Genomic DNA, 42,162 nt, shown 5'->3' on the forward strand with positions numbered 1-42,162 from the left:
CACGGCGGCGGCCCGGGTGGCCCGCGCGGCGCCCACCGCGCGGAACGCGAAGACCAGCGCCACCGAGAGGCCGATCAGCAGGAAGACCCCGTCGGCGTGCACCTGGGAGATCGACTCCGGGTCGAGGCCGTTGCGGGCCGCGCCCTTGTCGCCGGCGTGCGGGCCGCTTCCGGTCACCCAGGTGCCGACCACCAGCACTGCCGCGCTCACCAGCGTGGTGAGCAGGGCGAGGGCGCGCAGCGGCGCCGGCACGGTGGGCGTCGCCGGCGCGTCCGGCTCGCCGGTGCGGCGCCAGAGGGCGTACGCGGCGGCGATCACCGCCATCGAGGCGAGGAAGTGCAGCCCGACCACCCACGGGTTGAGGTCGGTCAGCACGGTGAACCCGCCGATCACCGCCTGCGCGGGGATGCCGAACAGCACGGCGACCGCCATCGGCAGCAGCCCGCGCGGTCGGGTCCGCTGGGCCAGCACGGCGAGCACCACGGCGAGGGCGATGATGCCCACCGCGAAGGTGAGCAGCCGGTTGCCGAACTCGATCATCCCGTGCACGCCCATCTCCGGCGTGGTGTGGTACGACTCGTCGGTGCACCGGGGCCAGGTGGGGCAGCCGAGGCCCGAGGCGGTGAGCCGGACCGCCCCGCCGGTGACCACGATCGCCACGTTCGCGATGATCGAGGCGTATGCCAGGCGGCGCAGCAACGCGGGGGAGACCAGGAACCGGACGGAAGGCTTCACGCAGCGAATCCTACGCACCGTAGTGGACCACGATCGGGTGACTCTGCCGCCTCGGTGTCGGGAATCACCGGGACCCGGTTTGCGGCCCTCCGCCGAATTACGTAACGTTGCCGTTGTGAAAAAGGCGGCGGGGCTCTCCGGACGCCAGGCCGACGGCATCGGGCCGCGGCGTGGCGAGCTGGCGTTGTCGCAGGCCGCGTCCACCGACCTTTCCACCCGGGACCGGGTCACCCAGCTGTTGCTGGAGCGCGGCGCGATCACCGCCGCCCAGCTCGGCTCGGCGCTCGGGCTCAGCCCCGCGGCGATCCGCCGGCACCTCGACGCGATGCTCGCCGACGGCGACGTGGTCGCCCGCGAGCAGGTCGTGCGGGGCAGCCGGGGCCGGGGCCGCCCGGCCAAGGTGTTCGTGCTGACCGAGGCGGGTCGGCTGCGTTGCGGGACCCACCACTACGACAACATCGCCACCGCCGCGCTGCGCTGGATCGCCCGCACCGGGGGTGCGGAGGCGGTCGAGGCGTTCGCCGCCGAGCAGGTGAGCGCGCTGGAGGAGCGCTGCCAGGCCGCCATGGAGGACGCCGGCGACGACCCGCTCGCCCGGGCGGAGGCGCTCGCCGGGGCGTTGACCGCCGAGGGCTACGCTGCCAACGCGTCGACGATCGCCTCCGGTGGCCAGCTCTGCCAGCACCACTGCCCGGTGGCGCACGTGGCCGCCGAGTTCCCTCAGCTGTGCGAGGTCGAGACCACGGTGATCTCCCGTCTGGTCGGCACCCACGTGCAGCGCTTGGCCACCATCGCCCACGGCGACGGGGTGTGCACCACGCACATCCCGGCCCAGCCACGTAAGAGCCCGGGCGCCCAGTCCGGTAACACCGTCACCACTGTGAGGACAGATAGATGACCGAGCAGATCGTCCAGCCCCTGACCCAGGAGGAGCAGCTCGCCGCCCTCGGTCGCTACGAGTACGGCTGGGCCGACCCCGACGTCGCCGGTGCCTCCGCCCAGCGCGGCCTCAACGAGGCGGTGGTACGGGACATCTCGGCCAAGAAGAACGAGCCGGCCTGGATGCTCGACCTGCGCCTGAAGGGCCTGCGGCTGTTCGGGCGCAAGCCGATGCCGTCCTGGGGCGCCGACCTGACCGGGATCGACTTCGACAACATCAAGTACTTCGTCCGGTCCACCGAGAAGCAGGCCGCCAGCTGGGAGGACCTGCCCGAGGACATCAAGAACACCTACGACAAGCTGGGCATCCCCGAGGCGGAGAAGCAGCGGCTGATCGCCGGTGTCGCGGCGCAGTACGAGTCCGAGGTCGTCTACCACAAGATCCGCGAGGACCTCGAGGAGCAGGGCGTCGTCTTCCTGGACACGGACACCGCGCTCAAGGAGCACGAGGACCTGTTCAAGGAGTACTTCGGCACGGTGATCCCGGTCGGCGACAACAAGTTCGCCGCGCTGAACACCTCCGTCTGGTCCGGTGGCTCGTTCATCTACGTGCCGAAGGGCGTGCACGTGGAGATCCCGCTGCAGGCCTACTTCCGGATCAACACGGAGAACATGGGCCAGTTCGAGCGGACGCTGATCATCGTCGACGAGGGCGCGTACGTGCACTACGTCGAGGGCTGCACCGCGCCCATCTACTCCTCCGACTCGCTGCACAGCGCCGTCGTGGAGATCATCGTCAAGAAGAACGCCCGGTGCCGCTACACGACCATCCAGAACTGGTCGAACAACGTCTACAACCTGGTCACCAAGCGGGCCGTGTGCCACGAGGGCGCGACCATGGAGTGGATCGACGGCAATATCGGCTCCAAGGTCACCATGAAGTACCCGGCGGTCTACATGACCGGCGAGCACGCCAAGGGCGAGGTGCTCTCGGTCGCCATGGCCGGCGAGGGCCAGCACCAGGACGCCGGCGCCAAGATGGTGCACGCCGCGCCACACACCTCCTCGACGATCGTGTCGAAGTCGATCGCCCGGGGCGGCGGCCGCACCTCCTACCGCGGCCTGGTGCAGGTGCTGGAGGGCTCCAACAGCAGCCGGAGCACGGTCAAGTGCGACGCGCTGCTGGTCGACACCATCTCCCGCTCGGACACCTACCCGTACGTCGACATCCGCGAGGACGACGTGTCGATGGGCCACGAGGCGACCGTCTCCAAGGTCAGCGAGGACCAGCTCTTCTACCTGATGAGCCGGGGTCTGAGCGAGGACGAGGCGATGGCGATGATCGTGCGCGGCTTCATCGAGCCGATCGCCAAGGAACTGCCGATGGAGTACGCCCTGGAGCTCAACCGCCTGATCGAGCTCCAGATGGAAGGCGCCGTCGGCTGATCCGACCGCGAACTCCGACCCGACGGATCGGGCCGCGACCAGCCCGACCCGTCGCGCCGGGCCGCGACCAGCCCGACCCGCCCTCCGATCAATCGCTGAACAGACCAAGGAAGAGATGACTACCCAGGCTTCCGCGCCGCCCGCGACCAAGTCGCAGGCGCTCCGCTCGTACGACGTCGCCGACTTCCCGGCCCTCACCGGCCTGGAGGAGGAGTGGCGCTTCACCCCGCTCAAGCGCCTGCGCGGCCTGGGCGGCACGCCGGCTGCGACCGGCACGGTCCGTCACGAGTACGCCGACCTGCCCGAGGGCGTCACCGTCGGCCGGATCGGCAGGGACGACCCGCGGCTGGGCAGCGTGCTCACCCCGTTCGACCGGGTCAGCGCGCTGGCGTTCGGCGGGGTCGAGCAGGCGCTGCTGGTGCAGGTCGCGCGCGACGCGGTGGTCACGGCCCCGGTGCGCCTGCGGGTGGTCGGCGAGAGCGCGGACGCGCTCGCCTTCGGCCACACCTTCGTCGAGGTGGGCCGGTTCGCCGAGGTGACCCTGGTGGTGGAGCACTCCGGCTCGGCCACCCTCGCCGACAACGTCGAGGTGGCGGTGGCCGACGGCGCGAGGCTGACCCTGGTCACCGTCGCCGACTGGGCCGACGACGCCGTGCAGGCGCAGCACCTCAAGGTGCGGCTGGGCCGCGACGCCAAGGTGACCCACGTGCAGGTGAGCCTCGGCGGAGACCTGGTCCGGCAGTACACCTCGGTGGAGTACGGCGACCGGGGCGGCGAGGCCGAGCTGTACGGCCTCTACTTCGCCGACTCGGGCCAGCACCTGGAGCACCGGCAGCTGGTCGACCACACCGTGCCGGACTGCCGCAGCTACGTCGGCTACCGGGGTGCCCTGCAGGGCGACAGCGCGCACACCGTCTGGGTCGGTGACGTGCTGATCCGGGCCGAGGCGACCGGCACCGACACGTACGAGATCAACCGGAACCTGCTGCTCACCGACGGCGCCCGGGCGGACTCCGTACCCAACCTGGAGATCGAGACCGGCGAGATCGCCGGCGCCGGCCACGCCAGCGCGACCGGCCGCTTCGACGACGAGCAGCTCTTCTACCTGATGGCCCGGGGCATTCCGGAGGGCGAGGCCCGTCGCCTGGTGGTCCGCGGCTTCTTTGCCGAGCTGCTCAACAAGATCCCGGTCGAGGAGCTGCGCGAACGGCTCGGCGAGGCGATCGAGACCCGGCTGACCAGGGCCGGCGCCTGATGATCAGGATCTGCGCGACCGAGGACGTGCCGAAGGGCACCGCGATCAGCGCCGACGTCGACGGCACCCAGCTCGCGATCGTGCACGGCGACGACGACAACTTCTACGCCGTGTACGACGAGTGCTCGCACGCCGCCGTGCCCCTCTCCGAGGGCGAGGTCGAGGGCTGCACGCTGGAATGCTGGCTGCACGGATCCCGTTTCGACCTGCGTACCGGTGAGCCGACCGGGCTGCCCGCGACCGAACCCGTTCCCGTCTATCCCGTCGAAGTCCGCGACGGCGAGATCTACGTCAGTCTGACGCCGAGCAATGGAGTGACCCGATAATGAGCACCCTGGAGATCCGCGACCTGAAGGTGTCGGTCAAGCTGCCCGAGGGTGAGCTCAAGCCGATCCTGCACGGTGTCGACCTGACCGTGCGCTCGGGTGAGACCCACGCGATCATGGGCCCGAACGGCTCCGGCAAGTCGACCCTGGCGTACTCGATCGCCGGTCACCCCAAGTACGAGATCACCGGCGGCTCGGTGACGCTGGACGGCGAGGACGTGCTGGCCATGTCCGTCGACGAGCGGGCCCGCGTCGGCCTCTTCCTGGCCATGCAGTACCCGGTCGAGGTGCCCGGCGTCTCCGTCGCCAACTTCCTGCGTACCGCCAAGACCGCCATCGACGGCGAGGCGCCGAAGCTGCGCACCTGGGCCGGCGAGCTGCGCGGCGCCATGGAGAAGCTCCAGATGGACCCGGCGTTCGCCCAGCGCAACGTCAACGAGGGCTTCTCCGGCGGCGAGAAGAAGCGGCACGAGATCGTGCAGCTGGAGCTGCTCAAGCCGAAGATGGCCATCCTCGACGAGACCGACTCCGGCCTCGACGTGGACGCGCTGCGCGTGGTCAGCGAGGGCGTGAACCGGGTCCGCGACACCGGCGACACCGGCCTGCTGCTGATCACCCACTACACCCGGATCCTGCGCTACATCAAGCCGGACTTCGTGCACGTCTTCGTGGCTGGCCGGATCGTCGAGCAGGGCGGCCCGGAGCTGGCCGACAAGCTCGAGGAAGAGGGCTACGAGCGGTACGTCGCCGGGGCCGGTTCGGCGCGGGCCTGACAGCACGGACGGGGGCTGCAGAGATGACCACCATCGCCATCCCGTCGGGGATGCCGCAGTACGACGACGTGCCGCGTTTCGACGTGGCCACGGTGCGCGCCGACTTCCCGATCCTGGACCGGGAGATCAACGGGCACCGGCTGGTCTATCTCGACAGCGCCAACACCTCGCACAAGCCGCGGCAGGTGCTCGACGTGCTCGCCGAGCACTACGCCCGGCACAACGCCAACGTGTCGCGCTCGGTGCACACCCTGGGCACCGAGGCGACCGAGGCGTACGAGGGAGCCCGGGCGAAGATTGCCGCGTTCATCAACGCCCCGAGCGCGGACGAGGTGGTGTTCACCAAGAACTCCACCGAGGCGATCAACATCGTGGCGTACGCGTTCTCCAACGCCTCGCTGCGGCCCGACGCTGACGAGCGGTTCCGGATCGGCCCGGGCGACGAGATCGTGATCTCCGAGATGGAGCACCACTCGAACATCGTCCCGTGGCAGCTGCTGGCGGAACGGACCGGCGCGACCCTGCGCTGGTTCCCGGTCACCGACCACGGCCGGCTGGACGAGTCCGGGCTCGAGGAGCTGGTCAACGAGCGGACGAAGGTCGTCGCGCTGGTGCACACCTCCAACATCCTCGGCACGGTCAACGCCACCGCCCGGATCACCGCCCGGGTCCGTGAGGTGGGCGCGCTGCTGCTGCTCGACTGCTCGCAGTCGGTGCCGCACATGCCGATGGACGTGGTCGACCTCGACGCCGACTTCATCGTCTTCACCGGTCACAAGATGTGCGCGCCCACCGGCATCGGCGTGCTCTGGGGCCGGACGGAGCTGCTCGCCGCGATGCCGCCGGTGCTCGGTGGCGGGTCGATGATCGAGACGGTGACCATGGCGCGGTCGACCTTCGCCGCGCCGCCGGCCCGGTTCGAGGCGGGCACCCCGCCGATCGCCGAGGCCGTGGCGCTCGGCGCGGCCGTGGACTACCTCAGCGGGATCGGGATGCGCGCGATCCAGTGGCACGAGAAGGAGCTGACGGCGTACGCGCTGGACGCCCTCGCCACCGTGCCGGGGCTGCGCATCTTTGGCCCGAACGTGCCGGTCGGCCGGGGTGGGACGATCTCCTTCGCGCTCGGCGACGTGCACCCGCACGACGTCGGGCAGGTGCTCGACTCGCTCGGCGTGCAGGTGCGGGTGGGGCACCACTGCGCCAAGCCGGTGTGCACCCGGTTCGGCGTGCCGGCCATGACGCGAGCGTCGTTCTACCTGTACACCACCACGGAGGAGATCGACGCGCTGGTGGCCGGTCTCGAGCAGGTGCGGAAGGTGTTCGGATGAACCGGGCGACGCAGGAGCCCGGCGAATCGACGGGAGTTCAGCCTGATGCAGCTTGAGTTTCTTTACCAGGAGATCATCCTGGACCACTACAAGCACCCGCACGGCCGTGGCCTGCGGGAGGCGGCGGACTCGGACGCCCGGGTCGGCGAGGCGCACCACGTCAACCCGACCTGCGGTGACGAGATCACCGTGCGGGTGGCCACCGACGGCAAGGTGTTCACCGACATCTCGTACGACGGGATGGGCTGCTCGATCAGCCAGGCGTCGGCCAGCGTGCTGCACGAGCTGCTGCGCGGTCGGTCCGCGGACGACGCCACGGCGGTGCACGAGGCGTTCGTCGAGTTGATGTCCGGGCGTGGTCAGGTCACGCCGGACGAGGACGTGCTCGGTGACGGGGTGGCGTTCGCGGGTGTCGCGCGCTACCCGGCACGGGTGAAGTGTGCGCTGCTGTCGTGGATGGCGTTCAAGGACGCCGCGGCACGCGCCGGGGTGGGCGTGAGCCCGGAGGTGAAGGCATGACCAGCGAGGACACCACGCCGGAGAGCGGCGCTGTGGCGACCGAGGGCACGGCGACGCCGGCCACCGGCGGGGACGCCCCGGCCGGCGGCAAGGCCGCGATCGGGGACATCGAGGAGGCGATGAAGGACGTCGTCGACCCCGAGCTGGGTATCAACGTGGTCGACCTGGGTCTGGTGTACGGCATCCACGTCGACGACGAGAACGTGGCCACCGTCGACATGACGCTGACCTCGGCGGCCTGCCCGCTGACCGACGTGATCGAGGACCAGGCCCGGCAGGCGCTGACCACCGGCCCGGGCGGCGGTCTGGTCAACGACCTGCGGATCAACTGGGTCTGGCTGCCGCCGTGGGGCCCCGACAAGATCACTGACGAGGGGCGCGACCAGCTCCGCTCCCTCGGCTTCAACGTCTGACCCACCTCCGTCGAGCGCGGCACCCCACGAGGGGCGCCGCGCTCGACGCGTTTCCGCCCCCGATCCACACCGGTGACGGGGAAATCGGGTGGCGGGGGTGGCGGGGGTGAAGCAAGATCGCGGGGTGATCGAGGCGTACCCGAAGCAGGTTCCTGTCCGTGCGGCCACCGCCGCGCGCCGACAGCGCACCTGGCCGGCGTCGGCCTCGATCCACCGCCCACCGTCATGAGCGGGGCGTTCCTGGCCGGTCTGGTGGCCGGCTACGGCGTCGCCGTCCCGGTCGGCGCGATCGCGGTGCTCATTCTCGGGCTCAGCGCCCGTACCTCCTTCCGGGTCGGCGCGGCCGCGGCGCTCGGCGTCGCCACCGCCGACGGTGTCTACGCCACGGTGGCTGCCCTCGGCGGCGCGGCGGTGGCCGGCCTGCTCGCCCCGTTCGCGAACCCGTTGCGGCTGGTCGCGGCGGGGGTGCTGCTCGTGCTCGCCGGGCACGGCGCGTGGCGGGCGCTGCGCCCTCCGGCCGCGACCGGCCGGCCGGTGGTACGGCGCGGGCTGGACACCCCGGTCCGGGCCTACTTCGCGATCCTCGCCCTGACCCTGCTCAATCCGGCGACCGTCGTCTATTTCACGGCGCTCGTGCTGGGCCGGGGCGATGCGGGCGGCGCCGATGTCGTGGCCGCCGGGCTGTTCGTGCTCGGGGCGTTCCTCGCCTCGGCCAGTTGGCAACTGCTGATCGCCGGGGGAGGCAGCCTGGTCGGTCGGGCCCTGACCGGCCCCCGGGGTCGTCTGGTCACCGCGCTGGCGTCCAGCGCGATCATCGCCGCGCTCGCGGTTGTCGTGCTGTTGGGCTGAACCGCTGCCCTATCGTTCGCTGTGGACGATCGAAGTATGACAGTCTCATGACGGTTGATCTTCATCGGTGTTACGACGACATCGGTCGAATCGACAGGTCCATCCGTCGAACGCATGGTCCTGTTCATATTTTCGATCACCGATGCTCGGCCGTCGGGACGGCTGCCTCCGCGTATGCCGTCGGCGCCGTCGGCTGATGATCACCTGCCTGACGTGCGCCGTTCGACGTCCTGTCAGGATGCCATCACCTGTTCGGCGGATGTCGGCAGTCCGTCATCCGTTTAGGGTCTCTGACCAATCTGTGGATCAGCCGTGCGCGCGCCCCGCCGACCCGGGACGGTGCGCGGGCTCCACCACTCCTCACCGAGCAGGGAGACGCCTTGAGGATCACCCTGATACGCCTACCGCGGCACCGTGCACGAGACGGTCAGCCGAGGCGCGGGCGAATCGCAACTCTACTCGCTACCGCGCTGGTAGCGGCGGCGCTGCCGGCGCTGGCGGCGCCCGCGGTGGCCAGCGCGGCCCCGTCCTCCAACGGCCCGTGGCACAAGGTGGACGGTAAGCCGGCATCGACCAAGGCCGGCAAGAAGGCCAGTGTCAAGGCCGAGCGGCTGGCCGCGTTCACCCTCGATCGCGGCAGCCTGAAGAGCACCCTCGACAAGGCTCCCCGGGAGCGCGTCACGGTGGCGAGGCAGCAGCGGCAGATCGTGTCGCTGCCCGCGCCCGACGGGACGCTCCAGCGCTTCGAGCTGGTGAACTCGCCCGTGATGGAGGCCGGCCTGGCCGCCAAGCACCCCGAGATCACCACGTACGCCGGGACGGGCCTGGACGACCCGACCGCGACCATCCGGGCGGACCTCACTCCGCTCGGCTTCCACGCTTCGGTCCGCTCGGCGGCCGGGAACTGGTACGTCGACCCGTACTACCACCTCGACCAGAGCCTCTACGCGAGCTACTTCGCCCGTGACCTGGAGAACCCGCACGGCGAGTTCGTCGAGCGCGAGGACGTGGCGAGCGAGGCGCACGCCCTGGCGGACGAGATCGCGGCGGCCCAGGCCGACGCCCCGGCCGGGCCGCTGGTAAAGCTGCGCACCTACCGGGTGGCGCTGGTGACCGACCCGTCCTACGCCAACTTCTTCGGCGTGGAGAACGTCACGGCCGCCAAGGTCACCCTGATGAACCGGGTCACCCAGATCTACGAGGACGAGACCGCGATCCGGCTCGTGCTCATCAACGACACCGACAAGACCAACCTGAACACCCCGGCGCTGGCCACCGAGCCGAACGGCCCGTGTGGCGCGTCGGCGTGCTTCACCGCGGCGCAGATCAGCTCCTGCGGCAGCAGCACGCTGAGCCGTAACCGGATCGTGCTCGGCCAGATCGTCGGCGCCAGCAACTACGACGTGGGCCACATCGGCCTCGGCGTCAACGGCGGCGGTGTCGCCAGCCTCGGCGTGATCGGCGGCGGCAGCAAGGCGCAGGGCTGCACCGGCCTGCCAGCCCCGACGGGCGACTATTACGCCGTGGACTACGTGGCGCACGAGATGGGCCACCAGTTCGCCGGCAACCACACCTTCAACGGCACGCAGTACAACTGCTCGGGCGGCAATCGGAGCGCGGCCAACTCGTACGAGCCGGGCAGCGGCTCGTCGATCATGGCGTACGCCGGCATCTGCCAGCAGGACAACCTTCAGCCGCACACCGACCCGTACTGGTCGCACCGCAGCTACACCGAGATCACCACGTACGTCACGTCGAGCCGTCCGGCGATCAGCGAGGTACAGACCGTCTCGCTGTACGACTTCGACGCCAACGGTGACTCGTTCCGGGTCCGCTACAACGGCAACGACTCGGCCCCGATCGTGCGGGGTGTCAACTACACCACCGCCGGCATCAAGGCCGCCATCGAGGGGATCGCCGGCTGGCCGGCCGGCGCGACCGTCACCGTGGCCGCCTTCGGCGGCAGCGGCACCCTGAACGACACCGGCTTCCAGCTGACCTTCGGCGGCACGCTGGCCAACGTCAACGTCGCCTCGCTCGAACTCACCAGCTTCGAGGGCGCCTCCGGTTTCGTCGGTGAGACGGCCAAGGGTGGTGCCATCGACAACGGTGGCATCCTGGTCGAGGAGACCGCCAACCACGCGCCGGTGGTCACGGTGCCGAGCAATATCAGCATCCCGGTGCGTACCCCGTTCGCGCTGACCGGCAGCGCCACGGACGTCGACGGCGACACGCTCACGTACATGTGGGAGCAGAACGACCGGGGCGCCTCGGCCGGCACCGCGCTGATGAGCAACACCAAGGCAAACGGTCCGCTGTTCCGGGTGTTCGGCGAGGCGGCGAACGTGTCGCCGGAGGACACCCTGAAGTACCACTCGCCGGGTCAGAATGCGGTGACCACCGACTCGACCCGGATCTTCCCGGACATGAAGCAGATCCTGGCGGGCAACACGAACGCCAAGACGGGCGCCTGCCCGGCCGCGCCGGCCCCGCCGCCCACCGGTGGTGCCTCGAACGTGCCGGCGGAGATCGTCGACTGCTACTCGGAGTTCCTGCCCACCCCGGACTGGGTCGGCTTCAGCAACGACCGGACCCTGCACTTCAAGCTCACCGCCCGCGACGGGCGGCTGGGTGGCGGTGGCGTCGGCAGCGCCGACATCGCGCTGGCGCTGGCCCCGAACGCCGGGCCGTTCCTGGTCACCTCGCAGGGCTCCGCCGCCGTCCTCGACGGTGGTTCGAGCCAGACGGTCACCTGGGACGTGGCCGGCACCGACGTGGCGCCGGTGAACGCCGGCCAGGTGAAGATCTCGCTGTCCGCCGACGGTGGGCAGACCTTCCCGTACGTGCTGGCCGCGAGCACCCCGAACAACGGCAGCGCCACGGTGGCCCTGCCCAACGTGGCGACCAAGCAGGCCCGGATCAAGATCGAGGCCGTCGGCAACGTCTTCTTCGACGTCAACGACGCCGACCTCACCATCCGGTCCGCCCCCGTGGTCACCAACGACGCCCCGGCCGGCGGGTCCAGCGTCCAGTACAGCGACGCGCTCTCGCCGACCGTCACCGTCTCGGCGACCGACGGCGACACCGCCGGCACCGCGCTGACCGCGTCCGCCACCGGCCTGCCCGCGGGCCTGTCGCTGGCCGTGTCGGCGACCTCCGGCACCGACACCCTGCCCGGTACGCGCAGTTGGACCGTCGCCGGTACCACCACGGCGGCTCCGGGCGACTACCCGGTCACCGTGACGGTCTCCGACGGTAGTGGGCTGGCCGGCAGCACCTCGTTCACCGTCAAGGTCACCGCCGAGAACGCGGCGGCGACGTGGGCCGGCGACACGCTGGTGAGCACCGCGTCCAGCGGTGACTCCGGCAAGGCGCTGCTGCGGGCCGTCGTCCTGGACAGCTCGGTGCTGCCCTCGGCGACGGACACCACCGCTGGTGACGTCCGCAACGCCACGGTCACCTTCACCGAGGGTGGCGTGACGCTCTGCACCGGCGCCCTGGACCTGCTCGGCACGGAGACCACGAGCGCCTCCGCGGTGTGCGAGGCCACCCTGCCGGCGGGTACGCACACCGTCACCGCGACGGTCGGTGGGTACTACACGGGCAGCACCACGGCGCAGGTGACGGTCGCCGTCTCCGACGGCGGATTCCTCACCGGTGACGGCCAGATCACCGTCGCCCGCTCGGCGGGGACGTACCCGGCCGACGCGGCGTCGAAGGTCGCGGTGGACCTGACCGGGAAGCCCGCCACGGCCAAGAAGGCCGCGTCGGGCCAGGCTGAGGTCGCGTTCCGCTCCGGCGGAAAGTCCTACACGATCAAGGCCGGCACGGTCGACGGGCTGGGGATCACCTCGGCCGGTGCGGTCGCTCAGGTGCGCTACCAGGCCAGCCTGTACGACGGCAACGGCAAGCTGGTGGCCAGTGGCCTGACGCTGGCCGTGACGGTGACCGACCGGGGCGCTCCCGGCCGGGACGACACCGTCGGCATCACCCTGTGGAACGGCGGTGCCCTGCTCTTCTCGTCCGACTGGACGGGCAACGGCACCGGCGAGGTCAACCTGACGGCGGGCAACCTCACCGTCCACTGACCAACGGGTAACGCGGGAGGACGCCGGTCGCGGTGTCCTCCCGCGTTGCGTTTCCCGCCGAGCCACGACGGTTGCCCGTGGCGTACCGTCGCACCATGACCAGCCGACCCGCAGTCGGGGGCGGCCGGTGGGTCGAGGTCGACCCGGCCCGCGTCGCCCGCTGGGTCGAGGGCTTCGCCGACCGGCACGGCCCGCCCACCACCGCCGTCCAGGGGTACGGCCTGCTGCTCGCCGCTCCCGACGGGGCGACGGCCGAACTGCACACCCCGCCCGGCGCGCCCGCGAGCGCCGACGTACCCGGGTTCGTGGCTGCCGCCGGCACGCCGCGGCGGCTCGGCCTGCTGCTGGTGCGCAAGGGCGCGGTGGCGGTCGGCGTGGCCGCCGGTGCGGACCTGACGGTCTCCAAGGTGGACACCCGCTACGTGCAGGGACGCACCGCCGCGGGTGGCTGGTCGCAGCAGCGGTTCGCCCGGCGCCGGGACAACCAGGCGAAGGCGGCGCTGGGCGACGCGACGGAGCTGGCCGTGCGCCTGCTGCTGCCGGAGGCGGCGACGCTGGCCGCGCTGGTCTGCGGCGGCGATCGGCGGGCGGTGGACGGTGTGCTGGCCGACCGGCGGCTGGCCCCGCTCGCCGCGATGCGTGCCGACCGGCTGCTCGATGTGCCCGAGCCCCGGCACGCGGTGCTGGTCGGTGCGGTGGATGCCGCCCGCGCGGTGCGGATCCTGGTCCGCGACCCCGACCGCGACTGACAAGGCGCGTGATCGTCTCGGTGTGCGGCAAACCGTGGTCTCGTCATCGGATTTGACCACACTTCGCCGCACACGGAGTCGACCAAGAGAGAGTCGCCTACCGACTGAAGGTGTCGCAGGATTTCGGGTCGCCGGTGGAGTAGCCCCGGGTGAACCACTGCATGCGGTCCGCCGAGGTGCCGTGGGTGAACTCGTTCGGGTTGACCGGACGGCCGGCGCGTTCGGAGATCGCGTCGTCACCGATCTTCTCGGCGGCGTCGATCGCCTGCTGGATGTCCTGCCGGGTGATGCTCTTGAAGATCTTCTGGCCCCGCCGGTCCGAGGTGCCGGTGGCGCTGTGGGCCCAGACGCCGGCGTAGCAGTCGGCCTGCAGCTCCAGCCGCACCGAGAGCACGTTGGCGTTGGCCGGGTCACGCTGCTGCAGGCGGCGCATCTGCGCCTCGGTGCCGAGCAGGCTCTGCACGTGGTGCCCGTACTCGTGGGCCAGGACGTACGGCTGGGCGAACTCGCCCTTCGCGCCGAGCTGGTCGGCGAGCAGGCGGTAGAAGCTGAGGTCGATGTAGACCTTGTGGTCCGCCGGGCAGTAGAACGGCCCGACGCCGGAGTCGGCCGCACCACAGCCGGTGCGCACCGCCTGGCTGAAGAAGACGGTCGTGGCGGACCGGTACTGCTGGCCGAAGACCTCCGGCATGGCGGTACGCCAGTACGCCTGGATCGAGTTGACGTAGAGGTTGTTGCGGCAGTCGAGCTGCTGGAGCGCGTCCTTGGCCGCGCACTTCTGCTCCAGCGCGGTGTTGTCGCCCCGGTCGGAGCCGCCGCTCATGGCGTTGAGGCCGTAACCGCCGCCGGCCAACGCGACGAGGACGGCGATGACGATGCCCACGATCCCGCCCCGGCCCCCGCCGATCGGGATAGGGATGCCCAGTCCGCCGCCTCCGCCGGACCCTCGCAGATCTTCCACCTCGCTGGTGTCGATCTCCGCGTTCTCGTTCAGCTCCATGTCGACCCCGATCACCGATCTGTCCGTGTGTGGTGCCTCCGGTACCGGACCGGGTCCGGGACGCGGTTTCCGGTACCCGATGATCTTGCAGGGTAATCGGAAGTGAACGGTAGGGCCCGCCCGGTACACTTGCCCCCGTGCTGCGCTGCGAAGGCTGAACGGCCCCGCGCCGACGGGAAGTGATGACCCGCCGGCGTTTTCGCGTGCCCTGAGTCAGCCCTTCCGGAACCCCGAGAGCGAGTACCTCGACATGATCACTGCCACCGGCCTGGAGTTGCGTGCCGGTTCCCGGATCCTGCTGTCCGACACCACGCTGCGCGTGCAGCCGGGTGACCGGATCGGCCTGGTCGGGCGCAACGGCGCCGGCAAGACCACCACGCTCAAGGTCCTCGCCGGGGAGGGGCAGCCGTACGCCGGGCAGCTCGACCGGCGCAGCGCCATCGGCTACCTGCCGCAGGACCCGCGTACCGGCGATCTTGACGTCACCGGGCGGGACCGGGTCCTCTCCGCCCGCGGCCTGGACGTGCTGATGGCCCAGATGCAGGAGCTGGAGGCCAAGCTTGCCGAGGGCGCCGACGACGAGCGCCTGGTCCGCCGCTACGGCGCGCTGGAGGACCAGTTCGCCTCCCTCGGCGGGTACGCGGCCGAGGCCGAGGCGGCCCGGATCTGCGCCAACCTCGGCCTGCCCGACCGGGCCCTCGCCCAGACCATCGGCACCCTCTCCGGCGGTCAGCGCCGGCGAATCGAGCTGGCCCGGATCCTGTTCCGCGACGCCGGCGAGAACGGCGGCGGCATCCTGCTGCTCGACGAGCCGACGAACCACCTGGACGCCGACTCGATCACCTGGCTGCGCGGCTTCCTCGCCAACCACAAGGGCGGCCTGATCGTGATCTCCCACGACGCGTCGCTGCTGGACGCGGTGGTCAACAAGGTCTGGTTCCTCGACGCCACCCGCTCGGTGGTCGACGTCTACAACCTGGGCTGGAAGGCGTACCTGGCGGCGCGGGAGACCGACGAGCGGCGTCGCCGGCGGGAGCGGGCCAACGCCGAGAAGAAGGCCGGCGCGCTGATGGCCCAGGCGGACAAGATGCGGGCCAAGGCCACCAAGACGGTCGCCGCGCAGAACATGGCCCGCCGGGCCGAGAAGCTGCTGTCCGGCCTCGACGAGGTACGCGTCGCCGACAAGGTGGCGAAGGTGCGTTTCCCCACCCCGGCCGCGTGCGGCAAGACCCCGCTCACCGCCAGTGGCCTGTCCAAGTCATACGGGTCGCTGGAGATCTTCACCGACGTCAGCGTGGCGGTGGACCGGGGCTCCCGGGTCGCCATCCTCGGCCTCAACGGCGCCGGCAAGACCACCCTGCTGCGGATGCTCGGCGGTCTGCTGGAGCCGGACACCGGCGAGGTGCACCCCGGGCACGGCCTGCGGCTCGGCTACTACGCCCAGGAGCACGAGACCCTGGACGTGGACCGGACCATCCTGGCGCACATGCGCAGCGCCGCGCCGGAGCAGACCGACACCGACCTGCGCAAGATCCTCGGCGCGTTCCTGTTCTCCGGGGAGGACGTCGACAAGCCGGCTGGGGTGCTCTCCGGTGGCGAGAAGACCCGGCTGGCCCTGGCCACGCTGGTCTGCTCGGGGGCGAACGTGCTGCTGCTGGACGAGCCGACGAACAACCTCGACCCGGTCAGCCGGGAGCAGGTGCTCGACGCGATCGCCCGCTACCCGGGGGCGATCGTGCTGGTCACCCACGACCCGGGCGCGGTGACGGCGCTCAAGCCCGACCGCGCCATCCTGCTTCCCGACGGCGACGAGGACGCCTGGAGCGACGACCTACTCGAACTCGTCGAGCTCGCCTGAGCGTTCCCCACCCTTCACCGGTCGGCCACGGGTCGTCCACCTGGTCGGCCTGCCATGATCCACCTGGTCGGCCCGTGCTGACCGGTCAGTAGCATCACGGTATCGGGAAGCTGACATTGCATAGCGTGTCGGTTGGCGAATAGTTGATATCTGGCGCATGATCGTTCGAGACGGTCTAATAGGTGGGACCGTATCCGAACCGCACAGTCTGGGACGTGAGGAATCAGCATGGCAGCCACCGGCACAGCCACCAGCACTGAGAAGGGTCGCCGGATCGTCGGGGCCGAGCGCCAGACGCTCGCCAAGGACCTGGTAAAGCGGTACACCTCGGGTGAGAGCATCCGTGCGCTCGCGGCCTCGACCGGCCGGTCCTACGGGTTCATCCACCGGGTGCTCACCGAGTCCGGGGTGCAGCTGCGGCAGCGCGGCGGTGCCCGGCGCCGCAAGAAGGCGTGACTCTCCGGCCAGCGTCGTCCATCAGCACCGGGCTCCGGATGGTCTGGTGACCACCGCAACGACCGGAGTTCGACTCGACAGCGACGGGCCGGTCGCGACAGTGACGTTGTGCCGGCCCGACGTGCTCAACGCGCAGACCCCGTCGATGTGGCGCGCGATGAGCGATTTCTCCCGCGATCTGCCCGGTGACGTCCGGGTGGTCGTGGTGCGCGGCGAGGGGCGGGCCTTCTCCGCGGGCCTGGACCTGTCCGTGGCCGGCGCCTCCGGTCCGGGCTCCTTCGCCGAGCTCACCACCCTGCCGGAGCAGGAGTGCGCGGACCGGATCGCCGAATACCAGGCCGCCTTCACCTGGCTGCACCGCCCGGACGTGATCTCCGTGGCCGCCGTGCAGGGGCACGCGATCGGTGCCGGATTCCAGCTCGCCCTCGCCTGTGACCTGCGGGTGCTCGCCGAGGACGCCAGTCTCTCCATGGCCGAGGTGGCCCTCGGCCTGGTCCCTGACCTCGCCGGCACCAAGCGTCTCGTCGAGTTGGTCGGCTATTCCCGCGCGCTGGAGATCTGCGCCACCGGCCGCCGGATGGACGCCGCCGAGGCCGACCGGATCGGGCTGGCCACGCTCGTGGTGCCGAATGCGGAGCTGGACGCCGCGGTGCGGGACCTGACCGCCGGCCTGCTGGCCAACAACCGCGACGCGATCGTGGAGATCAAGGCGCTGCTCGCCGGCGCGGCAGGGCGCACCCACGCGGAGCAGCAGCGGGCCGAGCGCGAGGCGCAGACCCGGCGGCTGCGCGATCTGGCCGGGTACGGAGATTAGTAAGGACCGTTCGGGAAGATCCGGGTTACTCGCGAGGTTGTCGTAGTCGGCGGGAGAATTGACCCGACGACACAGAGCGGCCCGACGACCCGGAGGTGACGATTGTCCAACCAGATGGCCGGTGGCGGCATGGGCGGCTGGAGCATGCTCCGGTCGATGCGCAACCAGGACGAGATCTCCACCCACCAGCTCAAGCGCGGCACCGCCAAGCGGATCGTCGCCTTCGCGCGGCCCTACCAACGCGACATCATCGTCTTCCTGATCACCGTGGTGATCGCCGCGGTGATCGGGGTGGCCACCCCGCTGCTCGCCGGTGACGTCATCGACGCGATCGCCGGCCACGGGCCGGACGCCGGCTCGACGGTGGTCCGGCTGGCCCTGATCATCGCGGTGCTGGCCGTCGCCGACGCGCTCTTCTCGCTGGCCCAGCGGTGGTATTCGGCCCGGATCGGCGAGGGTATCATCCTCGACCTGCGGACCAAGGTCTACGACCACGTCCAGCGGATGCCGCTGCAGTTCTTCACCCGGACCCAGACCGGCGCCCTGGTCAGCCGGCTCAACAACGACGTGCTCGGCGCCCAGCGGGCGTTCACCTCCACCCTGTCCGGGGTGGTCAGCAACGTCATCCAGCTGGTGCTCACCGCCGGCGCGATGCTCCTGCTGTCCTGGCAGATCACCGTGCTGGCGCTGGTGCTGCTGCCGATCTTCATCATCCCGGCCCGCCGGGTCGGCCGGCGGCTCGCCGAGATCACCCGCGAGTCCTACAACCTCGACGCGAAGATGAACGCGACCATGACCGAGCGGTTCGGCGTCGCCGGCGCCCTGCTGGTCAAACTCTTCGGCTCGCCCGAGACGGAGGCGGCGCGGTTCGCCGGCCGGGCCGAGCGGGTCCGCGACATCGGCATCCAGTCCGCCATGTATTCGCGGACGTTCTTCGTGGCGATGCTGCTGGTCGCGTCCCTCGCCCAGGCCCTGACGTACGGCCTGGGCGGATGGCTCGCCGTCGCCGGCGCGGTCAGCGCGGGCACCGTGGTCAAGCTCGCGCTGCTGCTCACCCGCCTGTACGGCCCGCTCACCGCGCTGTCCAACGTCCGGGTCGACGTGATGAGCGCGCTGGTCTCCTTCGACCGGGTCTTCGAGGTGCTCGACCTGCATCCGGGCATCGAGGAGAAGCCCGACGCGGTGCCGGTGCCCCGGGGCAGCGGCCGGGTCGAGTTCCGCGACGTGCGGTTCCGCTACCCGAGCGCCGCCGAGGTGTCGCTGGCCTCCCTGGAGGAGGTCGCCGCCCTCGACCGCAGGGTGAACGAGCCGGTGCTCAAGGGCGTCTCGTTCGGCGTCGAGCCCGGGCAGATGGTCGCCCTGGTCGGCCCCTCCGGCGCCGGCAAGTCGACCCTGTCCATGCTCATCTCCCGGATCTACGACGTCAGTGACGGCCAGGTGCTGGTCGGCGGCGTCGACGTGCGGGACGCCACCCTGGCCTCGCTGCGCGACGAGATCGGCGTGGTCACCCAGGATTCCCACCTGTTCCACGAGACCATCCGGGAGAACCTGCGCTACGCAAAGCCGGACGCCACCGACGACGAGATCTGGGCCGCCCTGGCGGGCGCGCAGGTCGCCGATCTGGTCCGGTCCCTGCCCGACGGGCTGGACACCACGGTCGGCGAGCGCGGCTACCGCTTCTCAGGTGGCGAGAAGCAGCGCATCGCCATCGCGCGGCTGCTGCTCAAGGCCCCGTCGATCGTGATCCTCGACGAGGCCACCGCGCACCTGGACTCGGAGAGCGAAGCGGCGGTGCAGCGGGCCCTGTCCGTGGCGCTGACCGGGCGTACCGCGCTGGTGATCGCGCACCGGCTCTCCACCGTCCGGGACGCCGACCAGATCCTCGTCCTCGACGAGGGGCGGATCGTCGAGCGCGGCCGGCACGAGGAACTGGTCGCAGTCGGCGGCCTCTACGCCGAGCTGTACCGCACCCAGTTCGCGGTGGCCGACTCGCCGGCCCCTTACGCCGAGCCGGGCCAGCCGCAGCCGGTGGTCAGCACCGTGCCCCTGGGCACGTACGTGGCGCAGGAGTCGCTGCCGCCCGCTGCGGCCAACTAGTGCCTGTGTCAAAGCCCCTGGCCGGCCTGCGGCTCCACCGAGGGCTTTGACACCGGCTCTGGACGTGTCTAGATGTTGGAGCCGCCGGGCGGGACCTCGGCGGGCGGTCGCGGCGAGCCCCCCTCGCCGGCGGCGTTCGGGCAGGACAGATCGAGGGTGTAGGCCGTCATCGACAGTGATCCGTAGGCGTAGCCGTCCACGAGGATCTCGGTCTCGGAGGCATCGCCGGCCGCGGCGAGTCCGGCGAGGTACAGCGCGGGGATGAAATGGTCGGGTGTCGGCACCGCGTGCCGGAAGTCGCGGTGGCCGACGAGCGTCGCGAACTCGGTGGGGTTGGTCAGCATCAGGGTCTTGGCGTCCTCGTCGAAGCGCTGGGCCCAGTCGTAGCCGTCGTCGGTCAGCTTCCAGTCCATCCCCTGGAGGTTGTGCACGACGTTGCCGCTGGCCACGATGAGCACCCCGCTCCGACGCAGTGGCGCGAGTCTGGCGCCGAGATCCAGGTGGTAGTCCAGCGGCTGGTCCGCGTTGATACTGAGCTGCACCACGGGAATCGAGGCGTCGGGGAAGGCGTGCGTCAGGACCGACCAGGTGCCGTGGTCGATTCCCCAGCTGTCCACGTCGGCACCGACCCAGGTCGGGTGGACGGCGTCGCTGACCTCCGCCGCCAACTCGGGCAGTCCGGGGGCGGGGTACTGCACCTCGAACAGCGCCGGCGGAAAGCCGTAGAAGTCGTGGATGGTGCGCGGCCGCGGCATGGCCGTCACGGCGGTGGCATTGATGTACCAGTGCGCGCTGATGACCAGGATCGCGCGGGGACGAGGCACGGTGGCGCCGAAGGCCTTCCACGCGGTGGTGTAGCGGTTGACCTCAAGGGCGTTCATGGGGTTGCCGTGACCGATGAAGGCGGCGGGCATGAGCGTGTCCCGGTCTTGGAGGTCGTCTGCGTACACGTCGTCGCGCCTCTCCGGAGTCGCCGTGCCTGACGTCGCCGCCGGGCTCGAGTCGGTCACTCCCTACTAGGCCCAGATGTACTCCTCGGCGATCTCGCCATCGTGCCACTTGGCGACAGTGACCATGCGGCCTCCGCCTTCGAACTCGCCGACGACGCAGGTCCAGTCCCCGGATCCGAACGCGATCGGGTGGGACGTGATCTGGGGCGGGGTGCCTCCGGCTGACTCGACATAGGCCTTCATGGCGTCGATGTGCTGCTCGATCCCGCGAGTCGGGGCCTGACCCTTCCAGTCCACCGACACGTCGTCGGTGTGGTGGTGGGCGAACACACCGTTCCAGTCGGCGCTGTTCCAACCGACGAAATCAAGATCATCCATGCTCTTGAGGTTGGCCTTGACCTGCTCTTCTTCCTGCATGAGTCACTCCCTGTCCGAGAATGGATCTTCGGCAACCCGCGGCCGTGACAGCGCCCGCACCGTCCCCGACCGGCATCGGACCCAGGCAACACCCGCGGGGGCGCTCTACCGACGAAGGTGTGCGCGCTGACCCAGGTCATGTCCGGCCCGGACGAGTGCGTGTCCGACCGTGCGGTTGTTGGTCGCCGTCAGAAAAGCTCCTGCACGTGCCGCTCCTGACAAGGCGCACATTCGTCGACCTCAGTCGGCGCCGGAACGACAAGCCGACGCTACCCTCTCAGGGATCCGCCTCGGGGCCGAACAATCCTCGACGGTGCGTGATGGAGCCGGAGGGACGCGGTGGACGAGGTTGCCGTGGACGAGCCGGCCGAACCGGTAGCCGAGGAGCCGGCGGACGTGGTGCCCGGCGAGCGGCCGCGGCTGATCTTCATTTGCTGCCATCGGCGACAGGCAGGCCGGCTAGCCGGACGCCGCTGTCCGCAGCTCGGCGAAGGCGGCGCCGAGCGTTTCCGGGGTGAAGTGCGCGTTCAGGCCGCTCGGGTTGGGCAGCACCCAGAGCCGGGCGCCACCGAGCGGCTCCGGCTGCGGGCCGAAGCCGGCCTTCGGCCGGGCGAAGCCGATCCGGTACGCGGTCACCCCGACCACCGCCACCCAGCGCGGTCGGTACCGCTCGACCTTGGCGGCCAGCTCCGCCGCGCCGGCCACCAGCTCCGCCGCAGTCAGCTCGTCGGCGCGGGCGGTGGCCCGGGCCACCAGGTTGGTGATGCCCAGCCCGAGGGCGGGCAGCCCGTCCTGCTCGCTGGGGTGCAGCTGGTACGGGGTGAAGCCACCCCGATACAGCGCCGGCCAGAACCGGTTGCCCGGCCGGGCGAAGTGCCAGCCGGTCGCCGCCGACCACAGCCCGGGGTTGATCCCGACGAGGAGCACGTCCAGGCCGGGCGCGATGACGTCCGGCAGCAGCTTGTCGGCCGCGGCCGCGAGCTGCTCCCTCGTCGGCCGGGGATAGCGCCTCGCCGGCGGGCCCGCCGCGCTCACAGGCCGCGCAGCGCGCCGCCGTCGACGGGCACGGTGACCCCGGTGACGTAGCCGGCGGCGGGGGAGAGCAGGAAGGCGGCAACCCGGCCGAACTCGGCGGGCTCGCCGACCCGGCGTAGCGGGATCGACGCCTCCGCCTCGGCCCGGGCCCGCTCGGGGTCGCCGGCGGCGGCGAAGAGCTCCCGGTTCCGGTCGGTCATGATCCGGCCGGGCAGCAGGCCGAACACCCGTACCCCGCGTGGGCCGTACTCGTCGGCGATGTCCTTCGCCACCCCGGCGAGGCCGGGGCGCAGGCCGTTGGAGATGCCGAGCCCGGGCACCGGCCCGCGCGCCGAGGTGGAGAGGACCAGCCCGATCGCACCGCCGTCGGTGAGCGCGGCGGCCACCGCACGGGTGGCCCGGACGGTGCCCAGGAAGACGGTCTCGAAGGATTCCCGCCACTGCTCGTCGGTGACCTGGGCGGCGGTGCCCCGGGGCGGTCCGCCCACCGAGATCAGCGCCCCGTCGAGCCGGCCGAACCGCTCGCGCGCCGCGGCGAGCAGCCGCTGCGGCGTGGCCGAGTCGGTCAGGTCGGCGGTCAGGCCGATCGCCCGCTCCGGCCCGCCCAGCGCCGCGACGGCGGCAGCCACCTGTCCGGGTACGCGGGCCGAGATCACCACCCGGGCGCCGTCGGCGACGAGGGCTTCGGCGGTGGCGAAGCCGAGGCCACGGGAGGCGCCGGTCAGCACATACACCCGGTCGGCGAGTCCGAGTTCCATGAGCCGATCCTGCCGTACCCGGCACCTGCCTGCCACTCGCCTCGGCGGTGGGCCGGGGGAGGCCGACCTCGACGCGGTCGGCCTCCCTTCGAGCAACCTGGCGGACTGAACCTACTTTTCCGTGTCGACTCTCATGAACGGCGCGGGGAACGGGAAGTTGGCGGTTCCGTCGACGAGCGGGTTGCCGTCGAAGGCGATCGTCGCGGTCGCGGTCGCGGAGCGTTCCTTGCGCTTCGACCCAGGCCCGTTGACCGTGGTCATGGTCGGTCCGGTCCCGGTCCAGCGGGCGTCGACCGTGACCGTGTGCAACCCGCCCCGGTTGTCCCGCACGTCTGCGAACGTGTTGGCGGCGCTGACGTTCTTCAGCGGGTCGAACTGAGTTGGCGTCGCCCGTACGACGCCCCAACTGAAGGTGCCGTCCGGGCACTGGCCGGTGAACGCGACCCTGAGGGGCGGACTGGGGTCGGGCGTCGTCCCCGCCTCGACAAAGTTGTCGGTCTCCACGATCAGGCGGCCGTCGGCGGCCGTGGATCCGTCCGGGCACTGGAACGGGGCCGACCAGCGGGCGGAGGCGACCTGCTCGGTGAAGCCGTCAGCGGCCGATGCCACGGTCGGTACGGCGAGCACCGCCAGGGCGGTGATCGGGGGGACGACATACCTGTACGGCCGCGATAGTCGATGGGCGGACCGGCTTCGCGTCAACTGCGGACCACGCATGTGTGACTCCCTTCTGGAGGTTCGAGCCGTTGGACCCCGGCCCGCCTGCTGACTCCTATCACGCGCCGGACCTCCGTGAGGTTCACGAATCGCGGTTGGATCGTGGCACTGCGTACGGTCACGCGAGCGGTCTCGTGGTAAGCACTTCGCGGCCAGCGGATCGAAGCCCTCAGCGGTGGGCCGGGCGGAGCAGGCGTACCCGACCGGCGAGCCGCACCGCGACGGCCCCGCCGGCCCGGGCGACGGCCGGCAGCCGGCGGGGCCGGGGCGGGGTGCGGCCGTCGTAGCGGGCGGTGGCCTCCCGGGTGGCCAGCTCCTCCGCGCCGAGCGGCGGCAGCGCGCCGCGGTCGCGCAGCTCTCGGGCCAGGTCCCAGCCGTCGCGCAACGATCCGTTGGTCGGCCGGTCGGCCGCCCACTCGGCGAACGTGGTCGACCACGCGGCGCCGAGACCGGCGGCGAGCAGCGGCCAGTGCCGCGCCACCTCGCCCGTGCGCTTGCGCAGCAGCGCCCGGCGGGCCGCCTCCACGGGTGCGGGTGCGAACCCGGGCGGCAGCGGCCCACCGGCGACCAGCGCCGCGACCAGCTTTGCCTGCCGTGCGGCCAGGCCGTCACCCGAACCGGCCGGGGAGGCGGCGGGCGAGTCCGTTTCGGTGGTGTGGTCATGGCCGGTGCCGGCGGCGCCGCGCGTCACGTGATCACCGGGTACCCGGAGGCGGCGGCGAGCGCGTCCAGTTCGCCGCGCAGCTCGGCGGCGGGCGGGTAGTGGCCGTCGCGTTCCAGCAGCAGCGCCGGCGGGCGGCGGCGGGCGCACAGCTCACCGACCAGGTCGAGCACCCCGGCGGGGACCGGGTCGGTGTGCGTGTCGTGGTAGAAGCCGCCCTGCTCGGCGCCGCCGGCCACGTGTACGTAGGCGATCCGGTCCAGCGGCAGCCGGTCCAGCAGCGCGCGGGGGTCGTCGCCGCGGTTGCGGGCGTTGGCGTGCACGTTGGCGATGTCGAGCAGCAGCAGTGCCCCGGTTGCGGCGAGGATCTCGGTGAGGAAGGCGGCCTCGTCCAGCTCGTCGTCGGGCCAGTCGAAGAGCGCGGCGATCGGCTCCAGCGCGAGCGGCACCGGCAGCTCCGCCTGCGTCCGCCGGACGTTCGCCACCACCGCGGCGACCGCTTCCCGGCTGCGCGGCAGCGGCAGCAGGTGGCCGGCCTCCAGGCCGCCGGCCCGCACGAACGCGATGTGTTCGCTGACCAGCGGCGCGTCCACCGCCGCGGCCACCCTGGCCAGGTGGGCCACCCGGTCCGGGTCGACGGGTTCCGCGCCGCCGAGGGAGAGCCGCACCCCGTGGGGTACGACGGTGACGCCGCGCCCGCGCAGTGCGGCGAGGCCGTCCGGGAGCGGCCCGGCCGGAGCGACCGCCTCGGCCACGACCTCGACGAAGCGTAGCCCGGGCAGGTCGGCCACGAAGCCGGCGATCTCCGGCCGCCAGCCGATGCCGACGCCGTGCGGGCCGGTCTGGGGCGTGGTCCGTCCGGTCATCCGCCGCACCCACCGCCGCAGCCGCCACCTCCGCCGCACGAGCTGTCGCCGCCGCAGGAGCTGCCCGTGCTGCACGAGCCGCCGGCGCTGCCCGCGCTCGCGGCGGTCGCCTGGCGCTGGATCTCGGCCTGTTCGGCGAAGCCGGGATCCATCGCCCAGATGGTGGCGGTGCCGAACAGCGCCACCCCCATCGCCGCGCTGGATGAGCCGTACGTTGCGTAGGCCGGCGTGGCGGAGGGCTGCAGCCAGGTGTGTTCGCGATGGAGGTCGCGCAGGGCCCGGTGCGCGGCCCGGGTCCGCCAGGGCACCCGGGCGAGCAGCGCGACAGCGACGACGAGCGGGATCAGGCTGAGCAGGAGGAAGCCGGCGGGCCGGCCGTTGGACAGGCCGACGACGGCCCGGATCCCGCCGAGCACCAGCAGGGCGGCGATCAGCATCGGTCCGCGTCGCAGGGCGGATCGCCGGTCCGGCCCGAGCGCCAGGCCGCGCCGTTGCAGGTCGTCGCGGAGCTGGTCGAGGGCGCGGGTCACCCACTCGTCGCGGCGCAGCTCGCCGGAGCGTACGCCTCGGGCGGCCGCGTGCACGACGGCCTGGTCGAGCGGGGTGGCCCCGGCCGGCAGCGTGGCGGCGGTGGTGGTGAGCCGTCGGTCGGGACGGATCCCGACGACGCCCGCGTGGCGCAGCCCGCCGAGGGCGGTCCAGACGGCGAGTTGGTCGCCGCCGTTGAGGTACGCGACCTGCTGCGGCCCGAGTTGCCCGGTCCCGGTGACCGGCGCGCCGGCCAGCGCGCGGAACCGGTGTACCAGGGTGCCCACCACCAGCACGGCCGCGACCAGGAGATACCAGCGCAGGAAGACCGGGCCGGGGATGCCCCAGGTGTCGCCCGGTGCGGCGAGGACGGACATGGCTGCTCCTGTCGCGAGGGGTGCCGCCATTGTGGAGCAGGCCCGCCAGCCGTGATCCGGCCGGTCGGTCGAGTTACCGGACCGAGACCCGGGCGGTCAGTGGCGGCGGACCGCCTCCTCGACCAGGTCCAGCACCCGGCTCAGGTCGCCGGCCGGGCGTCCCATCGCCAGGTGCAGCACCAGCCCGTCGTACGCCAGCTCGAGGAACTGGGCCAGCACGTCGATCGACACGTCGTCGCGGAGCACGCCGGCCTCCCGCTGGCGCAGCAGCCGCTCGCGGGTGGCCTCGGCGATGGCCGCGGAGCGTTCCGCCCAGCGCTTGGCGAAGGCCGGGTCGGTACGCAGCCGCCGGGACACCTCCAGCTGGCTGCCGAGCCAGCCGGTGGTGTCGGGGGAGAGGGACCGGGCGAGCAGGTCCCGCATCACCTGGACCAGGCCGTTACGGGCGACGGTCTCCACCATGGCCGCCGCGTCGTCCTCGGCGACGGCGAGGAAGAGGGAGTCCTTGTCGCGGAAGTGGTGGAAGATGGCGCCGCGGGAGAGCCCGGTGGCCTCTTCCAGGCGCCGGACGGTGGCGCCCTCGTAGCCGTGCCGGGCGAAACACGCCCGTGCCGCGGAGAGGATCTCCTGGCGGCGCGCGTCGAGCTGGTCCTGGCTTACTCTGGGCACGTACCGATCGTTCCAGGCGGTTGCCGCGGATGCAAACCGTACGTACGGCTTGAGATGCGCCTTCGCATGATCAGTACGACGAGCCGACCCGGCTACGATCGGCCCCATGACCGCGCCCGCCCACCCGTTGACCGTGGCCGCCGTGCAGGCCGAGCCGGTTCCCGGCGACGTCGCCGGCAATGTCGCCCTCGCCGCCCGCCTCGTCGGCCAGGCCGGTGCCCGGGTCGTCGTGCTGCCGGAGCTGTTCCTGCCCGCGTACCACCCGCCGACCCTCGCGGCCGACCCGGCCGGCACCGACGTGGCCGCCGACGAGGACGGCCGGGTGGACGATCCGCGCCTCGACCCGCTGCGGCGGGCCGCCCGCGACGGTGGGACCACGGTGGTGGTGGGCGCGGCGGTCCGGCACCCCGACGGGCGGCGCACCATCTCCTCGCTGGTGGTCGACCCGGCCGGGACGGTGCGGGCGGCGTACGACAAGCAGCAGCTCTGGAGCGGCGAGCGCGAGCTGTTCGAGCCCGGCCGGCGGGGCGCCACCCTGCTGATCGACGACTGGCGCCTCGGCCTCGGGATCTGCTACGACGGCTGCTTCCCCGAGCACGGGCGGGCCGCCGCCGACGACGGTGCGCACGGCTACCTCTGCCCGAGCGGCTACCTGGCCGGCTCGGAGCACCGGCGGGACATCTACTACGCCGCCCGCGCCCTGGACAACACCATGTACGTCGTCTTCGCCAACGCCGTCGACGGTGCCGACCCGTGGCGCTTCAACGGCGGCGCCGCGGTGTACGACCCGGAGGGCCGGCCGCTGGTCCGGGGCGCGGACACCGGGACGGAGGTGCTGGTGGCGACGCTCGACCCGGCCGCGCTCGCGGCCACCCGGGCGGCGCACACCATGCTCGCCGACCGCCTGCCCGACCAGGGCCTGCCCCGTACGGCGATCATCGACTGACGGAATCCGGTCCGCAACCCTGTCGGTGGCCCGCCCGGGTCCCGTAAGGTTCCCGAGTGCCGTTGCTCCTGCTTGATCTGGACAACACGCTGCTCGACCGGGATGGGCCGTTCCGCGCCTGGGGTAAGCGATTCCTGGACGACATCGGCGCGCCACCCACCGACATCGACTGGCTGCTGTCCGTCGACGCCGACGGGCTCACCGACCGGTGGGACGTCGCGGACGCCATCCGGGAGCGGTACGGGCTGGGCATCCCCGGCATCGACCTGGTGGAGGAGCTGCACGAAGGGGTGGCGGCGCACACCCGACTGGATCCGTTGGTCGCCTGCGCGCTGCGGATCGCCGACGACGCCGGCTGGGTGCCGGTGGTGGTCACCAACGGCGTGGTACGCCAGCAGGACGCGAAGATCCGCCGTACCGGCCTGGACCGGTACATCGCCGACTGGGTGATCTCCGAGGAGGCCGGGGTCAGCAAGCCCAACCCGAGGATCTTCGCGCTCGCCGCCCGGCGGGTCCGGATGCCCCTGCGCGGCGCCTGGGTGATCGGGGACAGCCCGGAGGCGGACATCGGCGGGGCGAGCGCCCTCGGGCTGCCCAGCGTCTGGCTGCACCGGGGCCGTCGCTGGCCGGACACCCGGTTCGCGCCGACCCGCAGCGCCGACGGGTTGATCGCCGCGGTGGCCACGGTGCTGGCTGGTTAATTCCGTTGACCCGCCCGCGCCCGGCGATCAGCATGGGGGCCGCGCGAGGGCGCTGCCGGGCGGAGCCCGGTCGAGGAGAGGAGGTCGGTCATGGCCGTCTTTGCAGGGTCGTTCCACCTGCCTCCACCAGCCTCGATCGAAGGATCAGTCCAACCGTGCGCGAACACGACTTCCCGGCGCCGCAGCGCCGTGGCCGCGGCAAGAGCCGCTTCGATGACGACGAACCGTATTTCCTGAAGCGCGGCCGGCAAGACGAGCCGGTCCTCGCCGAACCCGACGACGAGCCCGAGCCCGAGGACCAGTGGTCCTCCTGGGACGAGGCCGTCCACGGGCCCGAACCCCATCCCGCGTGGCTGGTCACCGAGCTGGCCGCGAAGGACACCGAACTCGGCGTGTTGAAGACCGGCAAGGAGGCGGACGTCCACCTGGTCCGCCGGGCCGTGCCGGACACCGACCGGTCCTGCCTGCTGGCGGCCAAGCGCTACCGGGACGCCCAGCACCGGCTCTTCCACCGCGACGCCGGCTATCTGGAGGGGCGCCGGGTCCGCCGGTCCCGGGAGAACCGGGCGATGGCCGGCCGGACCGCGTTCGGCCGGCAGATGATCGCCGGGCAGTGGGCGGCGGCCGAGTTCAGCGCGCTCGCCCGGCTCTGGGAGATCGGCGCCGAATCCGGGCGGATCGCCGTGCCGTACCCGGTGCAGTTGCTCGGTACCGAGCTGATGCTGGAGTTCGTCGGGGACGCCGAGGACGGGCAGGCCGCGCCCCGGCTGGCCCAGGTCCGCCCCGACGCCGCCGAGCTGCGCGACCTGTGGGAGCAACTGGTCGACGCCCTGGTCGTGCTGGCCCGGGCCGGGTACGCGCACGGTGACCTGTCGCCGTACAACCTGCTGGTGCACCGGGGGCGGCTGGTCATGATCGACCTGCCGCAGGTGGTCGACGTGGTGGCCAACCCGCAGGGGCCGGAGTTCCTGGCCCGGGACGTACGGGTGGTCGGCGCCTGGTTCGCTGCCCGGGGCCTGCCCGCCGGGACGGTCGACCCGGCCGAGCTGACCGGGCTGCTGCTGCGCGAGGCGGGCATCCGCTGAGCGGGTCGCGTACCGGGCGGGTCACCGGCCCGTCCGGGACGCCGTCCGCCGGACCCGCGCCGGGCCCCGGCATTCCGGGGCCGCTGCCGACGACCGCCCGGCGTGGGGTCGGTGGACCGGGCGGGCGCGGCCGGCGGCGGCACGCTCCGGGTGCGGCCCCGGCGAGGTGGCCGGGTTCGGCCCGGCGGCGCGGGACGGCGAGGGTCACTGGAGGTAGCGCTCGACCTCCGGCAGGGGGCGCGCACCCTGGGCGTCCGGGTCGCCGTGCGCCTGGCGGGCCGCCCGGCGGCGGCGCAGCAGGTCCCAGCACTGGTCGAGGGACTCCTCCAGCGCCCGCAGCCGCTCCCGGGCCGCGTCGTCGGTGCCGGCCTCGTGCTCCTGTGCCGCCGCGCGCAGCCGGTGCTCCTCGTCGACCAGTTCGGTGATCCGGTTCAGGATGGTCTCGTCGTCCATGCCCGAAGCTTGGCACAGGGTGCGGTGCCACGAGCGTGATCGCGCTCAATCCAGGAAGTAGTGGCCTTTTCGCGTGCCTTCCACCGCAGGGGTAGGTCCGCCGGTATGCCGGGAGCAATCGGTGGCGCCGGGGGCAACGTGAAGATGGCGGTCTATTGGCCGGGAGATTGTCGGGGGGTTAGCGGCAGGCCGGAAAGCCTGCATAACGGGCCTCGGACGGGAGGTCCGCACCCTCCATTGTCGACGCCGGGAAGCTGTTGTGTGAGATCTATTCCTCTTTGGTCTTTTGATCGGACGTTCAGGCTGGCATGCTCGGCGGGAAGCTCACGGGTCATGACGGTTTCGCGACACCGAGTAGACCCAGGGGGGACACACCACGTGGAAAATCCGCAAGCCGCTGCCGGACCCGCCGGTCAGCTCCGCACTGTGCCGCTGCGTCAGATCCTGCCCGGCATGCTCCGCGACCCGGCCCGCGCGCTGATCAACGTCGGCAACCGGACGGAGGGCTCGCTCGTCCGGCTCAACCTCGGGTCGTTCCGCCCGTACCTGGTCACCCACCCCCGGCACGTGCAGCACGTCCTGCGCGACCGGGCGGACAACTACGAGCGGGCGGGCGACGGGCTGTTCTGGCGCCCGGTCAAGCGCCTGTTCGGCGAGGGAATCCTCGGTGAGGGCCAGATCTGGTCGGCGAGCCGCCGGATGCTCCAGCCGATGTTCACCGCCAAGCGGGTGGAGGCGATGATCGACGGGATGGCAGAGGCCATCCGCGACGCCGTCGATGAGCTGGACCAGCCGTCGCGCGCCGGGCGCACCGTCGACATCGGCGCCGAGCAGACGCGGATCGTCTGCCGGGCGATCATGCGGGTGCTCTTCGCCGACAAGATTTCCGTGCCGGACGCGATGCGGGTGGTCGACGCCCAGGACGTCATCGCGACGGCGGTGATCCCGCGGATCATCGTGCCGTTCGCCCCGCTGTCGCTGCCGATGCCCGGCGACCGACCGTTCCGCCGGGCGAAGCGCATCGTCGACGACGTGCTGGTGCCGGTCGTCCGAGCCACCCGGGAGGTCGCCGACGAGGGCGACGACGTCATCTCCACGCTGTGGCAGGCCCGGACCGAGGACGGCCGGCAGCTCGACGAACAGCAGGTCCGCAACGACACGGTGGCGATGTTCGCGGCGACCACGGAGACCACCATCAACGTGCTCACCTGGTTCTGGCCCCACCTGGAACAGCAGCCCGACGTCGCCGATCGGCTCTACGCCGAGATCGACCGGGTGGTGGGTGACGAACCGGTCCGCCGGGAGCACCTGTCCGAACTGACCTACACCAGGATGGTCCTGGACGAGCTGCTGCGGCTGTACCCGATCGGTTGGATCATCCCGCGTCGCGCGGTCGCCGCGGACGTCATCGACGGCATACCGATCGAGGCCGGCGCGACCATGGCGGTGAGCCCGCTGATCACCCAGCGGATGTCGCAGTTCTGGGAGCGGCCGGACGAGTTCGACCCCGAGCGGTTCCGGCCGGAGCGGGTCCGGACCCGGCACCGGTACGCCCACTTCCCGTTCGGCGGCGGCCCGCACCAGTGCCTCGGGATGTACCTGTTCTATCTGGAGGCGCAGCTCATCCTCGCCACGATGCTCAGTCGCTACCGCTTCCGGTTGCGCCGTCCGGACGTGCCCGGCCTGCGGTTGGCCGCGGCGCTGCGACCGCGTCACCGGGTCGAGCTGACGCTGCTGGCCTCCTCGGACCGGACGGCGCGGGCATGACCGGCGTGGACGGCGGACCGCTCGTCGAGGCAGCCGAGCAGGGGCGGATCTGCGCGCTCGCCGCCCGGGGCCAGCGGGAGCTGCAACGACGGGCCGCGGCGCACCCCGACCTCTTCCCCAGCCAGCCCTTCGACGCGGCGCTGTTCAGCAGCATCGCGCTGGCCATGGCGTTCAGCGCGCCGTGGTGCACCGCCGAGGAACTGGGTGTCACCAACCGCGCGGTGCTCTGGGGCTTCGTGATCGACTGGCAGGTCGACCACCAGGCGAAGTCCCGGTCGGAGGTCGATCTCGTCGCGAAGACCTGCCTCGCGGTGGCCGGCGGCGCCCCGGCCGACGACCCGCTGGGCCGGTTCCTCGCCGAGCTGCGGGACGACCTCGCCGCCGCCCCGGGGTTCGCCGGGCTGCGCGGCCTGTGGCTGCAGGAGATCGACATCACCCTGGCAGCCATGGCCCGGGAGTGGGAGTGGAGGGCCGCCGCGCAGCACGGGGCCGCGGCCCCGCCCACCCTGGCCGAGTACCTCGACAACGCCGACAATCTCGCCGCCACGGTGGTCAACGTCGCGCACTGGATCCACTCCGGATCCGCCGAGACCCACCGTGAACTGTCCCGGCTCGTGACGGTCAGCGACGAAGTGCAACGGGCCCTGCGGCTGATCAACGACCTGGGCACCTACCAGCGGGACCGCGAGTGGGGTGACCTCAACGCGATCATGCTGGTGGGCGGCGACCGCGCGGAGATCGAACGGCAGCTCGCGACCCAGGTCGACCGCTGCCGGCAGCTGCTGGCCGAGCTGCGGCCCGGTTGCCCGCGGGAGGCCGACTACCTGTCCCGGCAGCTCGGCTTCACCAGCGGTTTCTACCGCCTCACCGACTTCTGGGGTACGCGGTGAGCGTGACCACCGACGGTCGGGCGTCCGCCCACCGTGGCCGGGTCGGCGTGCCGCCCGGCGACGAGGTCGGAGCCACCGACCCGGTCCGGGACCTGATCGCGTCGATGGCACGCGACCCGTCCGGGCAGACCTCGCCGTCGGTCTACGAGACCGGCCGCCTGCTCTCCCTCGCGCCGTGGCTGCCCGGCCACGACCTACGGATCGGTTGGCTGCTCACGCAGCAGCGCGCTGACGGCGGCTGGGGCGGCCCGGAGGGGTACGCCGTCGTGCCGAGCCTGAGCGCCGTCGAGGCCCTGCTGGCGGTGCTCGGTCGTGGCGACCCCGGTCCGGCGACGGCCGCCGACCTGACCGGCGCGGCGGAGCGAGGCCTGCGTTTCGTGGCGGCGCGGCTCGGCGATCCGGGTGCGCCGGAACTGCCCGACCTGCCGGCCACCGACCTGATCGTGCCGGCGCTGGTCGAGTCGATCGACGGGCGGCTGAACGACCCGGAGCCTTCCCCGGCCGGTCTCGCCGCGTGGCGTGGCCGACCCCGCCTGCCCCTTCCGCCCGGCCTGGGCTCCGGCCGCCTGGACCGGGTACGCGGTCTGCTGGCCGCCGGCGGGCCGGTCCCCGAGAAGCTGGCGCACGCCCTCGAGGTGGTCGGCGGGCAGGCCCGCCGGGCGACCGGGGTGTCACCGGTCGGCCCCGGGGCGGTCGGCGCGTCTCCGGCCGCGACCGCCGCCTGGCTCGGCGGCCCCGACGAGCCCGGCGGGTCGGCCGTGGACTACCTCCGGTACGTCGGCCGGGGCGGTGCGGTGCCCTGCGCCAGCCCGATCGCCGTCTTCGAGCGCGCCTGGGTGCTCAGCATCCTGGCCCGGGCAGGAATGCCGATGGCGGTGCCCGCCGCGCTGGTGGCCGAGCTGCGGGCCGCCGTGGGCCCGGCCGGCGCGGCCACCGGGCCCGGGCTGCCCGCCGACGCCGACACCACCTCGGTGACGCTGTACGCCCTGGCCCGGCTCGGCCGGCCGGTCGACCCGTCCAGCCTCTGGACCTACGACACCGGCGCCCACTTCTGCACCTGGCCGGGGGAGGACGGCACCTCGATCACCACCAACGCCCACGTGCTCGACGCCCTCGGCCACCATCTCACGCACGGCGGTCGGTCGGTCGACGCCCGCGTCGCGGGCGCCGTGGAGCGGGTGGCCGGCTGGCTGATCGCCCGCCAGGAGGCCGATGGGCGGTGGTGTGACCGGTGGCACGCGTCGCCCTACTACGCCACCTACTGCGCGGTGCTTGCGCTCGGCGATCACGCCCGGGACGCCGCGGGCCGGGCCGCCGTCGGGCGGGCGGTCGACTGGCTGCTGACCGCCCAGCGTCCGGACGGTTCGTGGGGGCGGTGGACCGGCACCGCGGAGGAGACCGCATATTCGGTGTTGGCGCTGGTCGGGGCCGGTATGTCGGTCGATGCCGAGGTCGCCGCCGCCGTCGCGCGGGGCCGGCACCGGCTGTCCGAAATGGACGAGAACGCCGACGACGGGCCGTTGCTGTGGCACGACAAGGACCTCTATCGACCGGGGCTGATTGTGCGCTCGGCGGTGTGCGCGGCGCTGTGGGGTGGTGACGGAACGACGGGGGCCCGACGGGGGCCCGACGACCGCCCATGATCAGGATCGCTTGAGTGAAGTTCGGGACGCTGCTAGCGTGCGCCGGGGTCGATCGGATCGCCGACGACTTGTTTTTCGGGCACGTGACCGAACACCCGGCCAGGAAGTTGTGATGGGTTCCCGCAGTACGAATATCCGTACGAAGATCGTCGCACTGCTCATGTCGCTGTTCGCCCTGTGGGCATTCGCGGCATGGGTGACCGTGCGGGAAGGCTTCAACCTGCTGGGCGTCCAGACGCTCAACGCCAGGGTGTTCGAGCCGAGTGACCCGCTCCTGCTGCAGTTGCAGGAAGAACGGCGATTGTCGCTGTCATATCTCGGTCAGTCCGACCCGGGCCAGTTGGAGGAGTTGGTCGCCCAGCAGCGGCAGACCGACGAGACCGCCGTGGCCCTGTGGAAGTCCGCCCAGGACTGGCGTACCGAGCTGCCGGCCAGCGACCATCTCGTGCAGCGGATCGCCGAGCTCCGGCAGAAGGTTGAACAGCTCGGTGACATCCGGGCCGAGGTGGGGCGCAAGACGATCGACCGGACCACGACGCTGGCGGCGTACGACGATGCGGTCGAGGCCATCTTCGACGTCTTCGACGCGCTCGGCGTTCTGGACGACAACGAGATCGCCCGCGACACCACCGCCCTGATCAACCTCAACCGTGCCCGGGAGCTGCTGTCGCAGCAGGACGCCTTGTTGACGGGCGTGCTGGCGGCCAACCGGATGACCGTGGTCGAGCAGACCGCCTTCTCGCGGCTGGTCGGTGCGCAGTGGTACCTCGCCGACCGGACGGCGGATTCCCTGTCCTCCGGTGACCAGGCGCGTTACCGGCAGATGATCGAAGGCGACGCCTTCCGGCAACTGCGCACCCTGCAGGACCGGATCCTGACCGCCAAGGGCAGCGATGTGCGACCGCCCGTGTCGGCGTCGGCCTGGCAGAGCGTCGCCCCGCAGGCGATGGACGACCTGCGCGACGTCATCCTGGCCGGTGGCAAGGACGTCGTGTCCCGGGCGACCCCGGTCGCCATCGGAGTCATCATCCGGGTGGTGCTCGCGGCCGGCCTCGGCCTGCTCGCCGTCATCGCCTCCGTCGTGGTGTCGATCAGCACCGCCCGCGCGCTCGTCCGGCAGCTCGAACGGTTGCGCGAGGCGGCGTTCCGGCTGGCCAACGAGCGACTGCCCGGCGTGGTGGAGCGGCTCGGCCGAGGCGACGAGGTCGACGTCGCGCGGGAGGCGCCCCCGCTGGAGTTCGGCGACGACGAGATCGGGCAGGTCGGCAAGGCGTTCAACGTCGTGCAGGAGACCGCCGTCCGGACCGCCGTCGAGCAGGCCGAGCTGCGCCGTAACGTCCGCGAGGTCTTCCTCAGCCTGGCCCGACGCACCCAGGCGCTGGTCCACCGCCAGCTCACCCTGCTCGACGCGATGGAACGACGCGAGCACGACGCCGAGGAACTGGAGGATCTGTTCCGCGTCGACCACCTGGCGACCCGGATGCGGCGTAACGCCGAGAACCTGATCGTCCTCTCCGGCTCCACCCCCGGGCGATCCTGGCGGCGCAACGTGCCGATGGTGGACGTCATCCGCGGCGCGGTGGCCGAGGTCGAGGACTACACCCGGGTGAACGTGCTGCCGATCGGGCCGGTGTCGCTGACCGGCCGGGCCGTCGGCGACGTCATCCACCTGTTGGCCGAGCTGATCGAGAACGGCCTCTCCTTCTCGCCCCCGCACACCACCGTCGAGGTACGCGGCCAGATGGTGGCGAACGGTTTCGCCATCGAGATCGAGGACCGGGGCCTGGGCATGGCCGAGGAGGAGCTGGGCGCCGCGAACCACCGGATCGTCGACCGGTCCGAACTGAACCTGGCCAACGCCACCCGCCTCGGCCTGTACGTGGTCAGCCGGCTCACCGAGCGGCACGGCGTGAAGGTGCAGCTCAAGGAGTCCGCGTACGGCGGGACGACGGCCGTGGTGGTGATCCCGCTCGACCTCGTGACGGCGGGCGGACCGGACGGCAGCACCTCGGGCAGCTTCCGGGCGGGCACCGGCGTCGCGCCGGATCGGGATGTGCCGGCGGGGCGCGGCATGCCCGAGGGCGGGTCGTCCGAGCCGGCCGTTGAGCGGGCGGCCGCCCCGGTGGCCATCGCCGAGACCAGCGTGCCGGTGCCGGGGGACGCCCTGCCGGAGCCGACGGAGCCGCTGCTGGCGCCGAACGGCGACGAGGCACCCGCACTCACTCCGTCCGGGCTGCCGGCGCGTACCCGGAAGCGGCAGCCGGTGGGCGAGGGGTCGGCCGCGCCCGCCGGGCGGTCCACGGTGGACGTGCCGGCGGCGGGAGCGGACGCGGCGGGCGACGGGCCGGCGCGCAGCGACGTCGGTCTGCCGGTCCGGGTACGCCAGGCGAGCCTCGCGCCGGAGCTGCGGCAGGATCCGTCCACCCCGGACGACGATCAGGACGACGAAGCGGTGCGCCCGCCGGAGCAGGTGCGCCGGATGATGAGCTCCTACCAGAGCGGCACCCGACGCGGCCGGACCGACGCCGCGCGGCTGCTCGGCGGGGCGCACGGGGCCGGCGACGAGCCGGACTCGGAGGACGGGCAGGCGATCTGAGGGGGACGCCGTGGCGGCGGACCCCTGACGAGTACGGCGACACCAGCCGGGGAGAAGAGGACGACGAGTGGCCCAGAAGACGGCTTCGAGCGCGGATCTGACGTGGTTGCTGGATGACCTGGTCGGCCGGGTCAAGCAGGCGGAACACGCCGTGGCGCTGTCCACCGACGGCCTGCTGATGGCCTCGTCGCGGGGGCTGAGCCGGGACGACGGCGAGCACCTGGCGGCGATGGCGGCGGGCATCCAGAGCCTGGCCCGAGGCGCGGGCAAGCGGTTCGGCGGCGGCCAGGTGCAGCAGACCATCATCGAGATGCAGTCCTCGTTCCTCTTCGTCACCGCGGCCGGGCGCAACGCCTGCCTGGCCGTGCTGGCCTCCGAGGACGCCGACGTCGGCCTGATCGCGTATGAGATGGCGATGCTGGTGACCCGGGTCGGCCGGTTCGTCGCCTCGCCAACCCGTGAGGCATCCGCCGGCGAGAATCCGGCACGATGACCGGCCAGGCGGAGTCGGCCGAGCAGGAGTGGGTGGACGACCATGCGGGTCCGGTGGTGCGCCCCTACGCGGTGACCGGCGGCCGGGCCCGCCCGGTCACCGGCACCTTCGACCTGATCTCCCTGGTCACCGCGACTCGGGCGGACGTGGCCGCGGAGTCCGGGCTGGGCCCGGAACACGTGGCGATCGTCGGCCTCTGCCAGCGGATGCAGTCCGTGGCTGAGGTCGCCGCCCACCTGGACCTGCCGGTGGGCACCGTCCGGGTCCTGCTCGGCGATCTGGTGGCCCGTCACCTGGTTCAGGTTCGTGAGCCGCGCGCAACCCCCGCCGGCCTTCCCGACGACAGCGTTTTCGAGGCGGTAATCAATGGACTACGGGCGCTCTGAGCGGCCGGCGGGAGCGGCCCCCCTGCCCACCGCGATCAAGATCCTGATCGCCGGCGGCTTCGGCGTCGGCAAGACCACGCTGGTCGGTGCGGTGAGCGAGACACGCCCGCTGCGGACGGAGGAGGTGTTGACCGAGACCGGGATCGGCATCGACGACCTCTCCGGGGTGGAGGGGAAGAAGACCACCACCGTGGCGATGGACTTCGGCCGCATCACCATCAGCGACGACCTGGTGCTCTACCTGTTCGGCACGCCCGGTCAGGACCGCTTCTGGTTCGTCTGGGACGAGCTGTCGCTCGGCGCGCTCGGCGCGGTGGTGCTCGCCGACACCCGCCGGCTGGCCGACTGCTTCCCGTCGATCGACTACTTCGAGGAGCGCAGCACGCCGTTCGTGGTGGCGGTCAACTGCTTCGAGGGCGCCAAGAAGTACCAGCTCGACGAGGTGCAGACGGCGCTCAACCTCGACCCGGACGTACCGGTGGTGCTCTGCGACGCGCGGCAGCGGGAGTCGGCCAAAGAGGTGCTGATCACGCTCCTCGAGCACGCCATGAAGCTGCGCGAGCAGCGCCGCCGCACCGCCGACTGAGCCGGGCGGCCGGCCCGCCCGGTGACGCTGGGCGCGCCCCGGAGACGTGAACGCGAAGGACCCCTTCCCGCCAGGGCGAGAAGGGGTCCTTTCGGTGTGCGACGTCAGCTGGCGATCATGCGACGCAGCACGTACTGCAGGATGCCGCCGTGCCGGTAGTAGTCCGCCTCACCGGGGGTGTCGATGCGGACCACGGCGTCGAACTCCACGCCGGTGTCGGTGGTGACCTTCACCGTACGCGGGGTCTCGCCGTCGTTCAGGGCGGTCACGCCGGAGATGGAGAAGGTCTCCGTGCCGGTGAGCCCCAGCGACTCGGCGTTGGTGTCGACCGGGAACTGCAGCGGCAGGACACCCATGCCGATCAGGTTCGAGCGGTGGATCCGCTCGTACGACTCGGCGATGACCGCCTTGACGCCGAGCAGCATGGTGCCCTTGGCCGCCCAGTCACGGGACGAGCCGGAGCCGTACTCCTTGCCGGCCAGGATGGCCAGCGGGACGTCCGCCTCCTGGTAGGCCATCGAGGCGTCGTAGATCGAGGTCTGCTCGCCGGTCAGCTGGTTGACCGTGTAGCCGCCCTCGACGCCGGGCACCAGCTGGTTGCGCAGTCGGATGTTGGCGAAGGTGCCCCGGATCATCACCTCGTGGTTGCCCCGGCGGGAGCCGTACGAGTTGAACTCGTGCCGCGCCACGCCGTGCTCGGCGAGGTACTTGCCGGCGGGGGAGTCCGCCTTGATCGAGCCGGCCGGGGAGATGTGGTCGGTGGTCACCGAGTCGCCCAGCTTGGCCAGCACCCGAGCGCCGGTGATGTCCTGCACCGGCCGCGGGTTCTGCTGCATACCCTCGAAGTACGGGGGCTTGCGGACGTAGGTCGACTCGCCGTCCCAGGCGAACGTGTCGCCGGTCGGGGTGGGCAGCGACTGCCAACGCTCGTCACCGGCGAAGACGTCGGCGTACGCGGCGCTGAATCCGGTGGCGCCGATCGCCGAGGCGATGACGTCCTGGATCTCGGCGCTGTTCGGCCAGATCTCCCGCAGGAACACCGGGTTGCCCTGGCTGTCCTCGCCGATCGGCTCGTTGGCCAGGTCGATGTCCATGGTGCCGGCGAGCGCGTACGCGACCACCAGCGGCGGGGACGCCAGGTAGTTCATCTTGACGTCCGGGTTGATCCGGCCCTCGAAGTTCCGGTTGCCGGAGAGCACCGACACGACGGCGAGGTCGCCCTCGTTGACCGCGGCGGAGACCTCCTCCGGCAGCGGGCCCGAGTTGCCGATGCAGGTGGTGCAGCCGTAGCCGACCAGGTTGAAGCCGAGCTTCTCCAGGTAGGGCGTCAGGCCGGCCCGGTCGTAGTAGTCCATGACGACCTTGGAGCCCGGGGCCAGGGTGGTCTTCACCCACGGCTTGCGGGACAGGCCCTTCTCCACCGCGTTCCGGGCCAGCAGCGCGGCACCGATCATGACCTGCGGGTTCGAGGTGTTGGTGCAGGAGGTGATCGCGGCGATCACGACGGCGCCGTGGTCCAACTCGTACTCGGCGCCGTCGGCGCCGGTCACCCGGACCGGGTTGGTTGCCCGGCCGCCGGCGCCGACCGCCGCGGTCACCAGGTCGCGCGGCTGGTCGGCCGGGTCGCTGGCCTCGTTGGCCGGCGGGTCGCTGGCCGGGAACGACTCGGCGCTGGCCTCGTCGGCCGGGCCGGCGGCACCGGTGGGGAGCTGTTCCCGCGCCACGCCCGGCTTGATCTCCTTCTCGCCGGCCGCCGCGCCGTCGGCGACGTAGTCGGTGAGAGCGGAGCGGAACAGGGTCTTGGCGGCGCCCAGCGGCACCCGGTCCTGCGGGCGCTTCGGGCCGGCCAGGGACGGCTCGATCGTGCTCAGGTCGAGTTCGAGGCGCTCGGAGTACTCCGGCTCGCGGGCCGGATCGTGCCAGAGGCCCTGCTCCTTGGCGTACGCCTCGACGAGCGCGACCTGCTGCGGGTCGCGGCCGGTCAGCTCCAGGTAGCGGACGGTCTCGGCGTCGATCGGGAAGATCGCGACGGTGGAGCCGTACTCCGGGGACATGTTGCCGATGGTGGCCCGGTTGGCCAGCGGCACCGCGCTCACGCCCGGGCCGTAGAACTCGACGAACTTGCCGACCACGCCGTGCCTGCGCAGCATCTCGGTGATGGTGAGCACCAGGTCGGTGGCGGTGGTGCCGGCCGGCATCTCGCCTGCGAGCTTGAAGCCGACGACCCGCGGGATCAGCATGCTGACCGGCTGGCCGAGCATCGCGGCCTCGGCCTCGATGCCGCCGACGCCCCAGCCCAGCACGCCCAGGCCGTTGACCATCGTGGTGTGCGAGTCGGTGCCGACCACGGTGTCCGGGTACGCCTGGCCGTTGCGCTCCATGACCGTGCGGGCCAGGTACTCGATGTTGACCTGGTGCACGATGCCGGTGCCCGGCGGGACGACCTTGAACTCGTTGAACGCGGTCTGGCCCCAGCGCAGGAACTGGTAGCGCTCCTTGTTGCGCTCGTACTCCAGCTCGACGTTGCGCTGGAACGCGTCCTCGCGGCCGAACAGGTCGGCGATGACGGAGTGGTCGATGACCAGCTCGGCCGGGGCGAGCGGGTTCACCTTGGTGGCGTCGCCGCCGAGTTCGCGGACCGCCTCGCGCATGGTGGCCAGGTCGACGACGCAGGGCACGCCGGTGAAGTCCTGCATCAGCACCCGGGCCGGGGTGAACTGGATCTCCACGCTCGGGTCGGCGGTGGGGTCCCACGCGCCGAGCTGCTGGATGTGGTCGGCGGTGATGTTCGCGCCGTCCTCGGTCCGCAGCAGGTTCTCCAGCAGGATCTTCAAGCTGTAGGGCAGCCGATCGTGGCCCTCCACCTTGTCGATCCTGAAAATCTCGTAGCTCGCGTCTCCGACGCGTAGCTGGGTCTTCGCACCGAAGGTGTCGAGGCTCGCCACGTCGTACTCCTTCACACCAGCGACCGTGAGTAGTCCTGAGCAGTTTGTCGCACCGGTCGGGAGGCCGCCCAGGTTAGGCAACACTTACCGCCGATTCTCATTCAACAAAACCGTACGTCCGTCTTGCTATCCACGCAACCTCGTGCCATGGTTCGGGACGGGGCGCGTCGCTTCCACACCCGATCACCCGCACGGCAACCGGCCGGAGTTCCTCACCCCGGTAACCGCCCCTGACCCGCGCACCACACCGCCAGTTGCCGGGTAGGGTTCGAGGTCGAACCGGAAGGGGTGGCGGTGGTCGACATCCAGCACTGGCTTTCCGCGCTCCCCCCGGGCGTGGTCTACCTGATCGTCGCCGGCGTAATCGGCGTGGAGAGCATGGGCGTCCCGCTGCCCGGCGAGATCGTCCTGGTCAGCTCCGCGCTGCTCGCCGCCGCCGGCGTGGTCGAGCCGGAGTGGGTGGCCACCGCCGCGGCGCTCGGCGCCATCGTCGGCGACTCCATCGGGTACGCCGTGGGCCGGCGCGGCGGTCGCCCGCTGCTCGCCCGGCTGGGCCGGCGCTTTCCCCGGCACCTCGGCCCGGCCCAGATCGCCCGCGCCGAGCAGAGCTTCGCCCGGTACGGCGTCTGGGCGGTCTTCTTCGGCCGGTTCGTGGCACTGCTGCGGATCCTGGCCGGCCCCCTGGCGGGGGCGCTGCACGTGCCGTACCGGCGGTTCCTGCTGGCGAACGCGGCCGGCGGCCTGGTCTGGGCCTTCGGCACCACCTACCTGCTGTTCAGCGTGGGCCGGGTGGCTGAGCGCTGGCTCAAGGACCTCTCCTGGGCCGGACTGGCCGTCGCGGTCCTCGCCGGCCTCGCCAGCACCTGGTGGCTGCGCCGCCGGGCCCATCGGCTGCCGCCGGCCGAGACACCCGCCGAGACGGAGCCGGCGCCGGCCGGCAGCGACCACCGTTGAGCGGGCGGTGGGTACGACGAGAGGGCCGGCCCCTGGTGGGGGCCGGCCCTTGTCGTTTGGGTGTGGGTCAGGAGGCGCTGTAGCCGCGGGTGGCGATCCAGTTGGCGAGGTTGTTGACGTTGATCTGGTAGGAGGCGGTGTTCGGGTTGGCGGA

The 42,162-nt window shown here is 71.8% G+C and carries 39 protein-coding genes and 1 pseudogene (1 of these 40 only partly in view); 26 read left to right on the forward strand and 14 right to left on the reverse strand.

Annotated elements, in window-relative coordinates; translation table 11 throughout:
* Positions 1-753 carry the 5' portion of a heme A synthase gene (locus tag ACIRG9_RS10020; RefSeq protein WP_402852940.1) on the reverse strand. 210 nt of this gene lie to the left of the window's left edge, so 753 of the gene's 963 nt are visible here — the first part of the coding sequence; the start codon lies at positions 751-753; its stop codon lies off the left edge, out of view.
* Between the two features lie 97 nt (positions 754-850).
* Between ACIRG9_RS10020 and ACIRG9_RS10025 the strand changes: the two genes are divergently transcribed.
* The 11 genes from ACIRG9_RS10025 (at position 851) to ACIRG9_RS10075 (ending at position 13,360) form a co-directional block, all read left to right on the forward strand.
* Positions 851-1,633, forward strand: coding sequence for a helix-turn-helix transcriptional regulator (locus ACIRG9_RS10025; RefSeq protein ID WP_402852943.1), 783 nt, complete (start codon positions 851-853; stop codon positions 1,631-1,633).
* Positions 1,630-3,060, forward strand: coding sequence for a Fe-S cluster assembly protein SufB (gene sufB / locus ACIRG9_RS10030; protein WP_402852946.1), 1,431 nt, complete (start codon positions 1,630-1,632; stop codon positions 3,058-3,060). The genes ACIRG9_RS10025 and sufB overlap by 4 nt, the downstream gene beginning before the upstream one ends.
* Positions 3,061-3,175: 115 nt before the next feature.
* Positions 3,176-4,315, forward strand: a complete 1,140-nt coding sequence (gene sufD, locus ACIRG9_RS10035) for a Fe-S cluster assembly protein SufD (RefSeq protein WP_402852949.1) — start codon at positions 3,176-3,178, stop codon at positions 4,313-4,315.
* A complete protein-coding gene (locus ACIRG9_RS10040; RefSeq protein ID WP_402852952.1) occupies positions 4,315-4,641 on the forward strand; it encodes a non-heme iron oxygenase ferredoxin subunit in 327 nt (108 codons plus the stop codon). Before sufD ends, ACIRG9_RS10040 begins: the two co-directional genes overlap by 1 nt.
* Positions 4,641-5,414: a Fe-S cluster assembly ATPase SufC gene (gene sufC / locus ACIRG9_RS10045; protein ID WP_387424347.1), complete on the forward strand. Its 774-nt coding sequence runs from the start codon at positions 4,641-4,643 to the stop codon at positions 5,412-5,414. The genes ACIRG9_RS10040 and sufC overlap by 1 nt, the downstream gene beginning before the upstream one ends.
* 23 nt (positions 5,415-5,437) lie before the next feature.
* Positions 5,438-6,742 carry a cysteine desulfurase gene (locus ACIRG9_RS10050; RefSeq protein WP_402852956.1) on the forward strand — a complete coding sequence of 435 codons (1,305 nt, stop codon included), beginning with the start codon at positions 5,438-5,440 and terminating at the stop codon, positions 6,740-6,742.
* A 45-nt stretch (positions 6,743-6,787) separates the two neighbouring features.
* Positions 6,788-7,261, forward strand: a complete 474-nt coding sequence (gene sufU / locus ACIRG9_RS10055; RefSeq protein WP_402852958.1) for a Fe-S cluster assembly sulfur transfer protein SufU — start codon at positions 6,788-6,790, stop codon at positions 7,259-7,261.
* A complete protein-coding gene (locus ACIRG9_RS10060; RefSeq protein ID WP_402852961.1) occupies positions 7,258-7,674 on the forward strand; it encodes a metal-sulfur cluster assembly factor in 417 nt (138 codons plus the stop codon). Before sufU ends, ACIRG9_RS10060 begins: the two co-directional genes overlap by 4 nt.
* Before the next feature lie 225 nt (positions 7,675-7,899).
* Positions 7,900-8,523, forward strand: coding sequence for a LysE family transporter (locus ACIRG9_RS10065; RefSeq protein ID WP_402852964.1), 624 nt, complete (start codon positions 7,900-7,902; stop codon positions 8,521-8,523).
* 509 nt (positions 8,524-9,032) lie between these two features.
* Entirely contained in the window at positions 9,033-12,611 is a 3,579-nt protein-coding gene (locus ACIRG9_RS10070; protein ID WP_402852966.1) for a M12 family metallo-peptidase, read from the forward strand.
* Positions 12,612-12,706: 95 nt separating this feature from the next.
* Positions 12,707-13,360 carry an acVLRF1 family peptidyl-tRNA hydrolase gene (locus tag ACIRG9_RS10075; RefSeq protein WP_402852968.1) on the forward strand — a complete coding sequence of 218 codons (654 nt, stop codon included), beginning with the start codon at positions 12,707-12,709 and terminating at the stop codon, positions 13,358-13,360.
* A 97-nt stretch (positions 13,361-13,457) separates the two neighbouring features.
* On the opposite strand, the gene ACIRG9_RS10080 is transcribed toward ACIRG9_RS10075, so the two are convergent.
* Positions 13,458-14,360 carry a neutral zinc metallopeptidase gene (locus ACIRG9_RS10080; protein WP_402853104.1) on the reverse strand — a complete coding sequence of 301 codons (903 nt, stop codon included), beginning with the start codon at positions 14,358-14,360 and terminating at the stop codon, positions 13,458-13,460.
* Between the two features lie 250 nt (positions 14,361-14,610).
* Between ACIRG9_RS10080 and ACIRG9_RS10085 the strand changes: the two genes are divergently transcribed.
* The 4 genes from ACIRG9_RS10085 to ACIRG9_RS10100 all read left to right on the forward strand — a co-directional run bounded on the left by ACIRG9_RS10085 (position 14,611) and on the right by ACIRG9_RS10100 (position 19,585).
* Entirely contained in the window at positions 14,611-16,218 is a 1,608-nt protein-coding gene (locus tag ACIRG9_RS10085) for an ABC-F family ATP-binding cassette domain-containing protein (protein WP_402852970.1), read from the forward strand.
* A 228-nt stretch (positions 16,219-16,446) separates the two neighbouring features.
* Positions 16,447-16,674 (forward strand): helix-turn-helix domain-containing protein, encoded by a 228-nt coding sequence (locus ACIRG9_RS10090; RefSeq protein WP_007462679.1) that lies wholly within the window; start codon positions 16,447-16,449, stop codon positions 16,672-16,674.
* A gap of 46 nt (positions 16,675-16,720) precedes the next feature.
* Positions 16,721-17,488, forward strand: coding sequence for an enoyl-CoA hydratase/isomerase family protein (locus ACIRG9_RS10095; RefSeq protein ID WP_402852972.1), 768 nt, complete (start codon positions 16,721-16,723; stop codon positions 17,486-17,488).
* 114 nt (positions 17,489-17,602) lie between these two features.
* Positions 17,603-19,585 (forward strand): ABC transporter ATP-binding protein, encoded by a 1,983-nt coding sequence (locus ACIRG9_RS10100; RefSeq protein WP_402853107.1) that lies wholly within the window; start codon positions 17,603-17,605, stop codon positions 19,583-19,585.
* Positions 19,586-19,653: 68 nt separating this feature from the next.
* On the opposite strand, the gene ygiD is transcribed toward ACIRG9_RS10100, so the two are convergent.
* From ygiD to ACIRG9_RS10145, 9 genes are all read right to left on the reverse strand, one after another.
* Positions 19,654-20,535, reverse strand: coding sequence for a 4,5-DOPA dioxygenase extradiol (gene ygiD, locus ACIRG9_RS10105; RefSeq protein ID WP_402852973.1), 882 nt, complete (start codon positions 20,533-20,535; stop codon positions 19,654-19,656).
* 66 nt (positions 20,536-20,601) lie between these two features.
* The gene (locus ACIRG9_RS10110) at positions 20,602-20,952 is read right to left on the reverse strand and encodes a hypothetical protein (RefSeq protein WP_402852975.1); all 351 of its coding nucleotides are present in this window, start codon (positions 20,950-20,952) and stop codon (positions 20,602-20,604) included.
* A gap of 459 nt (positions 20,953-21,411) precedes the next feature.
* The gene (mug, locus tag ACIRG9_RS10115) at positions 21,412-21,987 is read right to left on the reverse strand and encodes a G/U mismatch-specific DNA glycosylase (RefSeq protein WP_402852977.1); all 576 of its coding nucleotides are present in this window, start codon (positions 21,985-21,987) and stop codon (positions 21,412-21,414) included.
* Positions 21,984-22,745: an SDR family oxidoreductase gene (locus ACIRG9_RS10120; RefSeq protein ID WP_402852979.1), complete on the reverse strand. Its 762-nt coding sequence runs from the start codon at positions 22,743-22,745 to the stop codon at positions 21,984-21,986. The genes mug and ACIRG9_RS10120 overlap by 4 nt, the downstream gene beginning before the upstream one ends.
* Positions 22,746-22,856: 111 nt before the next feature.
* On the reverse strand, positions 22,857-23,354 hold the full coding sequence (locus tag ACIRG9_RS10125) for a hypothetical protein (RefSeq protein ID WP_402852981.1): 498 nt from the start codon (positions 23,352-23,354) through the stop codon (positions 22,857-22,859).
* A gap of 277 nt (positions 23,355-23,631) precedes the next feature.
* Positions 23,632-24,066, reverse strand: a complete 435-nt coding sequence (locus ACIRG9_RS10130; protein WP_402853109.1) for a hypothetical protein — start codon at positions 24,064-24,066, stop codon at positions 23,632-23,634.
* An 83-nt stretch (positions 24,067-24,149) separates the two neighbouring features.
* On the reverse strand, positions 24,150-24,989 hold the full coding sequence (locus ACIRG9_RS10135) for a DUF692 domain-containing protein (protein ID WP_402852983.1): 840 nt from the start codon (positions 24,987-24,989) through the stop codon (positions 24,150-24,152).
* Complete coding sequence (locus ACIRG9_RS10140) at positions 24,986-25,894, reverse strand: TIGR04222 domain-containing membrane protein (protein WP_402852985.1); 909 nt, start codon at positions 25,892-25,894, stop codon at positions 24,986-24,988. The genes ACIRG9_RS10135 and ACIRG9_RS10140 overlap by 4 nt, the downstream gene beginning before the upstream one ends.
* Before the next feature lie 96 nt (positions 25,895-25,990).
* A complete protein-coding gene (locus ACIRG9_RS10145; protein WP_402852987.1) occupies positions 25,991-26,563 on the reverse strand; it encodes a TetR/AcrR family transcriptional regulator in 573 nt (190 codons plus the stop codon).
* Between the two features lie 106 nt (positions 26,564-26,669).
* Here ACIRG9_RS10145 and ACIRG9_RS10150 point away from each other — a divergent pair, with 106 nt between their 5' ends.
* The 3 genes from ACIRG9_RS10150 to ACIRG9_RS10160 all read left to right on the forward strand — a co-directional run bounded on the left by ACIRG9_RS10150 (position 26,670) and on the right by ACIRG9_RS10160 (position 29,295).
* Positions 26,670-27,509: a carbon-nitrogen hydrolase family protein gene (locus tag ACIRG9_RS10150; protein ID WP_402852989.1), complete on the forward strand. Its 840-nt coding sequence runs from the start codon at positions 26,670-26,672 to the stop codon at positions 27,507-27,509.
* 56 nt (positions 27,510-27,565) lie between these two features.
* A complete protein-coding gene (locus tag ACIRG9_RS10155; protein ID WP_402852991.1) occupies positions 27,566-28,210 on the forward strand; it encodes an HAD family hydrolase in 645 nt (214 codons plus the stop codon).
* Positions 28,211-28,365: 155 nt separating this feature from the next.
* Positions 28,366-29,295: a serine protein kinase RIO gene (locus tag ACIRG9_RS10160; protein ID WP_402852993.1), complete on the forward strand. Its 930-nt coding sequence runs from the start codon at positions 28,366-28,368 to the stop codon at positions 29,293-29,295.
* A 204-nt stretch (positions 29,296-29,499) separates the two neighbouring features.
* On the opposite strand, the gene ACIRG9_RS10165 is transcribed toward ACIRG9_RS10160, so the two are convergent.
* A complete protein-coding gene (locus ACIRG9_RS10165; protein ID WP_402852995.1) occupies positions 29,500-29,748 on the reverse strand; it encodes a DUF2630 family protein in 249 nt (82 codons plus the stop codon).
* 426 nt (positions 29,749-30,174) lie between these two features.
* On the opposite strand from ACIRG9_RS10165, the gene ACIRG9_RS10170 reads away from it, so the two are divergent.
* From ACIRG9_RS10170 to ACIRG9_RS10200, 7 genes are all read left to right on the forward strand, one after another.
* On the forward strand, positions 30,175-31,515 hold the full coding sequence (locus ACIRG9_RS10170; protein WP_402853110.1) for a cytochrome P450: 1,341 nt from the start codon (positions 30,175-30,177) through the stop codon (positions 31,513-31,515).
* A complete protein-coding gene (locus ACIRG9_RS10175; protein ID WP_402852997.1) occupies positions 31,512-32,405 on the forward strand; it encodes a terpene synthase family protein in 894 nt (297 codons plus the stop codon). The genes ACIRG9_RS10170 and ACIRG9_RS10175 overlap by 4 nt, the downstream gene beginning before the upstream one ends.
* A 2-nt stretch (positions 32,406-32,407) precedes the next feature.
* Positions 32,408-34,048, forward strand: coding sequence for a prenyltransferase/squalene oxidase repeat-containing protein (locus ACIRG9_RS10180; protein WP_402852999.1), 1,641 nt, complete (start codon positions 32,408-32,410; stop codon positions 34,046-34,048).
* 112 nt (positions 34,049-34,160) lie between these two features.
* The gene (locus ACIRG9_RS10185; protein ID WP_402853001.1) at positions 34,161-36,644 is read left to right on the forward strand and encodes a nitrate- and nitrite sensing domain-containing protein; all 2,484 of its coding nucleotides are present in this window, start codon (positions 34,161-34,163) and stop codon (positions 36,642-36,644) included.
* Between the two features lie 67 nt (positions 36,645-36,711).
* A complete protein-coding gene (locus ACIRG9_RS10190) occupies positions 36,712-37,137 on the forward strand; it encodes a roadblock/LC7 domain-containing protein (RefSeq protein WP_091195732.1) in 426 nt (141 codons plus the stop codon).
* Positions 37,134-37,523 carry a DUF742 domain-containing protein gene (locus tag ACIRG9_RS10195; protein ID WP_402853003.1) on the forward strand — a complete coding sequence of 130 codons (390 nt, stop codon included), beginning with the start codon at positions 37,134-37,136 and terminating at the stop codon, positions 37,521-37,523. The genes ACIRG9_RS10190 and ACIRG9_RS10195 overlap by 4 nt, the downstream gene beginning before the upstream one ends.
* On the forward strand, positions 37,504-38,109 hold the full coding sequence (locus ACIRG9_RS10200) for a GTP-binding protein (protein ID WP_402853005.1): 606 nt from the start codon (positions 37,504-37,506) through the stop codon (positions 38,107-38,109). The genes ACIRG9_RS10195 and ACIRG9_RS10200 overlap by 20 nt, the downstream gene beginning before the upstream one ends.
* Before the next feature lie 104 nt (positions 38,110-38,213).
* Here ACIRG9_RS10200 and ACIRG9_RS10205 read toward each other — a convergent pair whose 3' ends face one another.
* On the reverse strand, positions 38,214-41,069 hold the full coding sequence (locus tag ACIRG9_RS10205) for an aconitate hydratase (RefSeq protein WP_402853008.1): 2,856 nt from the start codon (positions 41,067-41,069) through the stop codon (positions 38,214-38,216).
* A gap of 279 nt (positions 41,070-41,348) precedes the next feature.
* Between ACIRG9_RS10205 and ACIRG9_RS10210 the strand changes: the two genes are divergently transcribed.
* The gene (locus ACIRG9_RS10210; RefSeq protein WP_402853010.1) at positions 41,349-42,008 is read left to right on the forward strand and encodes a DedA family protein; all 660 of its coding nucleotides are present in this window, start codon (positions 41,349-41,351) and stop codon (positions 42,006-42,008) included.
* A 67-nt stretch (positions 42,009-42,075) separates the two neighbouring features.
* Here ACIRG9_RS10210 and ACIRG9_RS10215 read toward each other — a convergent pair.
* Positions 42,076-42,162 (reverse strand): annotated as a pseudogene (locus ACIRG9_RS10215) (phytochelatin synthase); the annotation flags it as partial.

The organism is Micromonospora sp. NPDC093277, from assembly GCF_044765245.1.
GTDB lineage: Bacteria > Actinomycetota > Actinomycetes > Mycobacteriales > Micromonosporaceae > Micromonospora.

Excerpts from the sequence above, each read along its gene's own strand:
- ACIRG9_RS10050 (WP_402852956.1), top strand. The coding sequence starts at position 5,438 with ATGACCACCATCGCCATCCCGTCGGGGATGCCGCAGTACGACGACGTG.
- ACIRG9_RS10080 (WP_402853104.1), bottom strand. The coding sequence starts at position 14,360 with ATGGAGCTGAACGAGAACGCGGAGATCGACACCAGCGAGGTGGAAGAT.
- sufB (WP_402852946.1), top strand. The coding sequence starts at position 1,630 with ATGACCGAGCAGATCGTCCAGCCCCTGACCCAGGAGGAGCAGCTCGCC.
- ACIRG9_RS10150 (WP_402852989.1), top strand. The coding sequence starts at position 26,670 with ATGACCGCGCCCGCCCACCCGTTGACCGTGGCCGCCGTGCAGGCCGAG.
- ACIRG9_RS10075 (WP_402852968.1), top strand. The coding sequence starts at position 12,707 with ATGACCAGCCGACCCGCAGTCGGGGGCGGCCGGTGGGTCGAGGTCGAC.
- ACIRG9_RS10200 (WP_402853005.1), top strand. The coding sequence starts at position 37,504 with ATGGACTACGGGCGCTCTGAGCGGCCGGCGGGAGCGGCCCCCCTGCCC.
- ACIRG9_RS10040 (WP_402852952.1), top strand. The coding sequence starts at position 4,315 with ATGATCAGGATCTGCGCGACCGAGGACGTGCCGAAGGGCACCGCGATC.
- sufU (WP_402852958.1), top strand. The coding sequence starts at position 6,788 with ATGCAGCTTGAGTTTCTTTACCAGGAGATCATCCTGGACCACTACAAG.
- ACIRG9_RS10195 (WP_402853003.1), top strand. The coding sequence starts at position 37,134 with ATGACCGGCCAGGCGGAGTCGGCCGAGCAGGAGTGGGTGGACGACCAT.
- ACIRG9_RS10060 (WP_402852961.1), top strand. The coding sequence starts at position 7,258 with ATGACCAGCGAGGACACCACGCCGGAGAGCGGCGCTGTGGCGACCGAG.
- ACIRG9_RS10175 (WP_402852997.1), top strand. The coding sequence starts at position 31,512 with ATGACCGGCGTGGACGGCGGACCGCTCGTCGAGGCAGCCGAGCAGGGG.
- ACIRG9_RS10135 (WP_402852983.1), bottom strand. The coding sequence starts at position 24,989 with ATGACCGGACGGACCACGCCCCAGACCGGCCCGCACGGCGTCGGCATC.
- ACIRG9_RS10110 (WP_402852975.1), bottom strand. The coding sequence starts at position 20,952 with ATGCAGGAAGAAGAGCAGGTCAAGGCCAACCTCAAGAGCATGGATGAT.
- ACIRG9_RS10120 (WP_402852979.1), bottom strand. The coding sequence starts at position 22,745 with ATGGAACTCGGACTCGCCGACCGGGTGTATGTGCTGACCGGCGCCTCC.
- ACIRG9_RS10165 (WP_402852995.1), bottom strand. The coding sequence starts at position 29,748 with ATGGACGACGAGACCATCCTGAACCGGATCACCGAACTGGTCGACGAG.
- ACIRG9_RS10100 (WP_402853107.1), top strand. The coding sequence starts at position 17,603 with ATGGCCGGTGGCGGCATGGGCGGCTGGAGCATGCTCCGGTCGATGCGC.
- ACIRG9_RS10140 (WP_402852985.1), bottom strand. The coding sequence starts at position 25,894 with ATGTCCGTCCTCGCCGCACCGGGCGACACCTGGGGCATCCCCGGCCCG.
- ACIRG9_RS10185 (WP_402853001.1), top strand. The coding sequence starts at position 34,161 with ATGGGTTCCCGCAGTACGAATATCCGTACGAAGATCGTCGCACTGCTC.
- ACIRG9_RS10090 (WP_007462679.1), top strand. The coding sequence starts at position 16,447 with ATGGCAGCCACCGGCACAGCCACCAGCACTGAGAAGGGTCGCCGGATC.
- sufD (WP_402852949.1), top strand. The coding sequence starts at position 3,176 with ATGACTACCCAGGCTTCCGCGCCGCCCGCGACCAAGTCGCAGGCGCTC.
- ACIRG9_RS10085 (WP_402852970.1), top strand. The coding sequence starts at position 14,611 with ATGATCACTGCCACCGGCCTGGAGTTGCGTGCCGGTTCCCGGATCCTG.
- ACIRG9_RS10065 (WP_402852964.1), top strand. The coding sequence starts at position 7,900 with ATGAGCGGGGCGTTCCTGGCCGGTCTGGTGGCCGGCTACGGCGTCGCC.
- sufC (WP_387424347.1), top strand. The coding sequence starts at position 4,641 with ATGAGCACCCTGGAGATCCGCGACCTGAAGGTGTCGGTCAAGCTGCCC.